The organism is Paenibacillus sp. FSL L8-0641 (assembly GCF_038006265.1).
In the GTDB taxonomy this organism is placed as follows: Bacteria; Bacillota; Bacilli; order Paenibacillales; family Paenibacillaceae; genus Paenibacillus; species Paenibacillus polymyxa_D.
The window spans coordinates 1,820,074-1,877,744 of the sequence record NZ_JBBOUW010000001.1 but is presented as its reverse complement, the minus strand read 5'-3'; the positions used below and the strand labels follow the sequence as shown (position 1 = coordinate 1,877,744).

The following is a 57,671-nucleotide window of genomic DNA, read 5'->3' as shown; positions in this document are numbered from 1 at the left end:
AGTCAAGCCAGTACCGCTACCGCCGCCCTGTACTTGAACTGCAATGCCTTTATATTTATCGACAGCCATAAATTTTTGTCCCGCTTGCTCTACCAATGGTTGAAGTGCAGTGGAGCCCACAGCCAGAATGTTTCCTGTCAGTTCAGCAGCTGCTTTATTGTCTGTTCCTGTAGCAGCTTCTCCTTGTGGTGCAGCATTGTTACCTGATCCACAAGCTGCAAGTGCAAATACCATGGTGAGAGTCATCAGAATGAACGGCCATTTTTTCAACATTTTTTATTGTCCTCCCCTTAGTTAAGTGACGGTTTTTTATTTATGACCATCAACACTTTTACATTGTAGGCCTGGAATGTTAGACGAACGACGTGGTTTTGTAAAACAAATATAAAATATTGATAGATAAATTATTTTTCGGTATATAATTAATCTATAGTTTGAAATTCATATATGAATGACATATAAGGAGAGCTGTTGGATTCCATGAATATTCTAAAATTGCGTATCTTGATGCTGATCGACAAATTCCATAAGGCGACGGATGTGGCCGAAGCTTTGCAAGTCAAACAACCTACCGTCAGCTTTCATATGAAAAGCTTGGAAAAGGAAATGGGTGTTTCCCTATTCTCTCTTCAACAAGGCAGGATTATGCTAACGGAAGCTGGAAAAAAATTATTACCTTACGCAAAGCAAATCATCTCTCTGGAGCAAGAAGCTAGACAAGCTGTAGATGAACTGACAGAAGAGTCACAGGGTCAATTACATCTAGGTGCTGAGTCGATATCAGGTACCTATCTCCTCCCCACTTTGATGGCTAAGTTTGCTGAGCGGTATCCAGATTGTCGTATTCAGTTGGAGATTCAATCCCCGGATGCAATTAGGCAGCTACTGAAACAGGGGGAAATTGATTTTGCTTTTCTCGACGATAGAGGATCTCTTCCAGAGTATACAGTGGCAGAGCCAGTGGCTTCAGATCAAGTAGGAGTTATCCGTTCTGCACGTGCACCTGAAGTCAAATTAGAGGAGTTCGATGGAACCGATATGCTGGACAAGCACACATGGGTAAAATATAGCGGTTCATCCGTTGTAGATCTGTACTCCTCGCTAGTTAAGCCCCATCTGGAAATCAACTCTTGGGAAGCGGTAAAGCAAGTCGTAAGCGGCGGAGAGGCGCTTGCCTTCTTTCCTGCAAGCGGAGTCGATAATCATGAAAATGCTATTCCCTCGGTGGAGTGGCTTCCTTATCCCGAGGCTGATAACAAAAGGAGCCATTATCAAATAAACATCGTGTATCAACAAGATACACACATGAACTTAATGCAACAGGCATTCCTTAACTTCATACGACAAGAAGGACTAGAAATAAAAAGCTAGAGAACATAAAAAAGAGCATCCAAGTCTTATTGACTTGAATGCTCTTTTGCTTGTTGTAACGATACATACAGCCTCGGTATTATTTCACGGAGGCTTTAATTACGCTTGTGCTGGAACGCAACTAATTTTGATCAGGTTCGTAGAACCGGAATCACCAAGAGGTACGCCCGCAGTAATCACAACCAAATCGCCCTCTTTAACGAGGCCAGATTTGCGACCACCTTCCAGCGCGTTGTCAAACAGACTGTCTGTTGTGTCAACGATTGGTCTGCCTTGTACTGCATGTACGCCCCAGATCAGAGCCAAACGGCGAACTGTTCTTTCCTGTGTTGTCACAGCAACAATCGGAGCTTCTGGACGGTATTTAGAAATCATACGCGCTGTTGTTCCGCTTTGTGTGGACGTCAGAATCGCTTTAGCATGCAGGTCAAGTGCAGAAATAGAAACGGATTGGCTGATTGCTTCTGTGATACTAATTTCTTGAGCCGTTCTTTGTTTTTTGAACAAATCACGGTAGTTCAGAGAGGACTCAGCTTTTTCTGCAATACGTGACATCGTCAATACGGATTCTACGGGATATTTACCCGCAGCTGTTTCGCCGGACAGCATAATTGCGTCTGTTCCGTCAAAAATAGCATTCGCCACGTCACTTGCTTCCGCACGAGTCGGACGCGGGTTACGTTGCATGGAATCCAGCATTTGTGTTGCCGTAATAACAGGCTTGCCAGCTACATTACATTTGTTAATCATCAATTTTTGCGCCAGAGGCACTTCTTCAGCAGGAATTTCCACACCAAGGTCACCACGGGCAACCATCAGGCCATCCGAAGCTTCCAAAATTTCGTCCAGGTTGTCCACACCTTGCTGATTTTCGATTTTGGAAATGATTTGAATATGACTTGCATTGTGTTTCGCCAGCAATTCACGAATTTCCAGTACATCACTTGCTTTACGAACAAAAGAAGCCGCGATGAAATCAATGTCCTGCTCAATACCGAAAATGATATCATTAGCATCTTTCTCCGTAATACCAGGCAAAGAAATTGCAACGCCTGGAACGTTAACGCCCTTCTTGCTTTTGATCGTTCCGCCATTGACAATGCGGCATTTGATTTCAGTGCCTGATACTTCAATAACGGTGAGTCCGATCAGACCATCGTCGATCAGAATGGTGGAGCCGGGCTCCACGTCCGAGGGAAGATCTTTGTACGTAATAGAAATACGATCTTGCGTACCGAGAATTTCTTCCGTTGTCAGCGTAATGAACTCGTCCTGAACAAGCTCAATAGGTTCAACTTCGAGCTTTCCTGTCCGGATTTCCGGCCCCTTCGTATCGAGCAAAATAGCAACATTTTTGTTAAGCTCCTTACAAGCTTGACGGATGTTTTTAATCCGGTTGCCATGCTCCTCGAAATCACCGTGAGAGAAATTCAGGCGGGCTACGTTCATACCAGCCAAAATCAGTTTCTTCACATTTTCCAATGACTCACTGGAAGGACCGATGGTACATACAATCTTAGTTTTGCGCATTTGGGTTTTTCCTCCGTTTTCAAAGGTGCTACTCTTTATATCTTTTTCCAACAATTAAATCTACTACACTTTTTCCTATTTGTATAGGAAGTTCGTCATATTTATTGTTACCCGTTTACAGCGTATTACAACATAGGTTCAGTTTCCGAAGACTTCAAGAAGGTGTATTGACCTATTTTTCGGAATTTCTGATACCGATCTTCCCTCAATTCATCGCAGCTCATATTGGTAAGTTCCGCCAAATGACGTTCCAATAGCTCCTTGATTGCGGCAGCGGTCACTTCATAGTTACGATGCGCGCCCCCTTTCGGCTCCGGCACAATATCCTCGATAATTTCCATGCGAAGGAGGTCATTAGCCGTAATCTTCATGGCTTCAGCTGCCTGATCGGCCTTGGAAGCATCTTTCCATAGAATCGAGGCTGCACCGTTTGGAGAAATGGCCGAATAAATGGCATGTTCCAGCATCAGCACACGGTTACCGACTGCAAACGCAAGCGCACCGCCGCTTCCACCCTCGCCGATGACCACACAAATAACAGGCACCGAAAGCTTTGCCATCTCCCGCAAGTTGCGGGCAATCGCTTCCGATTGACCTCTCTCCTCTGCTGTATTACCCGGATAAGCGCCCTTCGTATCAATGAATGTAATAATAGGGCGTTTAAATTTCTCAGCCTGCTGCATCAGACGCAAGCCTTTACGGAATCCTTCCGGATGGGCACTACCAAAAAAACGTGCAATGTTATCTTTCGTATCCTTACCACGCTGCTGGCCAATGACGGTCACCGGAATACCATTCAGCTTGGCAATCCCGCCTACAACCGCCAAATCATCTCCAAACAAGCGGTCGCCGTGTAATTCAATAAAATCCGTAAACACCTGCTCTATCAAATCAAGAGACGTTGGTCTTTGATGATGACGAGCCAAATGCATTTTTTGTGGTGCTGTAATGTTCGAATATATTTCTTCTTCCATCTCGAGATAACGTTCCTCGAGACGGTTGATTTCATCTGTAAAATCAATTTGCTTATCCTGTCCGAATTGCTTGAGTTCTTCGATCTTCTGTCGCATCTCGACCAGGGGCTTTTCATAAGGCAATTCGCCAGCCATCTATTCCTCCCCTTTCACACTGTGTAGATCAAGCAGTTGCCCAAGGGTATCGCGCAGTTCCTTGCGATGTACAACCATATCCAATTGTCCGTGCTGCAAATTAAATTCGGAAGTTTGAAAATCATCCGGCAGCTTCTGTCTGATTGTTTGTTCAATTACAATACGCCCTGCAAAACCGAATACAGCTCCTGGCTCTGCGATATTAATATCTCCAAGCGTAGCAAAGCTAGCGGATACTCCACCTGTAGTCGGGTCGGTGATAACAGAAATATAGAGCAATCCCTGCTCATCCAGACGAGCAAGAGCAGCACTTGTTTTTGCCATCTGCATCAAGCTTAAAATACTTTCCTGCATACGTGCTCCGCCGGAAGTTGAGAAAATAATTAGCGGCAGACGCTTGTCTATTGCTTGCTCAATGGCGCGCGTAATTTTCTCTCCTACGACCGAACCCATACTACCAGTAAAGAAGTCAAAGCTCATCACAGCAACGACAACAGGATGTCCATAAATAAGGCCGTCGCCCGTAACGACAGCCTCTCGCAAGCCAGATTTCAGGGTCTGTTGCTCCAGCTTGCTCGCATATCCCGGAAAGTCCAGCGGGTCAACCGAAATCATATCGGCATCATATTCCGTAAACGTGTCTTCGTCGAGCACCATGCGAATGCGATCCATTGCATTCAAACGCATATGGTATCCGCACACCGGACACACTTTCAAATTTTTCTCTAGTTCTTTGCTGTATTGAATACTTCCGCACTTGCCACATTTGGTCATAAGACCTTCGGGAATTTCCCGTTTGGGACGATCCGGCATGTCCGCTTGATCGCCGCTCAGCGCCCGTTCCGAAGGGATGGTCGCGTATTTACGCTTCTTTTGGAATAAATCTTTAAACACAACTACACCTCTCCAGCCGTTTATTTGTCAGCCGTAACCGATACAAGGTCCTCTACCGTCTATGCGGCACCTCTAAGCATTATGTTCATACACACGTCAACGCCTGTTCCTAAAACATTACCGCCGATCGTGCATCCTTTGTTCCACTCATGCTGCTGTATCACTTCCGCCGTTCCGGACTCAAGGGCGCAAAATCGAATTAAGCACTTCCTGAATTTCTTCGACTTCACCCGAAGGCACAAGTATCTCAAACTGTTGCTTGGATGCGCTGATGGCCCGGGCCTGCACCATAAAACCTTCTTCAGACAGTTTGAGCTTAATCATGTCAGCCAGTCTGGCCGTCGGTGCAATATAAATCACCGTCCACATGCCTTGTTTCTACCCCCTAAGCCTCAAGTTTTGAGCCCATATAATAGACTCATGATAACATACCTTACTTTTTTCCCGCAACAAAAGCCCTCCTGATCATTTAAGTTCCGTCGGAGGGCCTAGAAAATCATCAACTCTGTTTACACAGGTCAACTAAGCGTCCAATGATGCAGGATAATGCTTGGCATGGAGACTCCGATGTGCAATTCGCGAAGAAGCAGCGGCAGCCAGTCCGGCGACAAGATCGTCTAAAAACACATGAATACCACTGCCTTTTTGGTTCAGCTGTTCGATAATCCCCGTCTTTTCCTTATCCAGATAACCAAAACTGGTTAAGCCAATCATGCCGTACACACTCGTAATTCCAAGAGCTAGTGTCTCGTCCACTCCGTACAGCGGTTCGTCTGCCTCCATAATGGCTTGCAGCGGCTGAGGGAGAAGTTTTTTTTCAGCCAATTCATCGAGCGCAATGCCTGTGAGCAACGTATATTGAACCTCGCGCTTTTGCAAAACCGCTTTGACACTGTCTATACATTCTTCCATCGTCAAATGAGGATAATATTTTAGCTGAAGCTGAAAAACAATGTCCGCAATGGACTCGATACGAATGCCTCTGCGATTTAGCAAAGTTTCTGCATATTCATAGGACATAATTTCCCTCCCGCTTTCACCGTGCAGTTCTATTCTTTCACCGTGCGGGACCTTATGGTGCAGTGTGCGTGTTGAACCCCTGTTCCGCCAGTTTTCCAAGTGTATGCGGGAGGGAAGGAAAATGTTCATTAAACCGTTACAATAAGGGCGGGTACTGTGTACCTATTATTTGACTTTCACCGTGCCTTCACCCAACATCGACTCCATTTGATCAAAAAGCTGAGGAGAGGGCTTAATACTGTAAGCATCGCTCAACGCCAGCAGACGCTGGTTGCTCTCATAAAAAAGTACGGTAGGCATAGCACCGGGATGCTCCTGTAGCAGCGCCTTGAGACTGACCAACAAGCTGGCGTCCTCCTCAGCCTGGCGGGTGATCTTGACAAACACCCGCTGACGAGTGGTCGGCTCCGCGCTGCGCGGGACCGGCACCTGCTCACCGCGAGCCACTTCGACTCCGCGCGGTGAAGCCGCCGCCACGGGGGGAGCCACCTTCGATTGAGGCGAAGCAGATGCAGTGGCTGCCGAAGGCGGGGACGACACACGCGACGCGCTCCCGCCTGGGCCGCCAGCGGCAGAACCAGCAGCTGGTAAGGATGCTCCAGCTGCGGCGGACGAGCGCGTACTGGCACGTCGGCGCTGGAGGAGCCGTGCCAGCGAGTCTTCCGCCAGCGGGGCGGTCTCATCCGCAAGGAGCTTGAAGTGCTCGTCCTGCTGCTGCATCTTGGCTCGAAGCGTAAGCAAAGCCCCCTTTTCAATCCACTGCTGGCTCCGCTTCCACACCTCAGGAAACAACACAACCTCACAGCGCTCAATCTGATCCTCCAGCTCAATGAAGGCCATAGCCTTACCCTGCTTGGTCGTAATCGTTTTGAGTGACACTACCATGCCTGCGGTCACAACAACCGTTTCATCTGGCACATCGCCCAGCTCCATCAGACGATCCGCCTCGCTGTTTTCCAAAAGCGACTCAAAATCATCCAACGGATGCCCGGATAAATACAGTCCCAGCAGTTCACGTTCCAGCTCTAACTGCTGGCTGGCACTGAATTTGGGTACATTGGGGTATTCGATATCCCAATTGGGCATTTCCACAAAACCAAACATATCAATTTGCAAGTCATCCCGTTCCTTGCGCCACTTGACGGCTGCATCCACCGTTTCATCCAGCATGGCAAGCAACTGTGCCCGATGACCCGTCAATGAGTCAAAGGCCCCTGCCTGAATAAGCGATTCAATTACTCTCTTATTACATACTCGCAAATCGACACGTCGACAAAAATCGAGCAGGCTGTCGAAAGGCCGTTCCTTGCGAACAGCGAGAATGCTCTCCATCGCCTGTGTGCCAACATTTTTAATTGCAGCCAGGCCGAAACGGATGCTTCCTTGCTGTAATGGAGTAAACAGCACCCTGCTTTCATTTACATCAGGCGGCAACACTGCGATATCCATACGACGGCATTCGACGACATATTCAGCCACTTTCCGATGACTTCCCATCACCGCCGTCAGCATTGAAGCCATGAATTGTACTGGATAATGTGCCTTTAGATAAGCCGTCTGAAATGCTAGCACACCATAAGCAGCTGCATGAGCACGCGGGAAGCCGTAGTCAGCAAAACGAACAATCATATCGTAAACCCTGCCGGCCTCCTCCTCCGTGTATCCCTGCTTGATACTGCCTTCAACAAAATGTCCGCGCTCCAGATCCAGCACTTCGCGCTTTTTCTTGGACACAGCCCGGCGCAACAGATCGGCTTCTCCCAGGGAAAAGCCCGCCATGCGCGAAGCAATCTGCATGATTTGCTCCTGATACACAATAATACCGTACGTATCCTTTAAGATCGGTTCCAAGTCAGGATGCGGATAAGAAATCTCGATCTGACCATGCTTGGCCTGTATAAAGTTAGGAATAAAACCCATTGGACCCGGACGATACAAAGCCAGGACAGAAATGATATCCTCAAATACACTCGGCTTCAAATCCTTGAGTACCCGGCGTACACCGGCCGACTCCAGCTGGAATACACCTCCTGTATCTCCTTTGCCCAGCAAGTCATAGGTATGGGGATCGTTATCGGGAATACGGCTAAAATCAGGCGTGTCTCCATGCTCTTCCGCAATCCAGTGTATGCACCGTTCAATAATGGAGAGCGTACGCAGCCCAAGGAAATCCATTTTAAGCAAACCAATGCGCTCTAGATTTTCCATCGAGTACTGCGTCAAAGGTACTCCTTCGCTCCCCTCTTGCAGCGGAACCGCATCGGTCAATGGAGTCCGCGAAATGACAACACCCGCTGCATGTGTCGAAGCATGACGAGGCATTCCTTCAACCTTGATCGCCATATCCAACAGTTCACGTGTCTTGGGCTTCGTTTCATATAGTGTTTTCAGCTCCGGGGTAATTTCCAGCGCATGACGGATATTAATGCCCAGCTGCGCCGGAATCAGCTTGGCAGCCTTGTCTACCTCTCCATATGGCACGTTCAATGCACGACCGACGTCACGGACAGCGGCTCTTGCCGCCAGCGTTCCAAAGGTGATAATTTGCGCTACATGCTCATTTCCGTACTTCTGTACTACATAGTCGATAACCTCGTCACGCCGCTCATCACTAAAGTCAATATCTATATCCGGCATACTAATTCGTTCAGGATTCAGAAATCGTTCAAAGAGAAGGTTGTATTTCATCGGATCGACATTCGTGATGTTAAGCACATAGGCAACCAAACTGCCTGCTGAGGAACCACGCCCTGGTCCCGTTGCAATCTTATGCTTATGTGCGAAGGCAATAAAATCCCATACAATCAGGAAATAATCGCTGAAACCCATACTGTCAATGGTATTCAACTCATAGTTTAGCCGTTGGTTCAGCCTTTCCCGTTCCTCCGGCTGCTCCCATCCGGAATCGCTTCCATAGCGACGCTCCAGCCCTTGCACGCACAGATTGCGTAAATAGGACGAAGAGGTCATTCCTTCCGGCAGCGGGCGATATTCAGGTAAAATGGATTGACCGAATTCCAACTCCAGTTCGCATTTTTCAGCAATACGCACCGTGTTGGCGATGGCTTCTGCCACATGCGGGAATAAACGAGCCATATCCTCCTGACTTTTCAGATACAACTGACGTGTTGGTATACGCAAACGCTCCTCATCGTCAACTGTCTTTCCTGTCCCGATACAGATCAGAACATCCTGTACGTCCGCATCTGGCTCAGTCAAGTAATGCACGTCATTCGTCGCGACCAGTGGAATATCCAGTTCCTTCGCCAGTGCGATCAAGAGAGGATTTACACGTTTTTGCTCCGAAAGACCATGATCCTGGAGTTCCAGATAAAAATCATCGCCAAAAATGTTACGATATCGTTCCGCTGCTCGTCGTGCCTCGGCTTCCCGACCATGCAGTAAATGCTGCGGCACTTCACCGCCCAAACAAGCGCTCAGGCATATGATGCCTTCGTGATGGGCAGCCAAAGCCTCCATGTCGATGCGCGGCTTATAGTGAAAGCCCTCCAAATGGCCGATGGAGCACAGCTTCATCAGATTTTGATAGCCTGTTTTATTTTTGGCGAGCAAAATTAAATGATATATGGGCTGATCCTTGCGGCTGCCACGCTCCTTGCGCGATCCTGCCGTCATATAGGCCTCACACCCAATAATCGGCTTAATGCCGTTCTCTACACACGCTCTATAAAAAGGAATGGCACCGTACATGACCCCGTGATCTGTAAGGGCCAGCGCCTTCATTCCATAAGCTGATGCCTGTTTGACCAACTCCGCGGTACGAGCCGCGCCGTCCAGCAGGCTGTACTCGCTATGAACATGCAAATGCACAAATGAACTCATGCGCTTCTCTTCCTTTCACCGCTTGATTTTCTTCAAACTATTTTATCATATCCGCGTTAGTAGCGCCCATAGAATAAAAGTACAGACCTCGGCGGACAAGCGCGGTCTTGATTCGTATACCTAAGGAGGAAAAGAGCATGAGCACTTTTATATCCAAAGCGATTCTCGACTTCTTCATTGCCTTCGGCATCGTGCTCGGGGGAGCCATGCTCGGCGGAATGGGAGCTGTGGTATCGCTTCAGCCGCCCACCCAGACGATGCTAGAGGTTGCCGGAAGAATTAAAATATGGGCGCTTGCCGCCGCTGTGGGGGGTACGATGGACCCGATTCGGGTCATTGAAAGCAATATGTTGGATGGTAATTTGTCACCTGCCATTAAGCAGATATTGTATTTGATTTTCGCCTTTTTAGGTGCTCATATGGGTGCAGAGCTGGTCAAGTGGGTATGCGGCAACGGACGACCGTGAGGTGAAACGACTATGAGAGTTCCCCCTTTTGAGCGCCTGCGTCCTTTTATGCAATTGTCCTCCGTCTTTGTACTGGGTATGATTACGGGAGGCATCATCTACAACGTCATCTGGCATGCCAGCTTCAATCAGCTATGGACGAACAACCAGGATCTTCAATTCCAGCTCCAGCAAGCCGAGGAGGACAACAAAACATTGCGCAAATACAGCAAGCGCCAAACCGTTGTCAAAGAAATCAAGCTGATCGCGGAGGAAGCTTCGGCCGAAAAAATTGATCCTATCAACCTGAAGGAACTTCTTCGCCGTGTCAGTCGTGATCTGGAGGTGCTGCGTGGCAGAGATATGTTCGAGATTGACTCTGACAGCAAGCTGGTACGTATGTTGCTGCACCAAAAAAAATACACCGTTCGTGACAAGGAGTATACGATCCAGGTCAAAACGATGCTTGTAATGGAAGGCGTGCTGCAAATTTGGCTGGAAGCAAAAGAAAGATTGCCTGAAAGCCACTAGTCGATCTATTCGACTTCACACCTTACTCCGATCCATTGTAGACTAACCATGTTCAATGGAATGAAGCGTCATCACTGCTTTGCATACCAAATGATTTTCCCGTGAAATTGCAATTTCTAGCTTGCAGGTGCGGCGACTCATCTCGAGCAGCATCGGACGAAGAACGACAGCATCTTCTATCTGTACGGGTCTAATAAAATATGTCGTCAAATTGTCCAGCACATAATCCTTGCCGCTCATGTCTCTAGCTGCCCGGTAGCCCGCTTGTGTCATCACGTTGACCAGTACGCCTTCCGAGATCGTACCTAAATTGGTCGCCATTTGCGGAATGATAAACCCGCGAAAAAATAACGATCCGTCCTCATTACGCTCCTCAGCAAACCCGTTCCAGATCAGCTGGTCGAACGTCTCGCCAAGTTGCGGCTGCTTTTGGGCGTTACGCAGCGCCTCCAGCACCTCACGCCGTGTAACGGACCCGAGCAGCTTGCGGTTGCGGTCCACGACCGGCAAATAATCCACACCTTCCCACGCCATCATTTGCGCGGCTGAAGCCAGCGAGGTCTGGTAGGTGACCGTTATCGGATTGCGGATCAGACATTTATCCATCGTATGCTCAGGTTGAAGCCCCTCCACATCTTTGCGGCTGACGATACCAATTAAACGATTCCATTCATCCACGATTGCAAAATGATGATGTCCGGTCGTCACCGAAAGTTCTTCAAACTCGGTAAGCGTGCTGTTGATTTTCAAGGTCAACGTTTTCGGTTTGCCTGCCGCAATATCTTCAATCAGCATAATTTTCTTTTTGATCAAGCGGTCAAATATGGCTCTATTAATCATAGATGCCACTGTAAAAGTATCATGGCGTGAGGAAATAATCGGCAGACTGATCTTGTCTGCGAGCTGCTTAACCTCTCGGCTCGTACCGAAGCCCCCTGTGATCAGCACACCTGCCCCCTGCTCCAATGCAAGTGAATGCGCATCCTCACGGTTACCTACGATCAGCAGACTGCCTGCATCAATATAACGGGCCATGGCTTCCTCGCGCATCGCTCCGATCACATACTTGTGCAAAGGCTTCTCCAGTCCCTCACTTCCGCCCAGCACATGTCCTTCTACAATATTCACGACATCTGCAAAGGTCAGCTGTTCGGACAAGCCGCGCGGGCGCTTCTCCACTCGTACTGTTCCGATCCGTTCCTTGGTAATGACAATTCCCAGGTTTTCAGCTTCCTTCACGGCCCGATAGGCCGTTCCTTCGCTGACGCTCATTTCTTTAGCCAACCTGCGCACAGAAATTTTGGAGCCTATTTTCAACTGCTCGATATGTCGCAATAGCTGCTCGTGCTTCGTAACTGTTTCATCTAGCCCGTCCAACTCTGTTACACCCCCAACGTCCAATCTGTATCATTCTGTATCTATTATAGCACAAAATCCCTTTATTTAAGACCTTTGTTCATTTTGAGTTCTCTGCTTTGGAAATAGCAAAAAAAGCGATCCCCTCTTTTACAAGGACCGCTTCTTACTATGATTGATTTGTAATCTGAGAGACAAGCCCAAGACAAGCTAAAAAAACTCACTGCATGCTGCCTTTGTCAGCTTTTTTATCCCATTTCATCTGCCACTGCTGCATTTTGGCCCGCCGCACACGCTCCAGCGTTTTGCGCTTTTCCTCATCCACACCCAGCAAAAAATGCATGTTCGCTCCGATGACTAGCAGCGCAAAAAGTACCCATACTATCCCAAAGCCGTTGACCCAGTTCAAACCGCCTGCAAGCGAGATGCGTGGTAACGCGACCAAGACCATAGCCAGCGCAATCAGTGTATACAAACCATGTTTCCATTTTTTAAAAGAACCCAATCGTATCCCTTCCTCTCCCTGTGACTCTATGTATCTAGTCTATGAGAGGACAGGAAGGAATATGAGACAAACTTACAGAGATGAACCGTACAAATCTTGAAGGCTGTCTGCAATAATTTTGTTAACGTCCTCAATAATCACGCTCAGGCGACGTTCAGCGTCGAACAGGCGACGGATGTTGAGGTTCAAGCTAAGTACCTCGAACAGCTTCTCCATCTTTTCCATCTCTTCCTGTGCTGGCATATCGCCGCTCATCATGCGTTGTTGTACTTCCATTTGGCGTTCACGGAAATCGTCGAGCATTTTCTTGGCTTCTGGATCGGTTTCGATCAGCTTCATCGCTGACGTAATTTCCTCTACCTCTTTGCTTTCCTTCAATGCTTTCGCTAAATCATGGGCTTTGTCGTAGATGTTCATGATTGTTTATTCCTCCAATACAAGTTTAGTGTCAACATTTCACATTGTCCGTCAATCACCAAGGGATATATGTCCTCATATGATGAATCAGTGCTATTACAGCCCATTCACGTTTCCCGTTACTTTCAAGACATCAAGTTGCTGCCCGGAAGGAGATCCACGATGTCCATCAAAAAAACAACGATTCAAATCATCGGATCGGGCATCTTGCAGGATGACGTACTCATGGTCGGCGAGTCCTTGCTTCGCAAATGGAAAATATCCGCTGGCCACCCCGTTCAGCTCGCCTTCGGTTCGTTCCGCCAAGAGGTTACCGTCATATCGGTGCCCCGCTATAGCGGCCTACGTGTGGGAAGCGTGCTAGCCCGAAAAATGGGGCTTCATGCCAATTGTGATCTGCGAGTAACCTACAGCCGAGGTCGCCGGACACTTCGAGTGGGCCCACTTATTAGCGTGCTGGTCAGTCGGGACTATCCCGAACAGCCCGACAAGCCTTTCGGGTCGATCACCCTGTTCTGCCGTGAACTAGTCGGGGAATGCCGCAGACAAGGAGCATATGTGTATTTCTTCACCCCGGAGCATATCGGAAGTCAGCCCGGGCGAGTTCAGGGATGGGTGTATGACGGAGGCTGGAAAAAGACGGTCATGCCCGCCGGCGATGTCGTCAATAATCGTCTTACCTCCCGTAAACTCGAGAACAGAACTAGCGTACAGCATTTCATGAAAGAAGTAAAATCGCAGTACGGCACGACTATTTTTAACGAAAAGTTTTTGGATAAGAATGAAGTATTTGATGCGCTTAAATCAAATTCTTCCCTGCGCAAGTATTTACCCGAGTCCCACTTGCTGCAAACTTTTGTTGTTTTCAAAAAAATGTGCAACCAGTATCCCGCTGTTTTTCTCAAGCCAGTGCGTGGAAGCCTGGGTAAAGGCATAATGCGCATTAACAAGCAAACCGATGGCACCTTTTCGGTGCTATCCACAACAGCGGGCACACCCCGCAAGCAAACGTATGCCAACGTCGATAAGCTGTACAAAAGCTTGGCGGGAAAAATGAAAACAACACGCTTTCAACTCCAACAGGGACTTACCTTGATTGATCACGGTAAGCGTCCGGTCGACTTTCGTGCGCTTGTACAGAAAAATTCGTCCGGAACCTGGACCGTAACATCCATTGTCGCTCGGATCGCCGGAGGAAGCCACTTTGTGTCCAATCTGGCAAGAGGCGGCACGCTGAGTACTGTCAAGGAAGCACTTGCCAAGACCACGCTGCCCGCAACCGTTAAATCGAATGGGCATACCTCTCTCAAAACAGCAGCACTGGATATCGCAAGCGGAGTAGAAAAAGCAATTCCCGCCCATTTCGCAGAATTTGGTATTGATCTGGCAATAGACAGCACGGGGCGCATCTGGTTGCTGGAGGTCAATTCGAAGCCATCGAAGAATGACAACACGCCGTTAAATGATCAGAAAACTCGCCCGTCCGTTAAAAAAATGATTGAATACTGCTGTTATTCAGCCGGCTTCAAATGAATTCATCTCTTCCAGAGTCTGGCTGCCAAAGGAGCTGTTGTCGGTGTCTCTTGTTGTGCCAGGCACGCTGGGCGTGCTTGTTAGCCGGAATCAGGCCGCCACTCCCCCTATTACCGAAGCCGATTTTTGCCGCAGGCTAAGTCTGTTGGGCAGGCGCTCTGATCTTAGCGTAATGGCGTTTACCGTCGAAGGAGTTTCACCTGAAGATCACTCCATACGAGGTTATGTTTATCGTAACGGAGTATGGACATCCGGCCGCTTTCCGTTGCCGGATATTGTGTATAACCGCTGTCTCCATGCCCACGAGAGCCAGAATGTCAGGCGCACACTGGAAGACATGGCGGAGCAAAATTCGCGCAAGCTCATCTACTGGTCGCGTAACTTACCTGGCAAATGGCAGGTGTATCGCGCTTTGCATGCGGTAGATAAAGTACGTCCTTTTGTGCCGCCTACGGCGCCTTACCGGGACACGGCCCAGCTTGTGGAATGGCTAGGACGCCATTCGGAGCTGTTTATGAAGCCACAGACCGGAACACATGGCAAGAGCACACTGTATCTCCGGCTGGCAGAAGGAGGCCAGGGACTACTTGTACAGGGTAGAGACTCCCGTAACCGTCCGTTCCGGCGTTTGTTTCCCGAATTGGATGCAGGATTGTCATGGATCCACGGAATTGCACACAAACGCGCTTATATCGTGCAGCCTTATTTGAAATTAACAAGCCAAAGCAATCATCCCTTTGATGTTCGCGCACTCATGCAAAAGGATGGCAACGGCCATTGGCGCCTGACGGGCTTTGCTGTAAGAGAAGGCAGAAAAGGAACTCTGACTTCTAATCTGCACGGTGGGGGCGAAGCCCATCCGGCTGAGCCATACCTTCGTGAACAATTTGGCGCGGACACCACGCGTCTCATCATCGGGCAGATGAGGGCGCTGTCCTCGACCATTACCAGGGCGCTTGAGGAACGTTATGGCCGCCTTGGCGAGTTGGGAATTGATTACGGTATTGACCAGAGCGGGAACATCTGGCTATTGGAGGTTAATTCCCGACCTGGTCGGGCCGCCTTTTTTCAGACCCGTCAGCCGGAGTGCGCTTTCCAGTCGGTCAACCGCCCGCTCGAATATGCTCGATATTTAATGACCCATTCCAAAGCGACAGGGCCAAAGGGCGCGGGCGCCTCCCTTGAACATACGGTATAGGAGGATAAACAGATGAGTTTAACGCATTGCAATGTGCATTTCTCACAGCAGCCCGACAAGGTGGCGTATATATCCACTGCCTTGTTGAAAAGCCTTAAATTATCCGGAGCCAAGTCCGTTCGTCTGCGGCTCGGTAAGGATCAGATTCCAGCTACTGTAAAACCAATTCAGAAGGCGGGACGCCATCTATACTTGACCTCCGGCTTACGTAATGCAATCCGTGTTCCCAAAAGCGGGGCCATCTATTTGCGGAATCTGGATGGTGATATACAGCTAGGGCCGTTGATTGGCGTGCTGTCTGACGGTACCACCTCCACCACTCGCCCTTTCGGATCGCGCACAGGCTTTATTAAGCAACTGCTGAGGGAAGGCAGCAAAAAATCTTATATTTTTGCCTTCACCCCTCGGGATATCAACTGGCAAAATGATACGATTAACGGCTATTTTCTGTCATCCAGCGGGGAATTCACACGTAAACTTGTACCTTTGCCGGACGTGATCTATAACCGTTTGCCGAGCCGTCGCTCTGATTTTTCCCCGGCGATCAATCAACTACGCGAACGCTTTTCCCGCAAACGAATTCCCTTTTTTAACTGGAGCTTTTTCAATAAGTCCGATATCTATAATCTGCTGGAGAATAACCCAGATGTTAACCGCTATGTCCCTGAATCATATATGAATCCCAGCTCTGAACGTATCCGAGGTATGCTGGAGCGACATCAATTTGCTTATTACAAGCCAAGTGGAGGCAGTCTCGGTAAAGGAATCTATCGTCTGTCCCATGTTCCCAAGCAAGGATATTATGTGAGGTACCGTAAGAAAAGTAGCAATGTATTGCTAAAATTCGCCTCTTTTAATTCCATGCTCAGGATGCTTCACTCCAATCAGGGACAGATGTTAAAAGGTTATGTCATTCAACAGGGTATCCAGCTGATCGAGATTGACAATTGCCCGATTGATTTCCGGTTTCACATGCATAAAAATGGAAATAATCAGTGGGTCGTCGTCGGCATTGGAGCCAAAAAAGCCGGACGTGGCAGTGTCACAACCCATATCAAAAATGGCGGCTCCCTTATGACACCTGAACAGGCGTTGAACCGGGTATTCGGAGACCGAGCGGGTGAAGTGCTTCAACGTGCCAAGAACGTAGCAGTTACGCTCGCTGAAGCCATTGAACACCATCACCAGCATCTATTGGGCGAAATCGGCTTTGATCTGGGCATTGATCAGGATGAAAAGGTATGGATGTTTGAAGCCAACTCCAAGCCAGGCCGATCCATTTTTCAGCATCCATCGTTGCGTGCGGAGGGTAAAGCATCCGTGGAGCATATTTTGGACCACTGTCTTTACCTCAGTAAATTCCGCAGAAAAGAGGAACTATGAATACCCGGGCGGAGCATAAGCCAGTCGTTGCTGTATTGACAGTGCACGACGAAGGGCAATTTTTCAAGGGAAATCAGCGCAATTTCAGGGATATTCTTGAAACGGGAACACGGATGGGATATCAGGTGTACATTGTTACCGTCAGGGACCTGAAACTGGCAGATGAGACGATTAAGGGCTATGTCTTCAACAAGAGCTTACAGACGTGGGAGGAACAGAATTTTCCACCTCCACAGGTCATTTATAATCGCATCCCCAACCGTAATTATGAACTTAAAACCTCTGTGCGCACAAAGTTGGATGAAATTTCACATGCCTCAGGCATTGAGCTGTACAATCCAGGCTTTTTTAACAAATGGGAACTGTTCAAGTGGTTGCGCACCTCAGAAACGACTCGTCAGCTTGTTCCGGCAACCAAACGGTTAAGCAACCTGTCTTCCTTAGGAAAAATGCTGTCTACGTATCCATACCTGTATCTCAAGCCGGAAAACGGTAAGGCTGGAAAGGGAATTATGATTCTTAAATTCCTCCCAGACCATCTAATGGCTTACAGACTGACCATTCAGCATGACAAAAAAAGTGTAACCTACAGATCTGTATCGCTATCCCGGCTGTGGGGACGTATCCGACGGGAAGCAGGCAACTCACCTTATATCATTCAACAGGGTATCGATCTGGCAACCCATCAGAAAAAACCCTTCGACCTGCGTATCCTGGTACAAAAAAATATCCGTGGCTCCTGGAGTATCACCGGAGTCGGTGCCAGACTGGCCGGTAAGGGGAGCATTACCACACATGTCCCGCGTGGCGGGAGTGTAGAGGACCCTTTCAAGCTACTGTCCTCACTGTTTGGGCCTGAGGACAGCACGGATCTACTGAACAAAGTTAAAAGTACGGCCATACAGATTGCACGTCAAATTGAACGCGCATCCGGTCTTTCTCATGGCGAAATGTCCATGGATCTGGGCGTGGATACGCTCGGAACCCTCTGGTTTTTTGAGGCCAATGCCAAACCAATGAAATTTGACGAGCCGGAAATCCGCCAAAAGTCGCTTAGACGCATATTCCAGTACAGCTCCTTTTTGGCCGGACGAATGAAATCATGATCAAGGAAGTGGAATCATGCCGCAAATTAGCGATGTTCAACATTTGCCTGCCCGGAGCTGGCTGCTGAGACGACGACAGTTGCTTTTTTTGGCCCGCAGCTCAGGGGGCATGCGCATTACTCGTAATGCTCTGCGGCAGTTGGCCGTTTTAACGCCCGAGCAATTGAACACCCCTGGCTCCTCCCTCCTGTGCGCATTTGTGCGCACGGAGAAGGGGCTGCGGATTGCCGGATTTTCCCTCGCTCTGAATTACGGGGAGGATGCTTGCATCGTAATTGTTCGTCCGCTTTACCGGGGCCGCAGACTGGGCGCTAGACTGCTGTCCGCCCAGCTCCAACAGCTGCGCCGTCTAACGTGCAGCGTAGCCGCCGACAATATGTCCAGTCTCAAAACCTGTTTCCGCGCTGGGCTTGTTGCGCATGAAATGACGACTGGACCAACCGGGAAACCCACGCTGATATTTCACGGAGAGTTATCCCAAGATAAGCAGACGGCAGAGGAAGGTGGAATGCTGTGCCAAAACCTGTCCTAGGCATCATGACTTTGTATTTGAACAACAAGAAGCAATTAGAGGAACGCGACATATATGAGCGCATGATTGCAGAAGGGAAACGGCTGGGACTGGATATGTATGTATTCACTCCTGCGGATGTCCATAAGGATCGCAGGCTGCTCCTTGCCCAAATCTATGATCCACACAGCGGAAAATGGAGCCGAAAGTGGCGAGAGTTCCCAGACATGATTTTCGACCGTTGTCGGGTACAGCGCAGTGAGCGATATCGTCAGTTGAAGCAGTTCCGATTGCAATACACAGACCTTGTATATTTAAACCGACCCCTGAGTAACAAATGGGTCATTCATCAGCAGCTTGCGAGAAGGTCTGCCTTTCGCCCCCATTTGCCTGCAACAGAGCTGTTCAGTGGATTTCATAGTGTCAAACGGATGCTCAAACAGAATTCACTAGTGTACCTCAAACCGATTAACGGTACGGGAGGCCGAGGTATTTTACGTATTGAACCTGTTAACAAGCAAGGAGGCCTGTATCTGATTGAGGGCCGCAATCGCAAACGCCATATCATTCCCCAGCAGCGGGTACGTCTAGACCGTCTGGAGCCGCGTCTGAGCAGCTGGAACATGGATAACTACATTGTTCAGGAAGGCATTCCTGTGCAGTTGCCGAATGGCAGAGTCCATGATTACCGTATGCTGGTACAGAAAAATGGCCAAGGAGTATGGGAGCTAACCGGATGCGCGGGGCGCATCGGGGCGCATCGGAGTGTCACTTCCAACCTGCATGGTGGAGGCAAGGCAGTACCGATGAGCCAATTGCTAACGCAATGGATTCGTGATGAAAGCCATAGAGAGAAAATCATCAAGCAAGGGGAAAAACTCGGACTGGACATCGCTGCGTATCTGGAAGAAAGCTACGGGGCATTGTGTGAGCTTGCACTCGATTTGGCAATTAATAAGCACGGTCATATATATGTGCTGGAAGTCAACCCGAAGCCAGCCCGTGAGGTCTTTTCGCGTATTGGTGAAAAAGAAACCTATCGCCGCTCCATCGCCAAGCCCATGGAATATGCCTTGTGGGTCTACCACACACAAATTAATCCAAAGCCTCAGGCTGACCACAAAGCAGAAGATAAAACAGAAGATAAAACAGAAGATAAAGCAGAAAATAAGACAGAGAATAAGACAAAGGAAGGCTCCGCGTAAAGTGGCTGCCTTCCTTTCTTTTTTTCATCTGCCCGACAGTACCAGCATGTTTAATTATATGGTGCGTCGAGCCTATTTATAACCAATAACCTGTGTTTCACAGTTACTCAGCGTTTTTATAAAGTGTAAGCAGTTGCGTAAAGTCTGTAATAATCGCATCGGCCCCCTTCAACTCATCGTCCACACCAAATCCCGCATAAGCGCAACCGATCACCGTCTGTCCGTTCTTTTTGCCTGCTTCCACATCTGAGGAACGATCTCCTACCATCCATACGTTCGAAATATCGTGCTTGCTCAATAGAATTTCCAGCAAATTCACTTTGGAAAGCGTGCTGTACTCCCCAGCGCTGTACAGTCCTTCAAAAATGGGAACCATTTCATACGCAGCAGCGATCCCCTTTACATAGTCCTCCAGACCGTTACTAGCTACGAACAATCGGACACCTTGCTCATGAAGGGCCTGTAGTGTTTCTTTTACATGTGGATACAGGGCATGACTTCCGCTCTTCAATCCCTCCAGTTCCAGCTGAAGCAGCAGCTCGTCCGCTCTTCTATGGGCCGCTTCGCTGGCTTCCGGCATCACTCTTCTCCAGATTTCATCCAGCAGCATGCCCAAACTATTCAAAATAAGCTCCTCGGGAGGAGTCTCTCCTTCATAAAGCCCTTCGGCGCGCAGCGTATCAAACAGCTTGTGGTACGCAGGAAGCAATAGCGTCTCCGTCTGAAAAAGTGTACCGTCCATATCAAATACCATAGCCTCAGGTTTCTTCAACACAGGTGCATTGTTCATGTAGTTATCAGTCATTCCTTTCCTATGTAGGTTTACAACTCTAACCCCTCTCATGATAAGCAATAAGAGAGGTCCGTGTAAACCTCATTGCGCATACCGCTAACTCTTATATTTTTTTAAAACAGTCCTGAAACAATGCAAACCACCCCACATATCCGTGTGTAAGGCACCCCTTGGAAGGTTGAGATCCACACCATTCCAATACGAAAATCCCGCCTGCTCTATCCATTGCTCCATCGCTGATAGATCCACTGTAGGGTAATCAAACGTCAGCAGAAGCATTCCGTCATCGCGTATGGTCCGGTGAAATTCATGTAAGGCTGCCAAAGACTCCTCAGGTGTTAAATGTTCCAGCACTGAAATACATACAATTTTGTCAAAACTGGCATCCTCATAAGGCAGAGCTGTCAGATTGGCATGTGCGGAGTGGAGCCGAACCGGTAAAATCTCCTGAATGCGCTCGGCAGCCTCCTCTCCGATATCCCGCCGCACCTCGGCCAAAATGGCATCCACGGAAACGATCCGTATATCCAGATCGCAAGCATAGACCTGAGCGCAACGGCGGGCCAACTCAAATTTGAATGGATGTGGAATTCCACACGCTGCATCCAGCACCGAATCTTGACCGGACATAAATTGAAGACACCACTCATACTCATAGGGGCGACTCCACCAGCTTTGGGGGAGTCTGTAAATCATGCTGGAGGAGTTGGGGTCAGAATATACAAAAAAGCGAGACAGATACGGGTCAGACATGTTCATGGATGCTGCCTCCTTTTGGAGAGATTTAAATTACTCTTGCAACACAGCACAGTTCATGACCCCGTTTCTCGCCTTGAAGTTTGGCCAACAATCCCATTTGCTCCGTAAAGGCAAGATCACCGTACAAAGGATGGGCTTGCAGCAAGGCATCCAAACCAGAGGGAAGCTGGCGGGTAAACATAGCCACCGAGCGCAATCCAGACTTTTCCAGTAAGAGCGCCAGCGTATGCTCAGAATAATGATATAAATGATCTTCCTCGGTAAATAAAGGTGAATAAACACCATAAGCCTCATTGGTGAACGAGTTTTTGTTGGGCACTGTAATATATAACGTCCCGTCAGGTTGAAGCTGTTCGCGTAAATCTGTCAAAAATGCAACAGGGTCCGCAATATGCTCCAGCACATGCCAGCATGCTACGGCCTCGTATTTGTGATCCAGTGGTAATTCAGTATCTTCTTCTACTTCTTGTATTTCTTGTGCTTCATTCAATTCCTGCATATCACATGCTTCATCGGTTTGAGTATCTTCTTCGGTTTCACCGTTCCAGTAACCCGGCAATAAATCCACGTCATATTTGTGTTTGGCGTAAGCACGCGAGTCTATGGAAGGTTCAATACCCACTGCATCCCAGCCGGCTTGAAGGGCAGCATGGATAAATTCTCCGGTACCTGATCCAATCTCAAGCAATTTTCCTTTACCGGAGCTGAACATATCCAGTAGCATGAGTCCAAAAAGGGCATGATCCCCATAAGTTGACGCTGCTGCACTATCCCGCATAGCAACCCAATCGGCATTATAAATCTCTGCAATCATATCCTCCGGCTGTATATGATCCACATCATTACGAAAAACCAAGCCACAGGAGCCGCACCCCATCAAGGTAAAGCGTTCATAGTTATGAAATACTCCCGTGTCAGACGAACCACACAGTTTGCATTTACTATAAAATACGTTCTTTGTTTCACTTTTAATTTGTAGACCGGAATTATTCATAACCTGGACACTTGAAATCTCGGCAACATCCATGGCGTTCACATCATGGGTAGCTTCATACTCTGGTGTAGTTTCTTTTTCTCCATTTATGTTGTCCTGATCTACCCAAAGCGTGAGTCGGGGGTTCGGGTCCAAAATAGATTCATATTGCTCTTTCCAGCCATAACGAACACTTGGATCAAGCAACTGATATCGCTGAAATTTGGCCATGCGAATAGCAGGTGTACACCATCCCCAATGCTGGATGCGGTAGTTGCTGATTTCACTGGGAAGGTCAAGCACATTTTCTGGAAATCTCCCACAGTGCAAGGACTGCTCCTTCCATTTATAAGAGAACCCTTCCTTATATCGAATTAAAAAAGGACGGTAATATTGATGAGCCTGCCAATAATCATCATCGCGGTAATGCGTGGAATTCCACATATCAAACAACCTGAAACAAATCGTATCTGCTTTCGTTCCCGCTAACAAAGAATGTACCCCTTGAGCAAAACGGGATTCGAACATTTCGTCAGCATCCATATTTAATATCCATTCCGGAAAAGAAGCCAACGTCTCTCTCCACTGTTGCTTACGTAGTTCCAATTCATTGGTAAAAGAAGCTGTTTCATTGCGTATTAAACGTAATGGGATTCCCTTTAGGATCTCACGGCACAACTCTCCGCTATCATCCTGACTGCCATCATCAATAATGACCGCTTCATCAATATATTCTCGATGACTCCGCAGCACGTCAATGAGCTTGCGATCTGCCTCATTGTATACCGTCATGGTCAGCGTCAATTTGGGTTTGGAGACAGGCGGCGTATGAAGTTCACTTTGTCGTGGACCAGGGAACGTTTGTGGTATAACAAAAGAATCTGCCGTGTACTTGGCAAAGACAGCTGACTCACGGAGGTCATACGGTATAACAGGAGGTTCAGGGAACTTAGATGGACTTGATGATGCAGAAGGATTGAAGGCAGGAGAGTTAGTAGAAGTATCGGAGTGATTTAGATATGCTAAATGTTCTGATTGGTCCGTATGAACAGCGCTCGTTGTAAAATAATTTAGGGTGAATAGTAGCTGCTCTGCCTTCATTCTGTCCGCTTCCCGGTACAGATGCATCGCCGGATAGTGTGTATCCACAAAAAGTGGAAATCCAAATGCAGCTGCCCGAATACAGAAATGTCGATCTTCTCCCCAATAGGAAACGTTTTTGATTTTACCAAAGTGAATCCCTGCTTCCAGTGCACGTCTGCGGATTAGGGTGCAAGCACCTAGACCCCCCACTTCGTACAAACCAGGAACATGCATTTGGTGTATGAAATGCAACTCGCGTTGCGCTCGCTCCTCTGCCGACAACACTTCGCCTTCTTCACGATGGAACAAATTATATTCATCACTAACCCACACCTGAGGCAATAGAGGCCCCTCCGGCTGCCAGCGTGTCCAGAAAATCTCAGATACAATATCCTTCTCCGCCTCCACCAGCTTACATAAGGTACGGGAATGGAGAATCAGGTCTGAGTCGACTAAAAACAGCGCGTCATAATTATGCTGAAGTGCATAATCGATAAGACGATTTTTGAAGTCGGCCACTTTCCAGACGAGGGCTGGCGGCCAATAATGAGTGTGCTCATCACTTCGGTTCTCCACTTGCTGTGGACCTGTTAACAAGGGCAAAACCCTGCCCGGCAGCCGATTGGAAAAATCGGCAAGCCATTGGCTTGAAGTCGGATTGTCATTATCATCGACAAATAAATAATCGGGCAGCACATCAGGTGCCTCCAGTCGCTCTAAAGCTTGAAGAAATAAAGACAATATTTCCGGTTTCTGGTGCACCGGGCTACCGATTAGTATACGCATGATTCAACGCCTCCATCAGGCAGAAGCCTCATAACCGTTCCCCCCTCCATATCCTAAGGCATACCATAATTGCAACCGAGCGATATGGGAGTGAGCGTAGTATGAATGGACTTGCACCTGGAAATATCAATGAAAACGACATCCATACAAAAATACAATCTTACCATCCAAACAACTACTCTTTTTCAGTTTTCTACCCGTTTTCTAACTACATTTAGCCATCAAATTTATTTCCCGGTCGCTTGATAATATCGAATTTCGCACAATCTCCTCCCCCTCATATCAGACTTTGATTTTCTAATTTATTAGAGCAAGATTGAATTTATGATCATCGCACATCCTCTAAACGATCCATAGGAATTACTACATAATGAGCAAGCTATCCTAATAAAATGGAGATTATACCAAGTTTTTTGGGAGGGACAAAGAGCATGGTAACTGTCAGCTTATGTATGATTGTCAAAAATGAAGAAGAAGCCCTTCATACCTGTCTGAAATCAGTCCATGACCTGGTAGATGAAATCATTATCGTAGATACTGGTTCCACTGACAGTACCCAAGAGGTCGCTGCATCGTTCAATGCTCGGGTATACCATTTTGAATGGTGCGATGATTTCTCTGCAGCCCGCAATTATGCGTTTAATCAGGCAACGCAAGAATATCAATTTTGGCTGGACGCTGATGACATACTGGAAGAAAAAGACCGAATATCATTTCTCAACTGGAAGAAACAAGCCACCCTCTCCTATGACAGCATTACGATGGATTATGTGCTGTCTGTAGATGAACAAGGACAGCCGTTGTATAAGCTCAAAAGAAACCGAATTGTGCGGCGTGATCGAAGATTCAGATGGATCGGCTTTGTGCACGAATTCCTGCATGTGACTGGCAGCACCTTTCACAGTAATATAGCGGTGACTCATAAAAAGACACGTGCCTACACTGATCGTAATTTGCATATATATCTCAAGCATCGGGAGCAAGGCACTGCATTTTCTGAGCGAGATCACTACTACTTCGCGAATGAACTATATGATAACGGACGCATACTAGAAGCCATCCAGCAGTACGAGCACTATCTGGGACTCGATCAAGGATGGATTGAGGATCGGATTGCTGCTTGCTTTAAGCTAGCGGATTGCTACGCCCACCAGGGTCAAAAACAGGAGCAGCGTATGGCTCTGCTTCGCACACTTAACCTTGATGTACCACGCGCCCAGTTCTGCTGTGTCTTTGGCAATTTGTTGATTGAAGACGAACAGTATACTCAAGCCATTTACTGGTTTCACCAGGCAACGTTGATAGAGCCTCCACAAGATGTGATGGCCCTAACCAATTCGTCGTACTATACCTGGTTTCCACACTTGCAATTATGCCTGTGTTACGACCGAATCGGTGACATCGAAAAGGCAAAATCGCATCATCGCATAGCTCAGTTGCACCACCCTACTCATCCAAGTGTTTTATATAACGAGAAGTATTTCGCACAACTGAAGCAATAGGGATGAGAAAGACGCGCCGGGGAAAGGTCGTTCAATGTAGCCGACCTTAGTCATCATGCCGATATGTGCTCGGCACGATACCCGGCGGACAGCCTGCAATTTTTCGGGGCTTTTATTTTTACCCCCTCTTATATATAAATGCCCATTGCTGCTCCTCGGGAAGGACCATTTCATTAGCTTAGATTACCTCAAAAGAAAAAAAGTCTCCTGCAAGCTTAAGCTCACCAAGAGACCTCGTATATCATTTTATCAGAACACTTTCTTCCGGTCTCTTTCCCCCTTCAAAATTTCCACTGACTCACGGAAACGGAGCGAATGGATTATTTCACGTTCACGTAGAAACTTCAGACTATCTTGCAAATCCACATCGTCTGTCAGATCAATCAGCCACTGATATGTAGCTCGTGCCTTTTCCTCTGCCGCTATGTCCTCATATAGATCGGCAATAGGATCGCCTTTGGCTTGAATATAAGCCGCTGTAAAAGGAACTCCGGCAGCGTTTTGATAATATAGCGCATGGTCGTGTGCCGCATAATATTCACCCAGACCGGCAGCCTTCATTTGCTCTACGCTCGCATCCTTGGTCAGCTTATAAATCATAGTCGCAATCATCTCGAGATGCGCAAATTCCTCCGTGCCTATGTCGTTCAGTACACCAATCACCTTATCGGGAATCGTATATCGCTGATTCAGATAGCGCAATGCCGCTGCCAGCTCGCCATCCGCTCCACCATACTGCTCCATAAGCAGTTTGGCCATATGAGGATCACATTTGCTGACACGTACGGGATATTGCAGTTTCTTCTCATATACCCACATTCATGTCCCCTCCTTTATAAAAGGTTGTTAAAAGGTTGTACCTGCCTAGACCTGCCACGGCCAAGGGGATTGACTCCACTCCCAAGGATACTTGGAATAGGCACGACCAAAATTTTGTAAAGGCCCATATAGCATCTGATACTCGTTAGCAATCGCCGTTCTTTCCTGCGTCAGCTTATTGAACTGCTCGATGGCCTGTAAATCATCTGGGTGCGTATTCAGATACAAATTCAGCTCCACCAACACAAAATCCACCGCTTGGAGCTTCTCCAGCAACGCATAAAACTGGGCATCCCCCGGCTTGGTTTGGGACGTGCAGCCTTGGGTCGGGTTTCCGGCTTGACTATAGCCCTGAGTTTGGTTCTGATACTGGTTCTGATACTGGTTCTGGTATGGATACGGATTTGAATAAGGGCTTTGATATGGATTCGGCTGTTGCTGTCCACTCTCATGCTGATTTTGCTGCTGGAATTGGAATGGGGACTGACCCTGATTTGGATTCTCCATTCTATTCGCCTCCCCCCTGGTTTCTTCTAGGCTCATAAGGGCTGTAAAGCAAAGGCCATAGCGTTCCCTTCGTCAGCGCCTCATCTGGACTGAATTGCGGTAGACCAGGGGGCTGAAATTGCACAAACAAGTTTGGCGGAAGCACATAAGTCTTGCACAGAACGGGCGGACACGGATCGAACGGGCCGACAAACGGGGCATACTCACCTTGCTGTGGAAATTTCACGGGCCGGGACCTCCTTTGGTTGATCCATCTGCTTTACTATTCAACATATGCCGCATCGCCCAAGTCTCGAACAAAAAATCACAGATAAAAATAATTGTTCAAAAAAATAACTATAAAACTGTTTCTAATCAAAAAGAACCTTTAAAACCACGGTAACGTGGATCTAAAGGTTCTTGCTTCAGCACACTATAATAACTTACATACCTGAACTGATCTTACCTATCTCTGTGGATCAGGACTCAATCGGTAGAAAGCTCATCTTCAATCACAGGCTCAGGCTTGCGGTGAATCTTCACTCTCATTATGCGAAGCCTTGTTGCTTCCTCCACCTCGAAGGTAAGGTTATAAAACTCAATTTTCTTCCCTTTCACCGGAATGCCTTCCAATTCCTTGAACAGCCATCCTCCGATGGAATCTACCTCGTCGTCTTCGATGTTTACTCCAGTCAAATCATTGACATCCTCAATGAGCATACGACCGTCCACAGAGATGAAGTTCTCCTTGATTTCCACGCTTGGGCGTTCATCCTCAAACTCATCATAGAGATCCCCGACGATTTCCTCCAAAATTTCCTCCGCTGTCAGCAGCCCGGCCGTTCCGCCGTATTCATCTACCACGAGAGTCATTTGGGAATGTTTTTTCTGCATAAGGCGTAGCACGTGACTCACTTCCATAGACTCCGGCACATTCAAAATAGGACGTACCACCGAAGCCAGATCCAGTTGTTCCCCCTGCTCAGCTAGCAGAAGATCCGTGATATGGACAAAACCGATAATCTGGTCTTTATCCTCAACCGCTACCGGGTAGCGGGAATGCTTGGTCTCGCTGATAATCTTGAGATTTTCCTTAAACGACAAATTCGTATACAAACAATCCATATCTGTACGCGGCAGCATGATTTCACGTGCAAGCAAGTCGGAAAAATCAAAAATATTATCCATCAGCTTAATTTCGTCCTTATCAATCACACCGCTTTTGGCGCTCTGATTCATCAATATACGAATCTCTTCCTCCGAATGAGCCGCTTCGGCTTCACTCGCCGGCTGAATCCCGAATGCACGCAACAGCAAGTTTGCCGCAGCATTCAATACCCAGATCACAGGTAGAAAGACCTTATAAAAAAGCAGCAAAGGCGCCGATAAAAACAACGCCACACCTTCAGTCTTCTGAATCGCTAAAGACTTGGGAGCCAATTCCCCCAATACAATATGCAAAAAGGTAATTACGCAAAATCCGACGACAACGGATATCGTTGTAATCAGGGTGCCGTCAGTTACACCGAGTTTGTGCATGAGTGGCTCTATCAGGTAGCCGGATATTGCTGGCTCTCCAATCCAACCCAAACCCAATGAAGCCAGCGTAATGCCCAATTGGGTGGCGGACAGATAAGCATCCAACCTTTGGTTCACCTTCAGCGCATAGCCTGCCAGGCGATGACCCTCGCTTTGGAGCTGCGTCAATCGGGATTGGCGCATTTTGACCAACGAAAATTCTGCGGCCACAAATACACCATTTAGAAAGACAAGCAGCAGTACCAAGAGGAGATTCACAGCTAGCAATCCCCAATGAAACTCGGTATGACCATCCAATACGAACTCCCCATTTCTATAGTTGTAATGCTTTTCTTGATTTAAAGTCTATTCCTTTGTAGTACATATCCGCTACGAGCAGGTTCGGTCCACAACAGGCAGCGGCATCACAATGACAGTTCACAGTCTGATTCAACGGATGCTCATTCAGCCATTCACCAAAAATATCGTCCAGACTGTCTTCCTGAATGTTGCCGAAAGCCGGAATGTCTGCAAAATCCGTCACATACACGCTACCCGTGAACATATTCACATTCACACGGTTTCTTCCGTCTGGATCATTACGCACCGTAATATTCGGTTCCTGACGCAAGCGGCGAAGCAGTTTGCGGTCTTCTTCCCGGTCCGAACAAGCAAAGAACGGTAATGTGCCAAACAACATCCACATGTCCTGATTACGTACATCCAGCAGCTTATGGATAGAGTTCCGCATGTCGTCGAGTGAAAGCACAGGCAAAGCAGAGGCAAAATTTGACGCATACATTGGATGAACCTCATGCCGTCGGCATCCCATTTCGTTGATCAACTGATGAATGCCCTCCAGCTTCGTGTGTGTCCGATAATTAATCATGGATTCAGCTGAAATGAACATTCCCATTTCACTTAATCTGCAGGCATTCTCGATCATTTTTTCATACAGGCGAACAGCACCCGCACGTGGGGTCGGCCGGCCTGTATTTGCAAAACCCACTTCATAAAAATCGTCCGCATTCAAATAGTTAAACGAAATATGCATCACATCTAGATAAGGAAGCATCTTCTCATATCTGCGAATATCTAACGTCAGATTGGAGTTGATTTGCGAGCGAATACCGCGCTCTTTGGCGTATTTCAACAGTGGAACGATCACTTCATCCACTGTTTTATCGAGCAAAGCAGGTTCCCCGCCTGTAATACTGATGGTCTCCAGATGCTCGACTTCATCCAGACGCTTCAGCATTAGGTCTAACGGAAGGAAAGGGGCCTCCTTCATAACCAGCATGTCGCCAACAGCGCAATGCTCACAGCGCATATTACACAGATGCGTTACGGTCATTTCCACACTCGTAAGCAAATGACGACCATGTGTACGCAATGAGACAATCGGGTCCCACGGATCATAGGTTGGCGATATTTGGGGTAGCGTGTTATTTTGTAGAACTGTCATTATGTTTTCACCTTATTTCTGTTATTAACCTCAAAAGACGTATAATTATCATATCATGATGTGTAAAGTGTCTGCATGCTTTCTTCCACATCATCTGCTAATCTACGTGTACTCCTCCGAAAGGGGCCACAGTAGCACCCAATGTATTTGTAATCATAACCGAGAGGGATATGGACAAATCCACATCATAAGGTGCTTTCACTTCCTGCCCATCCCGGTCCCTTACAATGCGAATGACGGGTCTTTGCGGGATTTTGGAATGTATACGCACCACGACCCCCTCTTCCCCCGTGTTGAGCACCACAGAGAGTCCCAAGGGGTAAATAGCCACACAGTCACGAAAGGCTTCTAGCATTCGCTGCTCATATAACGTTCCTGCCCCGGCGTACAGCACTTCCATCGCCTCATAAGGCAACAAAGCCTGCTTATATATCCGACTTGCTGTCATTGCGTCGTACGAGTCTGCCAGGCCGATCCATTTCGCATATTCGTGGATCTGGTCCTTTTTCCAACCGTGTGGGTATCCGCTGCCGTCAATACGCTCATGATGCTGTAATGCACAGTGAGCCGACAACAAGGGAATTCCAGGTTCGTCTTTAAGCAGCTTGTAGCCGATCACCGTGTGTGTTTTCATATGCTCATATTCCTCGTCGGTCAATTTACCCGGCTTATAGAGTACTTGAGGTGAAATTTTCATTTTACCGATATCGTGAAGTAGTGAACCTATTCCCAACTCCATCAGCTGATTGTTATCGTAGCCGTTGGAAATTCCCAGTACAAGTGAATATAGACATACGTTCAAAGAATGATGATACAAATCCTGATCTGCGGCCCCAATATCCATCAACATAATGACGGCGTCCTGCCGGCCTCCAATATCGTCCAGAATAGATTCCATCACCTTATAAAATGACTTGCCAAAATATTTGTGCTTATGATCTACGGAGTAGGATGACAACCCTTGAAATTGCTTTTTGATTTCCTGTAGCGCCGCCGCCCTTGTCTGTTCATGGATCATCTCAGGAATGACGATATCTTCTGTCACAGCATCCTCAATGTATACATATCCAATACCGACTTGGCCTAGACGTTCAATCAATCGCGAAGTAAGCTCAACACCTTCCGAGAGCAGCACCATTCCATTTTCATTGTATATTTTTTTGCCCAGCTTCATGCCGGCTCTCAATAATGTAACAGGTACCAGTCGCAGCTTAATCCTCTCCCGATTGTTTTGATACCTGAAGCCACCTAGCTGCAAAACATTCTTCCATCGCGCCCGGACGCTTCAACTCCATTTCAATCAAATCCCGTAAAAATTCTGGAAGCATAAATCGGAGATCTGTTCCGTTCGCAAGCACCTCATAACCTGCTTTGAAAGTGAACATATCCAACGTGCCCACTGTGTATTCCTCATGCTCTTCCAAAGGTTGACCTGCTACACGAATGTCCGTTACTTTTTCATAAGGAGCACGGCCAGGGTCATACTGAATAGCCAAGCCTTCCACACACATCGTACCAAGCACTTTGCCTCTGAAGCCAAAGCCCGTCATAGGCTTGTCCGCAAATTCAGGCAGCAAGGACTGCTCCAGCGCCAACCGAATATCGCTCCCCCGCAACTTCATAACACAGGCATTAATCGGTGAAGGGCATAAGGAATGCAGGATTCCTTTACTGATATCCCCTTGAGGTAATGGGCCGAGCAGTTGTCCCGCATTGACGAGGGCAATTTCTGTTCCTGTAAAATGGGACACTGATTGTGCCAGCATATTCCCGAAAGGGGATTCCTGATCATATGCGATCTCCAGTTTCCGATCCGTCACAGCAACCGTGCTCTCCATGGCGCGCTCTGCTTGTCTGCGATGCACCACAATGGCCGATGCCACTTTTTCGTCCAGTATTGTCAGATCCACAGGAACTACACCGCCTGACGTGACTCGAAACGGTTCGAGGCTATTGTTACGACTTAGCGTCACTTCACCCAGCAGCGTTCCGAACTTACCCGCCCCACATAAAGCTGTTTTCCCGATCCAAAGCGGTTCCTCCAGCACATGATGGGTGTGACCTCCAAGGATAACGTCAATCTCAGGAAATTGCGACGCTAACTTTTTATCGGAAGGTAGGCCCAGGTGCGACATCACGACCAAAACATCAACCTGCTTTCTCAGTGCCGCGATCTGCTTCCCCAGCACATCAAACGGATTGAGCACATCCCAGCCCAGCAATTGATAATACTCTACAAAAGGAGCCGTCACACCAAGTAAACCGACCTTGATTCCTGCTTTGTCTACAATAAGGGATTCCTTCATCCACGCAGGACTCATCCCTGTGGCACACTCAGTCATATTGCCACATATGACCGGACAATGAATGCCCGCATATGCCTGTTCAATCATATCCGGGGTAAAAGTCAGTCCCTCATTATTACCGATCGTAATGGCATCATATCCTGTTAGATTCATCACATCCACATTTGCCCCACCTAGCGTTCCTTCCGTTTCGGGGGCCATCCGGTCCATGTGGTCTCCTATGTCAAGCACAAGTAGCGCATCCCCTAATGCAGCTCTTCGTTCATTAATCATCGCGGCTATCGAAGGCATACTGCCAAAATGACTATGGATATCATTGGTATGCAAAATGGTCAACGTTTGCCGAGTCGTCATCTCCATAACCGCCCTCCTCTATATTTTATATATCGACTTTGGAGCTTCTAATGTTTAAGCATATCATGTTATTTAGCAATATGGTACATATGGGTGGACATAGTCCTTAAGCTTCGCTGTAGTCTCTGGGCAATCTCATATTACAAACATAGTGAAAAGTATTGACGTTATCTATTGTAGGTATCTGATAGGAATTGGGTTCCTGGGACCTATTTTACAGCTTGGAATAATAGTAAATTAGTCGTTGTCATCCCATATAATTCTTGATATATTAAGTTTGTTTCGTATTTTCGACAAATTTACGACAATAAGGAGGTTAGCGCATGAGAGTACACGTTACCGATGCCAAGCCAGGAGATCGCCTCAAATCCGATACATACAATGGGCACGGTGTGCCTGTCATGGTTCAGGGCACCGAGCTACAGCATGACGATATTTCCAAGCTCATTATGCACGGTGTCGATTATATCGACATTGATGCCGGTTCTGCGAGCATTCCGGTTGACTTTGCCCCCGATGTTCCAGCTTCCCCCGAGTCCCTCAAACGTGCCGTTCCTCTCATGGAGCAGACGATCAGTGGCTTTGAAAGTATGTTTCTCGAAGCTTCCTCAACTGGCAAATTTGATGAATATCGAGTTGATGAGCTGTTCGGCCCTCTCGTTTCAGAGCTAGCTCGTCAAAAAGATGTCGTATCTCTGCTGTTAATTATGGAACGGGGAGATCACTATACCTATAATCATTCTCTCCAAGTAGGCGTACTGTCATATTACATTGCCACATGGCTTGGGTATACGGAAGAAGAAGCATATGCCGCCGGTAAAGCTGGATATTTACATGATATAGGCAAGTCCATGATACCCGATGAAATTTTGAACAAACCGGATAAACTGACACCTGAAGAATTTCATGAAATGAAGAAACATTCGCTATATGGCTATGATATTATTCGCAATTCAACCAGCGATGAGATTTCTGCAATTGTCGCCTTACAGCATCATGAGCGTGAAGATGGAAGTGGATATCCCCATGGTCTGTTCAAGGAAGAAATTCATCCTTTTGCCAGCATAACAGCTATTGCCGACGTGTATAGCGCGATGATTTCCAATCGTGTGTATCAGACGAAGCAGGAGCTACTCACCGTATTACGCGAGCTGCACAGCATGAGTTTTGGACATCTAAACCCAGAAGCTACCCAAGTGTTCATCAGACACATGCTTCCTAATTTCATTAATAAGCAGGTTCTGTTGACTACAGGTCAGACAGGAACGATCATTCTGAACAATCCTGCTGATTACTTCAGACCCTTAGTAAGAATTAACGATGATGAATATGTAGATTTGTCTAGGGAACGCCATGTATCCATTGATGAAATTTATTTGGAATCCTGATCCGCTACTGCCTCCCGGCGTTACTTCGGTGGCACGAAATGTTTTGCCGAAGCACAGACTACGCGAATAAAAAGAGACTGTCCTTGATTCGTAGGTTCTTCTACGAAGGACAGCCTCTTTTTAAGTTACGGATATTAACCTTGTTACTATCTTTATTTATGGTTTAATCCTAAGTGGTAAGATCGTGTAGCCCTGGACTATGTTCATTAGGCAATTCGGGCATATACGGAAGAGGAAAACCCTCAGGAGGATCTATTACACTCAAATCCCCACCGTTTCTGCTTGGAGTTTGCCCATTGAATATTTCCCCAATACGGGTAGAATCCAATCGAAAATTAAACTGCGCATTGTGAAAGCCCATCTCAACATACTTCCGGCATTCTGGATACTTGTTAATATCGTAATTTGGAACCGGGAACAATTTTCCCCAATCAACTCCAAGTGTCTCTAATGCTTTGGCAAACGCGTTTTGATGAGCATTATCCCTCACAATCAAAAAAGCCAACGTTTCCCGGAATGTTTTGTTCGAGCTCATTTCGTAAATTCGGGATTTTTGCAGGACCCCTGTAGATTCGAGTACGAGATTATCAAGCAAATCACTAACCAGATTCCCGTGGGAATAAACATAACTACCTAGCCAAGGATTCCCACTTGCATCAACAGGTAAGGAACTTTGGGCTCCCATAATAAAATGATGAGGATTTGCGTGTTTTATCGCCTCATCTAAAGGAGCATGATCCATTCCCGCATCGCCGGCTTGGTCTGCGCCTGAGCCAGTCAGAAGTTGATTTATAGTATGTTGGACCAGTTCAACATGACTAAGCTCCTCTAGAAAAACTCCTCGTATCAAATCCCTGTACTGCACAGCATTACCACGAAAATTATTACTTTGAAAGAAAAACTGCATCATAGTACGCATTTCTCCGAATCGACCACCTAACACTTCTTGAATCACTTTAGCAGCAGCAGGATCGGGCTTATCGGGTACTATTAAGTTAATTAAATCTTCTTTATAAAAATACAATTCAAATACCCTCCTTAGACTCTTCATTTTAAAGTGAAACATAGGCTTCCCTCTTTAATAATTTATATACAAACCAAACAAACAGAAAGTTAAATATAAAGACCCGTATCGATTTTTGTGATGCTGCTCCTCGTTTTATTACATCTTGAAAAGGTTAAATACAGTTAGAATTCACTAAGCTGCTTTAGCTATAGGAGGAGTAAATATGTTTAGACATCAAAAAGAGTTGCAGTTTGAAGTGAAAGTAGAGCGCCCTGATCCTCTTTTTGCCCGGCAGGTACAAGAAGTTTTGGGAGGGCAATTTGGAGAAATGACCGTAATGATGCAATATTTATTTCAAGGGTTTAACTGTCGCGGTGATGAAAAATATAAAGATATGCTGATGGATATTGGAACTGAAGAAGTAGGGCATGTGGAGATGCTGTGTGCTTTAATTAGTCAACTACTTGATGGAGCTAAACCAGAAGATCAAGAACAAGCTGCAAAAGACCCTGTTACAGCTGCCATAATGGGGGGAATTAACCCACAGCATTTGCTGGTCAGCGGTCTAGGCGGATTGCCTACTAATTCAAATGGAGTTCCATGGAACGGCTCTTATATCGTCGCAAGTGGCAACCTTTTGGCAGATATGCGATCCAATTTGCACGCAGAGAGTCAGGGTCGATTGCAGGTAGCAAGGCTATATCATATGACACAAGATGAAAGCGTCAGAGCTACACTACGGAAAATGCTAGCGCGTGACCGCTATCACCAGTATCAGTGGATGGCGGCAATCCAAGAATTAGAAGAGAAAAACGGTGTTGTGGTTCCGGCTTCTTTTCCCCCTGAGGCAGAACAAGAGTCTCAGCCTGAAGCTTATGAGTTTTGGAATTTGTCTGAGGGCGAAGAATCTAGTGAAGGTTTGTGGGCAACAGGGAGTGCGCCGGATGGAACCGGGAGCTATGTATACATCTCAAAACCAGTTGCCAAAGGACAAATCTATAATGCCAAAATACCAGCAACCGAGTTACATCATGACTTAGACCATAAAACTTCAGATAAATAAACAAGTGGCAAACAAGCTGTCCCAACATTAAAGAATTGCTTATTGGTGACACTGACCATAAAAATGTTACAAAAAATATATACTTAATATTCGAATAAGGCGGCTTATCATAAGGCATAAAATCATAGCCGATCATAAATCATGAAGTACAGAATTAATGTAAGTCTAAAAGCCCTGCCGACCAATTATGGTTAGCAGAGCTTTTTGATTTCAAAGACGATGCTCTCATTCTGTATGAGCAGATGTCTATAACAATCATTTGTGTTACCTCGCTTCGGTCAAACCACCGTTCATTAAATAAGAGGTGCCTGAATCAATGTTGCAAAATTAAACTGGTGTACATGACCATCATTTAATGTAGTTTGGCCCGTAACAAAATGTACATGCTTACCATTTCCGACTGGAATAGCGGGCCCTGTTCTAATCCTTCTCAGATTATGAAAATGGTTCACGAAATCAGTTTTCGTAAGATCAATTTCATGGACATGACTTCTTCCAACTCGAATCGCTTGCCCAGTAACACCTGCAAAGCGGTGGTTATGTCGGTCTGCACCTTCTTCGGCCAGTTTGGTGCTACCTTCAAATTCATGTACATGTCTCTGTGTCTGCTTAGAAGAGAGGGTTTTCTTCTTCACTCCAGCTTTATTCTTCTGCATCTGTTGGCATGCCTCCTTATGTTTATGTCACTCACAACATCCTATTAAGCAAACATACATAAGTGCTAGGCAACTATCTGCAGTCCTAAGCATAATTTTTTTTGTAGTAGAAAGAAGGCTTATGGACTTAGGTATCACAGAAAAAACAAAAGAAGACGAACTTAAAAAGTTCGTCTCCTATACTAGCAGGAAATCCGAATCGGCATAAAATCGGCACGATTCGGATTTAACAAGCTTTAGAATACCTCAAGAGCCTTGTAATACCAAGGGTTACTGCGTTTTAACCGATACTACCTTCCATCTCGAACTTGATCAAACGATTCATCTCTACCGCATATTCCATCGGCAGTTCTTTTGTGAATGGCTCAATAAAGCCCATAACGATCATTTGCGTTGCCTCTGCTTCAGTCAAACCACGGCTCATCAGATAGAACAGCTGATCTTCCGATACCTTGGAAACCGTTGCTTCGTGCTCAAGCGTGATGTCATCATTCATGATTTCATTATAAGGAATAGTATCTGAGGTTGATTGATTATCCAAAATCAACGTATCACACTTGATATTGGATTTTGCACCTTGAGCCTGACGACCGAATGAAGCTAATCCGCGATACGTTACTTTACCGCCGTGCTTACTGATCGACTTGGATACAATGGTGGACGTGGTGTCTGGTGCTAAGTGGATCATTTTCGCACCTGCATCCTGATGCTGGCCTTTGCCTGCAACAGCGATGGACAGGACCATCCCTTTCGCTCCACGGCCTTTCAATACAACGGCTGGATACTTCATCGTCAACTTGGAACCGATGTTACCATCGACCCATTCCATCGTTGCGTTTTCTTCTGCAACCGCACGTTTGGTTACCAGGTTATAGATGTTTGGTGCCCAGTTCTGGATCGTTGTATAACGAACGCGTGCGTTCTTCTTACAAATAATTTCGACCACGGCACTATGCAGCGAGTTCGTGCTGTAAATCGGAGCCGTACAGCCTTCTACATAGTGCACAAAGCTGTCTTCGTCAGCAATTATGAGCGTACGCTCAAATTGACCCATGTTTTCCGAGTTGATGCGGAAGTAAGCCTGCAATGGAACTTCACATTTCACACCTTTTGGTACATAGATGAAGCTCCCGCCTGACCATACCGCACTGTTCAGTGCTGCAAACTTATTGTCCGCAGGAGGTACAACTGTTGCAAAATACTCTTTCAGAATCTCAGGATGCTCACGCAACGCCGTATCGGTATCCATGAAAATAACGCCCTGATCTTCCAGTTCCTTTTGCATACTGTGATAGACAACCTCGGATTCATACTGTGCGGATACACCAGCCAAAAACTTTTGCTCCGCCTCGGGAATACCCAGTTTATCAAAGGTTTCTTTAATTTCCGTAGGAACCTCTTCCCACGTCTTCCCTTGTTTCTCGGAAGGTCTTACATAGTACTGGATATCGTTGAAATCCAGTTCATCCATATCTCCGCCCCAGTTTGGCATTGGCATTTTTTCAAACTGCTTCAGTGCCTTCAGACGGAACTCCAGCATCCATTCTGGCTCATCCTTAATTTTGGAGATTTCCTTTACGATTTCCGGAGTGAGACCCTTACCTGTTTGGAAAATGGACTTGTGCTCGTCACGAAAGCCGTATTTATACTCTTCCATTTCCGGTGCTTTCTTGGCCATGTTTCTCAAACCTCCTCTGTTCTATTTAAATTATTTATCTTCATCAATCCCTTTGCGCAGCGCGTTCCAAGCCAGTGTCGCACATTTGATGCGGGCCGGGAACTTATTTACGCCTGACAAAGCTTCCAATTCTTCATAATCATCAAATTCGACGGCTTCCCCCTTCATTAAAGAAGAGAAGCGGCTTGCCATATCCAATGCCTGATCAATCGTTTTTCCTTTGACTGCTTCTGTCATCATCGAAGCTGAGGACATACTAATCGAGCAGCCTTCACCAGTAAAACGGGAATCTTCGACCACGCCGTCTTTCATTTTGAGTTGAAGGGAAATCCGGTCACCACACGTAGGATTATTCAAATCCACCGTAACGGCATCATCCTCAAAACGTCCGCGATTGCGCGGATTTTTATAATGATCCATAATCACGCGTCGGTACAAGTCATCAAGTTGCATCGCCAAAATACTCCTTTGTTTGGATTAAGGCGCTGACCAGAGCGTCGACTTCTTCTTCTGTGTTATAGAGATAAAAGCTGGCACGTGCAGTTGCACTGGCTTTCAGCCAGCGCATCAATGGCTGGCAGCAATGATGTCCCGCACGTACAGCCACCCCTTTGCTATCCAGTACAGTAGCTACATCATGCGGATGCACATCATCCAGGTTGAATGTTACGAGCCCAACATGACGTTCTGCAGGCCCGTATATCGTCAACCCCTCCACTTCACGGAGACGTTTGAGGGCATAGTTGGACAAACGGCTCTCATGCTGTGCAATGGCGTCCATTCCGATGCTTTCCAGAAAATCAATAGCAGCTCCCAAACCAACAGCTCCAGCGATAATCGGAGTTCCACCTTCGAATTTCCAAGGCAGCTCCTTCCATGTGGATTCATACAATCCCACATCGTCGATCATTTCCCCGCCGAACTCAATGGGCTCCATATTTTCCAGCAGCGCCTTCTTGCCGTACAGTGCCCCGATCCCAGTAGGCGCACACATTTTGTGACCCGAAAAGGCATAAAAGTCAGCATCGATGTCTTGCACGTCTACTTTCATATGTGGTGTGCTTTGTGCACCGTCTATAACGATAACTGCGCCTTTGCGATGCGCAATAGCTGCAATCTCTTTGACAGGGTTCACAACACCAAGCACATTGGAGACATGCGCAATCGCTACAATTTTCGTGTTTTCTGTAATGGTATTCTCCACATCAGCAAGATCAACGCTACCATCCTCTTGAAGTGGAATATATTTTAAAGTTGCGCCTGTGGCTTTGGCTACCTGTTGCCACGGAATCAGATTACTGTGATGCTCCATTTGTGTGATGACAATTTCATCACCCTCCTTACAGTTAGCTCTACCATAAGAAGAAGCCACCAGATTCAGCGCCGTTGTTGTTCCGCGTGTAAAAATAATTTCCTGACTGCGCTTGGCATTCAGAAAGCGAGCTACCTTCTCCCGCGCACCTTCATAAGCATCCGTCGCCCGGCTACCCAAGGTATGCACACCACGGTGAACATTTGAGTTATCATATTCGTAGTAGTGCTTGATCGCCTCGATGACCGCCAGCGGTTTTTGCGAAGTAGCCGCATTATCCAAATAAACCAGCGGATGACCGTTAATCTCCTGATGTAAAATCGGGAATTGTTCACGGATCAATGCAGTATTCATTGGCCTAACTTCCTTTCAACAAGGCTTTGCAGCTGATGTTGAAGTCCTTCGAGCGGAATCTCAGATACGACAGGTGCCAAGAAGCCATAAATAATCAGACGCTCAGCTTCTGCCCGGCTAATTCCGCGGGACATCAAGTAATACACTTGTTCACGGTTAACCTGACCAACCGATGCTGCGTGACCTGCTGTTACATCATCTTCATCAATCAGCAGGATTGGGTTAGCGTCACCACGAGCTTTCGGGCTGAGCATCAGAACACGTTCTGTTTGCTGACCATCTGCTTTGGTAGCACCTTTTTCAATTTTTGTAATTCCGTTAATGATGGAAGACGCTTCTTCACGCATCACTGCGCGCGTAATCATCTGACTGGCGGAATTTTTGCCGAAATGCTGTGCTTGTGTCGTATAGTTCAGCTTTTGTGAGCCGGAACCTACAGCAATGATCTTGGCATCCGAATTGGAGCCATTGCCTTTGAGCACGGACATGGTATTGCTTGCTGTATTGCCGTTGTTCATTTCGCCCACAATCCATTCGATAGCTGCGTCATTTCCCAACGTGGCACGACGAATTGAAATATCCGTTACTTGCTCTCCAAACTGATGGACTGTCGCATAGCGAACTTTAGCCCCAGCATTTGCAACAACTTCTACCGCACCGTTATGAAGAACAGGTGCCGCCAAATCCGCAGATACATAGTTGTCTACGTACGTCACGGAACTATGACTTTCGACAATAAGCAGCACATGCGGCGCAAACGTTGCAGTCGCATCGTCTGTCAGGAATACAGCTTGAAGCGGAACGTTCAGTTCTACATTTTTAGGCACATAAGCAAATACTCCACCGTTCCAGAGTGCTGCGTGCAATGCAGATAATGAATTCTCTTCTGCCTTAATCACTGTGTTCAGATGAGCTTTAACCAAATCAGCATGCTCTTTAACGGCTGTTTGCAAATCCGTGAAAATGACGCCTTGCGCCGCCAATTCCTCACTCAGCTTCACATATACCGCACCGGAGTTGCGCTGAATAATCAGACCGCCCTCCTGTTGCTCTTTGACAAGATCAGCAATGGCTGCAGGAACCTGCCCTACCGATGCAATGACCTCGCTCTGTTTATGTTGACCGTAATCGTTTAATTTCCAACGTTCGATTTTTGTTTTTTCAAATACCGGAAGCTCCAGTTTGCCTGCAAGCTCAAGTGCTTTTTGTCTGTCTTCAGCCAGCCAAGATGGTTCGCCGTTACGTTCGGACAGAACACGCAGTTGCTCGGAATCTACCGGAAGGATTGTTTGTGTTGTCATTAGTTTTCCTCCTCGCTTCCGGCTTACGCCTCTTGTCCTACAGTTTCATCAACGATACCCAGCTCTTCCTTGATCCAGTCGTAACCGTCCGCTTCCAGACGCTCAGCAAGCTCAGGACCCCCGGATTTAACGATACGTCCTTGCATCATTACATGTACATAATCTGGTTTAACGTAGTTTAACAGACGTTGGTAGTGAGTAATCACGAGGAAACCACGATCTTCGGAACGCATAGCGTTCACACCGCTAGCCACGATTCTCAAAGCATCGATATCCAGACCGGAGTCGATTTCATCAAGAATGACAATTTTCGGATCAATCATCATCATTTGCAAAATTTCATTCCGTTTTTTCTCACCACCAGAGAAGCCTTCGTTCAGGTACCGGTGAGCAAACTCAGGGTTCATTTCAAGCTCTTTCATTTTGCTTTCCATTTGACGGATAAACTTAATCAAGGAGATTTCTTGTCCTTCTTCACGGCGCGCGTTGATCGCACTACGCAAAAAGTCGGAGTTCGTTACCCCTGCAATTTCACTCGGGTACTGCATCGCCAAGAACAATCCTGCACGTGCACGCTCATCCACTTCCATATCCAGCACGTCTTCTCCATCCAAAGTTACTTTACCATCTGTGACTTCATATTTTGGATGACCCATCAAAGCAGACGCAAGTGTACTTTTACCCGTACCGTTAGGACCCATGATGGCATGGATTTCTCCGCCCTTCATTTCGAGGTTAATACCTTTCAAAATTTCCTTGCCTTCAATGGTCGCTTTGAGACCTTCAATCTTAAAGTTTGTAGCCATATTCGCAATACCCTCCAAAAAATGTAGTGTGGTGTCGAAATCAGAAAGTATATTTAAACAGGGGAGCCCCCTGATTTCAAGTAATATTTAAAAATTTATTTATAATCATTCTAAACTGATTCTCAATGATTCTCAAGTTATTTTATAATAAATATCTTGAAGGGTGCAACCAACAGACACACGTTATCCAACTTTCTTCATAAAATGTTCACCCTACCAAGCACACAAATGGCAAAATACATCCTGCAAATGTTTATATAATTATAAATTTGTACAAAAAACATGAGATGCATGATCTCTTTTCAGCCATAAAAACGCTACTGACAGCATGACGTCAGTAGCGTTTTACATGTAAAAAGTTTATTTCAAAGCGTAATCCCATCACTACAATTAGCCCAAATAAGAGCGAAGCATCCACATATGTTTCTCCAGATCCGCTTTATAGCCGATCAGCAAATCTGCAGTTGGTTGGTCGGAATTGCTTTCCGCCAGTTCAATACCTTCCTGAAACTCCTCGCATACCGTTGCAAAATCCTCGATCAAGGTTTGTACCATCTTGGGAGCATCTTCGTTGCCGGTTGCTTCCTGAATCGACGACAGCTCCAGGTACTCCTTCAATGTTGCGGAAGGTGAACCTTTCAACGCGAGCAAACGCTCGGCGATCTCATCCATTTTCAATGTCACTTCATTGTATAACTCTTCAAATTTAACATGGAGTGTGTAGAAACTGGAGCCTTTCACATACCAGTGATAGTTATGAATTTTTACATATAACACATTGAGGTTAGCGACTTGACGGTTTAAAAGTTCCTCCACCGATTTGGTTTGCGTATTTTTCGAGTTACTTGTTGTTTTAGCCATCATAAATCCCTTCCTTTTTCATCAAATTGATTTTCAGGAACGTTTACGTATCCATCACCGTCATTGCTGACGGTAAGACGCCAGCGGGCATCCTAATCACCTGCCGGACGTCTGTTTCATACTTACCCTCTCTATACGGAAACGAAACAAAAAGAAGAGTTCTCCTTTCCCCTCTTTCGATCCTCCATAAAAAAAATGTACAAAACTTCAATGATTTTCGTTATACTTTCTCTATCCTATCAAAATACTTGGTTTAATATTGTGATATTTCCAGACTATTTACATGTGCACAATTTATGGAGGTGACTTCGTTGTCCCAATATCATCCTTTAACGACTGAAGAAGCAATCGAATTCGTGAAGAACATCCCCGGATTTTTTAGTCAGGAAGCTCGTCTGGAATGCCGGGAAATCGGTGATGGTAACCTAAATCTGGTTTTTCATATTACGGATTCTGAATCTAACAAGAGTATCATTGCCAAGCAGGCACTTCCCTATGTAAAAATTGTGGGTGAATCCTGGCCGCTCTCACTGGATCGTGCCCGTATTGAACGCGAGGCACTTCAGCAGGAGCACCACATTTGCCCCGAATTGGTTCCTGCGATACTGGCGTATGACGATGAGCTTGCATTGACCGTGATGGAGGATCTTAGCTCCCACACCATCATGCGCAAGGGACTAATAGAAGGAAACACATATCCATATTTCGCTAATCATATTGGGGAGTTTCTGGCACGCACGCTCTTCTTCACCTCAGATTTGGGCATGAATCAGCAGGATAAAAAAGACCTAGTCAAACGTTTTATCAACCCGGATCTCTGCAAAATAACTGAGGATCTGATTCTGGATGAACCGTATCGGTTCTCAGATAATAACAACTATGGTGCGTACATCGAAGACGAAGCAGAGGCACTCCGTACAGATCAAGCGCTTCATCTGGAAGTGGCTTTGCTGCGAGAAAAGTTTTTGACACGAACCGAAGCGCTTCTGCACGGTGACCTTCATACTGGTAGCATTTTTGTAACGACCGAATCAACTAAAGTCATTGATCCTGAATTTGCCTACTACGGACCCATGGGCTTTGATATCGGAGCGGTGATCGCCAATCTGCTGTTGAACTACGCTGCACAGCCCGGATGGACCTCTGGTGAGAAGGCTCTAAAAGAAAGGCGCGACTGGGTTCTGGAGACTGCCATTCAGGTATGGGAGCAGTTTGAGCGTAGGTTCCGCAAACTGTGGGACGAGCATGTCACCGATCATATAGCACGTACAGCGGGGTATCAGGACTTGTATCTTCAGAAAGTACTACAAGATACGATTGGTTTTGCAGGGTGCAAAGTGATCCGCCGTATCATCAGCCTGTCGCATGTGGCAGATATCGAGACAATAGCCGATCCTGACCTCAAGGAAGCTGCGGAACGTCTGGCGTTATCTATCGGTAAATCCTTGGTTCTTCGCAATCGCGGGCTTCATTCGATTCGGGAACTGGGAGACATTGTTCGGACAGCAACAGTTGCCCAAACTAAAGGAGCTTAATGAATATGAGTGAACAGAAAGAAGCGGCCCCCGTAACCTCCGGGAAAGCTACAGTGTCCGGTCAGGCTCTATCTTCGCTGGTGTGGAAAGGCAACCGCTTGTCCATGTTGGATCAGCGTCTGCTACCCGAAACGATTGTCATGCTAGATTTATTCACGGTCGAGGAAGTATGGGATGGCATACACGCCATGAAGGTACGCGGTGCGCCCGCCATCGGGATGGCTGCGGCCTACGGCGTTGTGCTAGGAGCTACCGCCTACGACGACACCGACGCTGCTGGGTGGCTGCAGCATGTACACGACGTGTGCGGACATTTGGCTACTTCACGGCCAACTGCCGTAAATCTGTTCTGGGCGTTGGATCGCATGAAGAAGCGAGCCGGGGAACTCATCGTTGAAGCTAGCGGAAGTCAGGTCGAAGACTGGAATGCCGGGCTGGAGCGTGAAGCCATAGCCATTCAGGCAGAGGATGAGGAAGTATGCCGCCAGATCGGCATCCATGCTTTACCTCTGTTCGAGGACGGGATGGGCGTACTCACTCACTGCAATGCAGGTGGGTTGGCGACAGCCAAATACGGAACAGCGCTCGCGCCGATGTACCTTGCGCAGGAGAACGGCATCCATCTCAAAGTATTTGCCGACGAAACCCGCCCCGTGCTGCAGGGAGCGCGCCTGACCGCTTTCGAGCTTCAGCAGGCAGGCATTGATGTCACCCTGCTCTGTGACAATATGGCGGGCATGGTGATGTCCAAAGGATGGGTCCAGGCTGTTATTGTCGGCACAGATAGAGTCGCTGCTAATGGCGATGTCGCCAACAAAATCGGCACCTATAGCCTAGCCGTGTTAGCGAAGGCGCATGGCATTCCTTTTTATGTCGCTTCGCCACTTTCTACCATTGATTTGCAGACCGCAACAGGCGCAGATATTCCGATTGAGGAACGTTCTGTGGAGGAAGTTACCGAAAGCTTTGGTAAAAGGACTGCCCCGCAGGGCATCAAAGTCTACAACCCGGCTTTCGACGTTACACCTCATGAGTACATTACCGCCATCATTACCGAAAAAGGAATTGTCCAAGCACCCTTTAGCGACAACCTCCCCGCTTTGTTTGCCGATTAATCGTTCTTGCAGATCATACCGTTCGTATAAAGCCGAATAGTCTGCTCGATAGAGTGTAACTTTTCATAGAAAAAAACCGGAGCCAAAAAGTCCGGTTTTTTTCGGTTCTTGTTCCTCTACTTTTATGCAACATTGCACATAGGCTTCACTACACCAGTTTCAATAGTGCTTCATAGCCTGGCATCCCTGGTTTAATCCCCAGTTGCTCGGCTTCTGCCGTCACTGACTCCATCGGCGCTTCCAACAGTTCCTTTAGTGTTTTTACCCCCACAGCTCGTGCGGCCAGGATTTTCCGATCCGCCAGCCGTTCATTGAGCAATCCAACATCCAGCGCACCACACATGATGTGAACCCTCAAAAAAGCCCTTTATATCAATATTTTTTAAGCAACAACTCATTTGAGGTCACAAAAAGGTCACAAAAGTCACAACATGATCATCTGCTCAAGCTCATCGGCTACCTCTTGTTGCATACTAGGAAGTACATGACTGTACGTATCCAGCGTGACAGATATCTTACTGTGACCTAATCTCTCTGAGATCACTTTGACATTCATTTTCTTTTCCAACAGCATCGTCGCATGGGTATGCCTCATATCATGGAAACGGATATGCGGAAGCTTGGCACTTATAACATCCTTTTTATAAGCCTTGGACAAATTAGCAGGGAACACTGTTTTACCATTTTTTAAGTTGAAAATAACAATATCCATATCGATAAAAGCGTCTCCAAACTCTCTTTTCCACTTTACTCTGTAAACTTCATGTAGCCTACGCTGTTCTTCAAGAATCGCAATCAGTTGATTAGGTATAGATATTTTACGTTCCCCGGCGGTAGTTTTAGCTCCAGATTTAATCCGAGTTCCATAATGAGCAAGCGTTTGTCTGATGGTAATTGTCTTTGATTCAAAATCAATATCCTTCCATCTTAACCCTAAAATCTCCCCTTGCCTCATTCCTGCTAATAAAGCGAGTCCATAAACACAATGATAACGATCTTCTTTGGTACATTGGAGAAAATGATTCACTTGTTCCAGCGTCCAAATAGACATTTCTTTTTTTACTCGCTTGGGAAGTGTCACTTTTCGCATGGGATTTTCTTTGATGAAGCCATATTCAATCGCCTTATCAAATACTTTTTTGACCATCGTTGTAATGCGATCTATTGTATTCCTCGCAAAATTCTTCTTGTGCAACTCATTCACGAAATTTTGACATTTCAATAAATCATAATTTTGCAACTTTACTTTTCCGAATTTAGGCTTAATATGATTTTTGAAATACAACTTGTTATTGTAAAACGTTGTTTCGCCACATTCATGAACCCGGATGTTATCCAGCCAGTAATCCATAAACTCATTGAGTGTAGTGTTATCTTTCCTGATATATTCTTTATTCTTCACATCATTCTGAAGCTCAATCATCTTATCATTTGCTTCACGTTTTGTCTTAAAGCCTTTTCTGCGGATTTGCCGCCTCTTCCCCGTTTCATCGTAATAACCAAAAACAAAATCCCATTTTTTTGTCTTCTCATTAACAAAAGGTTCTGCCATTTAAAACTCCCTTCTTGTGACAATAAGAAAGGAGGCCAAGCATGTGACTAAAAGTAATCATACCACATGAAAGCCTCCCTATAACCTACTTGTAATCAGCTATAACCGACCTTTCATCCAGTCTTCAAACACATCTTCATGCACCAGATATCTGGTTCCTAATTTTATGGTGTAAAACTGCTTAGATTTAATTAACTCATATGCCTTATCTCGTCCGATTCCCATCTTACGCATAATATCCGTCACACCAATCATAACTCTTCCACTTTCCATCGTTTTAGTCATCACGCTCACCTCAAAATACTCCTATGTATGTTTTAATTTGTCCTATTCCATTCCTTGTTTAACTGCTTCATAAATCTTGCCGTGCTATTTCTCAACTTCTTATGTATAGACTCCAGCTTGTCTTCTTAGCTTCCAAATTTATAGTCTTCCCTCTTGTGCTAATCGAAACCATATACGCCCTAAAACAACATTTACGCCTGTGTGAAGCCACTCTATGTTCATGCTCACTCTACTGGTCACTCTTTAAATACAACAACTGATTATAAATTGCCAATTTTATAAACTATCCGTTGAAAACTAACCAGAGGAATCCATACATTAAAGCGATTAGCCCTATAATGCCCAACAAGCAAAAAAGTAAAAGCATAAGAACAAATTTTTTACCTTCCATAATAACCACCTCATTAAAGAATATAAAACAGGCAGAAGAAGTCGGCTACTTCATTTCATCTAATCTACAAACCGCCTCTATGGTAAGTCTATGCTGCTTGCATGGGAAACGTAAAGATGAGTCCCCAAATTAATTTTAACGCTCATAACCCTATAGATTTATCTATGAATAAACAGGTGTTGTTCTTCCCTATACAAATACCCATCCCAAAACGAAGCATCTTGATTTCTTATAGACTAATCAGAAAAAAAAGATCACTAAAGACAAGTCAAACATCTATTTATTTTTGACTAATACTTTGCTTATTCTGTTATCTACCTGTCAACTAAATGTGCCTATTAAAGCACCTCATAATGTTACTACTCTTTAGTCTAATGATATGAGGTGCTTAGGAACAGCAATTTAGTTGACACTTCTATAATCAGATTATCAATATAAAGTTTAATCTCTGCATTTAAGAACATTAGATACATATTGTCTCGAACATCCAACTAATGAAGCTATCTGAGCATTAGATAGACTTAAATCATGTTGCTTTAATCGTAGGATATGTGAAGCTTTGTCTTCTAATTGTTTACCTTGTTCTGATATTTCTTGATGATAAACGAAACCTTTTATATGTATAGGAATGTCAAACTGCTTTCTCAACAGCTTATTTACTCTTGCCCTACGATACTCCTGATTAGAAATAATTGCTGGTACATTCACAGATAGTTTTTTAGCTAGAAACCCATAACGCCACTTCTGAAATCCAACATCATTATCTAGTACAGCTAATGAATCTAATTCATCCGACTTCTTTTTAGGTATGTACTTGAAGCTGTCTTTGTATCGTTGCTTCATATTGAAATCTGAGATATCTATATGCTCAATAATCTCATTGTCATATGTCCATCCCTTGACCTGAATTAACTCATTTACAATTCGCTTAATTTCCTGTGAAATGGATTGATTTAGACCGGGTATCTCCTCTTCTGATCGGTCAGGGAAAACACGATTTCCCTCTTCTACTCCACACAGGCTGATCAATTGTTCACGATTAAAGTTTGAAATTGTTAAATGATTCTGATAAAAGAGTTGGCTCATCTCTTCAGCTAGTATAAGCCGTTCAGTATCCATGCTAACTATCTCATAATATCTCGCTATATTATTATAATGGAGATTACTATTCTTACGAGATTCCTTTTGATACTGTTCAATTCTTCTTTGCATTTCATCGGGTAATTGGTCAACCCCAACACAATTGAGCAGATACATAAATATCATGATTACTACTTTGGTATTGGCCTTATTAATGCTGTGTAAATCTGAATTCTCGCTTAATAACTCCTCTATGACCTTCCTCATTGGTGCGAACACAATAGCGTTACTTGAATCCATATTCCTCATTTTAGAAAGTTGGGGAAGTTTTCTCCTTGCTATCTCATGGATCTGGATCAGCAGCCCCAATGTACCTTTAGTTTTCAGAAACTTCGTTAGGTATGGATAGTTCTCTTGTAAATCTATGTCGTACTTGAATCGTTCCAGAAACTCAATGTTAAATTCAATAAGTCTCTCTTGATCTAATTGCCATTCTGTTTTAACCTCGGCAATATTGTACAATTCTTTTAAATAGTCGAATGCTTTATGTATAGGAAGCCTTGTTATTCTCTCTATAATCTGAACAATATTATAATGGACTCCACATCGAGAACTGTGGCATTTATAAAACCACTTATCGTCATAGGAGTATATGTTTCCGCTGGTTGGATTGCTGCTATTGTGAAAAATACAATACAACCTATCAGAATCTATCCCAAGTAGGTGCTTTAAGTTTTGCTTCTTCAAGAATTGCCTGATATCATCCCGGTCTATATAGCACAGATCATCTTGGTTATCTAATCCTAGCCTTTTCTTTAGTTCTGGAATTCCTTCAAACCCTTTGCTGATTATAGGGATGTTACCGATATTCATTGAAGAATAATCTATCCCTACTCTGGATGGAAGACCTTTCTTTTTTGATAGGAGCTTAGTATTATATGTGGGTGCTTTACGTGAATTAACACATAACAAAGTGTCTGTTTGAACATGTACCTTCTCAACAACTTTCCTAAGACGAATAATCAAATCTTCTGCATCATACCTGACACTTCGATTCCATTCCTCAAGCTTTATTGTAAATGGATCATTTGAATCTTTAAGATGTAAAGTGTCAGGTACTCTCAGCAATCGAGCTGTATTCTTTACAGCCATATCCCCGTTATATATGTAAATTAAAAGCCCTTCTAGTGTTTCAAATTGGTGTCTCTGTGTATCTTTATTGAGCAAATAATATACATGAAACCCATTTTTCGTTTCCACAATTGCGCTTGGAGGAATCCCACGTTGTTTTAATTCAGAAACACGACACCTGAATATCTGCTTATAGTTGAGTTTCTCGGTTTTATTAAGCGAATAAAATTTGGATTTTACCTTCTCCTGTAATTCATTAGGGCTTCCAGTAAACCCAGCAGCAACAAATGCATACTCAATCTCATCTTTGATATCCATATCGATAAAACAAGCACGAAATTCAGTTATGTTATCATTTTTGTAACCGCCACCATTAGGCAAAAAGTAAATACCGTAACCGTTTTTATTCCATTCCTCAAATTCTTCGTTTGCTTCTTTGCTGTAGTATTTCATTTTACTTTTATAAACCTTACTTTTAAGCAAGCGTTCTTCTTCATTACCTTCAAATATGTATGAAAAATTTGTTTTTCCGTTGTTAGCTGTAACTTGGATAAAATCTCGTGTCTGTTCATAAGCCAAAACTATATACTTCTCCCTTCAATTTTTATACTAAAAAATATCTTTGACTAAAGATAAATAGAGAAAGCAAAATCATGAGTCACTCCACTTTTATTATAGAGCTATCCTATTTCTTTATAATAAAATTTTCAAAGATCGCACAACAAATAAACTTAACGAGCCATTTCAGATAGAACAAATAAAAACAATATTAAGTTTACCAATATTAAAACTATTTTAATTCCATCTATCCAATCTAGTAGGCATTCTATCTACTTGCTGTATTTTAAAATCTACTTTTTAATTGTAACCGTGGTAAAGCAATATGTATTGTCAACTACTTAACTTTCATTCTCTTTGATTCCGTTTCACCTTCGCCCCACTTTGTTTCTCCTTTTCTTTGTGATTCCAACTGAAGCCTGTCACGCTTTGGTTGATATATCCATAGTATATCATGGGAATATATCTGTCAACAGAAGATTGAAATAATCCAATTTTTTTACAATCTGAAGTTGTGCGTGTGCATCGGCATGTGAATATCAGAAATGTATATAATAAAGAAAAAATTTGAGTCGCTATTAATTGGCTCTAATTGAACCCACTCTATTCATTTTCTCCAATGCTTTCAGCAACATCTTTTAGATGATACTTTGGGTCTCTCCAATAGTATTGGCGACATCCTTTATAGACCACCGTCCAAAGGTCGGGCGCTCTGTCGACCACCAAATACAACAATTTTCTCGCGTGGAATATTGGAGCAAGGTGAATGCAAATACTATTCCCCTTTATTCAGATTAAATTACTATAAAAAAGTTCACCCCATTTTCCTGGAGTGAACTTTCATATTGCCATCTCATTAATCTTTCTAACCTGAAAATACTTTTTCCTACATTATATGAGATAGTACATTACAATTCAGATTAGTAATTTACATCTATTGGATACTCAATGTTAATAGGTTTTTTTGTTCCATTAACATAAGTGTACCCAGCATTTTCCGCTTGTCTTCCTTGGTAAACATTACCAAGATAATAATCATAATAATCATATCGAACAACAGTTGTATTATACTGATCGTAGTTGATAGCTGCGTAATAGTTTCTTGTTTTGTACGGTGAGCTTTCAGGAGGGCCAGAGTATACATCTGTAGTATTGTAAGTTTTAGACACTGTACCACTTACATTTCCTGTCAGACTTTCCTTAACTATATATGCAATATTTGCATCAACCGTTGCTGTAATTGAAACTGTTCCACTTACTGTAAGGCTAGAACTACGTGTTGCAGTTCGTCCTTTGGCTACACTAACAATAAGTGTTTGTTTTTGAATTGGCCCAACAGAATATCCAGTAATTTTGTTACTACCAAGTGCATACTCTGACTTCACATAAACGCGGTGATCCCCAGCTTGAGGTGTTATCACAGAATTTTTCTCAACGAGCTTTGGATCAACAAATTCAACACGCGCGTTCGGATTCCCTTGTTGTTCAAATCTGGTAATTGCAGATGATGGAACATCTTGAATACTGGACTCTGTAATTTCAGCGGTTGTGTTTTGAATGGCATTGTCTGAATTTTCTTCAGCAAAAGACACTGGAGCAAAGACAGCTAGAGCAGTTGATAGGGATAAAATTACTGCGGTAAGTTTCTTCAAAAATCATCATCCTTTTTTCTAATTTTTGTAATACAATGTATTTATTCTGCATAAAGTATTTATTCTGCATAAAAATTCTATTTCCTTCTTTTTGTAGCATAAATTTAGAAAAAAATGCTATAGTATAAATATCATTACCAAGGAGTGGTGCAAATGAATAAAGATAAAGATTTCAAAATAGTAATATCCTCAATAATACTTGGTGGTTCTTTTATAATTGGAAGCTATATTAATGCACATTTTAGTTCCAACGAAAAAATTCTTACCCCTCAGATATCGCAATCTTCTTTAAGCGATAGCGTTTTAAACAAAGAAGAAGCAGCAGCATATCTAAAGATTCCCGTGACACAACTAGACAATATTATAAAAAGAGACACAGAACAAAAAAAGAAACTATCGGTTTATGACACTTATCAATTTATTCCTTACGCTGATCTAGATGGACATATAGTATTTCAAAAAGATAACTTAAATAAATGGTTGGATTTCATCACGCAAAAAAAATAATGCCATCAACGTTTGCTTCGGGGTTACAAAAGTATACTTAAAATACGGAACGTCTGATCTTCTAAAACAGACTCTACAAAAAGAAGTATAAGTTGTACTATTATATCTTTATACCTTTATAAGGAGAGATATTATGAATTATAGAGTTACTGACACCCATGTTTATATCTTGGATTCCCATGATACAATTCACGATGTACTGTGCTTCCCTAGATCAAAGCAAGACTATAAAGATTTAGTTGAATTAGTATATGACAGTGAAACACATGAGATAACAAACATTGACGATTTCAAAGTATTTGACCACAGTCGAGTGACTGCTCCTTCAAAGGGTGGTTTCTTTTACACCCAGGAGTTCCTAATTACTATTTTAAAACTGGTAAATGAGAATAAACTGTAAGATGAACACAAAAGGACTCTGCCAACATAATACATGGCTGGAGTCCTTTTGCTTTGAGGAATACTCATGATGGTGCTTTAATCTCCTCCGTGGTGACCTGTTAGTTCGTAATTAGACCTTTTTGCCGCATTTTTATTCTATCGCTCTACAAGATAATTGTTATTTATCTCCGTGTAATTTTGTCAGTAACAACTCAATCATGCGCTCAATCTTTTTAATGTTCAAATTTCTTTGTCCATATAAATAAACAAATTCTTGTACACTATCCCAAGTCTTTAGTTCATTTATTTCTTCGATCTCCTGAGTCAGACCTTCAACATAAGCAGGTAACTCCCTACTTTTGAACTCCTCAATTAAGTTCTCTAAATCAGCGAAATCCATACTCCAATTAAAGTAACTCTCTATAAAATACTTCAAATTTTCATAACTCACTTCTTGTTTCATATATTACTCTCCTCTTTTATTTAAATACAGGATAACCCGTAATAATTCTATAACCGGTAGGCATAGAGGAATCTTTTACTAAATACAGTTGGGACTTTGATAAGTCATTTGTTACATGCTTTGAAGATGAGTTTCCTCCATTCTTTACGTCTACGCCTCGCCCAATAGAAAACTCGTGATCAGCTTTTGTTATGAGATATCCTCTAGAATTAGGGTTCTCTATCCATTCTGCAATCTTATCAGCATTTCTTCTGATATTCTCTTGTGTGGATTTGAGAGCTGTACTTTTATCTGAAAATGTTGTAGAAGGAACTCCTTCTTGGGAGGCTCGCTTTATTAATTCTTCATTTGTCTTGCCAACGTGCTTTTGAAGCAAATGCCCACCATTAGACTCCATTTCATCTAATATATTATTATTTACGTTCTTACGTATATCATTGGCTTTATTTTTTAAGATTTCGGTCTTAGAATTCCCTCCTCCTTTCGCCATCTGCCACAATTCTGCTGAGCTTTCCCCTACTCCTTTTGCACTTTTAACCGCAGTTGTAGCTCCATGAGCCGCCAAAGCTGCCGATCCAATTAATCCGGGTACCCCAATAATACTCCCTACACCTGTAGATGAAACAGCAACGGATAATCCTTCTCCACCTATTCCAGCTACTACCTCACCAGCCCCCTGCAATGTTGTAGCTACATTCCCGAGGAGTTCTCCTACTTTAGCTGCCATGGGATGATCATAATCTCGTTCTTTATCAGGCCATATCCCCAATGTCAAATTTCCCTGAATAGCTCCTTTTGCTCCCTGTGCAGTATCCCAAAGGATTTCTCCTTGAAGTTTGCTAGCTTCCAATTGAGCTTCAGCCTTGGTGATCTCAGCTTGTCCAATCTGTTCAAAGATTTTATGTAACCAACCTTCACCTGTGGATGCCGTTTTAACAGGGGTGTCAAGCCACGGCACATCCAGTACAACTTTTTCCCCGTCCACCTGTGTAAAACTTTTTGAAATAAAGATGAGTTCTTGTGCAACCATAGATAATCGCTCAAGCGTCACACTCATGGATTGTCGAGAAACCTGAAATTCCTGAAAAAATCTCTCTTGGGTGGCTCCAGACCAGCCTTGTTGGACAAAATCAATTCGTCCATTCAAAAGATTCAGCATACGTTCCATTTCATGCTTTCCGTGTAAGAACTGATCAGCAACTTCCATCAGTTTGTCAGGTGAAACTAATATTCTCCCCATTCTACCACGCCCACTTTAATTTTGATGGAAATAATCTTATCAGAAGGGGCGATTTAGGGAAATCCATCTACTATCCTGTTATTTCCTTTTTATATTATGTGACCAATGGACTGAAATAAACAGGTTACTATGTCAAAAGTATTATACCTCTTGTTATAAGTTACATGAATCAACGTAGGTAGCACTACTATTAGCATGAATGAAAATATTTAATGATCTGATGACTAATTCTTTGAGTTTTTCCATTTTAGAAATGTATTTAGGGCAATAACAATAATTAGAACGGTTAGTAAAACATTAGTTATAGTAAGAGTGCTATCTAAGTTGCTCATTCTAATTTCGATGTCCTGAAAACCTGAACTAGTTTTATCCCCTATTTCACTTAAGCTAGAACTCATCCGATTTAAATACTGCACTAATTCACCTATATCCATCCAACACACCACCAGTCAATTGTTTACATACAAAAAAGGCTTAACGGATAATCCCGTTCAAGCCTTAAATGTAACTTAATATTCTTCATTTGAATAAACGCTTTCACACTATTTAAAATGTACTAACTTCCAATATGCCAACCAAAAACTGAGATACCACCGTTAGAAATTGGCTGTGACATACTAAAATCTTGAATGTTTATTGTTTGTATGCTCGCTAACAACACCAATAAGTAAGTAGTTGCAAACAACCCATTAATTATGCGTTTCATACCATTACCCCATTTCCACTAAATTTCGATACTCCACTTTGACTTCATTTGAGACAAATTGGCGACAACGTTCAAACATTCTCACGCAACGAAGTATAGAGTGCTCATTATTAATTATAGTGGATAATCTCATACAGTCTAATAAGTAACTAATTCCCTTTTCGTACTGACCATTGGTCAAATAATAGTCAGCCAATTCACTTAAAAAGCCAACAAGCTGATCATTAATATTCTGCTTGTCATTCGTTTGTCTTCCTTCTTGATCATGTATGTTGGATATTTCCCTTTCAAATTGAATTAGAATACTGTCTACATTTAATTTAAAACGATTGGCTACTATCATTATATTCCACAGACCCGGTAGTAATTCCTCTCTGTTTGTTGAAATAAGATCAATATATAAAGGAAGTACCTCTGTATCTCCAGCCATGAGTTTAGTTAAACATATGTTAGCCTCGCCCCATTCTTGAAACAAGCTTTTCCAGCGCAATGCTTCTTCGTCGGTTTCTTTCACCCAATCCAAATCACAAGACTCATACGCAATTTGTAACGCCAACTCATATTTTCCTTGTTCATAATAAACGCCACCAATAAGTGATTTACTGAATGCTATATAAAAAAATAACGGTCGCTGAGGCTTGCGATCTCCCCTTTTCTGGGAATATTCTAAGGAGTATTGTGCTTGGGCTAAAGTCCTTAAATCATTAGCAACTTCCCTAGCGCGATCCCATTTTCGCAATGACCGGTATACATTAGCCAAATCTATAAGGGCATCTAATTGGTCTATAGCGTCGAGTCGTTTGACAAATGGCTCAAATTGGAGTGCTGATTGGAAATTCTTTTCTTGATCGTCACTAATCTGAATTTTGAATATACGATATTGACAGATGGCTAAACGTTCAGAATGTTGGTACTTCTCCGCTTCAGCTACCCCTTCATAGAGCAGCAATGCAGCCGCATGTCGTCCCTGTGCCAATAATTCCTCTGCAATGTCAAATAGCTTGGGTGAATAAAGTAGATTATCCATGATAGCTCCTACTACTCGACGGATTGCATCTAACTTGTCCAATTCCGCACAACGATATAAAAATGGTTCGATTCGCCTCATATTCGGGGGATGGTCGATGATGAAGTTTTCTATAAATAGATCATAATAGTAACCTTCTGGTAAACCCATAGCCTCAGTAATTAGGTCAAGCTGATTAACAGACATAGATTTATTGCCCGTCACAATAGCACTTACCATTCCCCTATTCATCCCTGCGATTTGTCCAAATTGCGATAATGTTAAGCCTTCTTGTTTTAGATATTGTTCCAATTCTGCTCTAATCGTGGGTGTAATTTTCATCGATAAACCACCCTTTCAGCGTGAATTTACAATACGATGCATAGTTAAAATTATTATGTAATTGTGAAACAAGTAGTAAAATGCTCTTCTTGATCATACCATCTTTTGGCATAAGAACATATACCTTTCATATATGTGCTTAAGATACCTTTTGGGATAGTGTGCGAGGATTTTGTGATTAAAAGTATCGCCCTCATATTGATGTATAGTTTATTGGGAAAATCAGAATATAACTCATCCAATACAAAGTTACTCCATTAAATAGTTATGTTCATATTCCCTTGTAAATAATCTATGAATAGAGCTTAGAATGGATGTATGGCATACAAGCAACCTTTATGATATTAGGGATGGTATCGAGGCTATGTCGGGGAATGGAAGTGCTATGGGGATATTTGTAGATGTTAAGTGGCTAATTGATTTTAATCATCCCCGGGGTATATTTGTTCGAAGAAAATAAAGTTTTAGACCGACTATGTTGATCCTACGAGGATTCTGAA

52 protein-coding genes and 1 pseudogene (1 of these 53 running past the window's edge) are annotated in these 57,671 nt (G+C 44.7%); 17 read left to right on the top strand and 36 right to left on the bottom strand.

What is annotated here, in order from left to right; translation table 11 throughout:
* On the bottom strand, nt 1–273 hold the 5' portion of the coding sequence (locus MKY16_RS08460; protein WP_029516616.1) for a phosphate ABC transporter substrate-binding protein. It extends 651 nt beyond the left edge of the window; the window shows 273 of its 924 coding nt (coding positions 1–273); the start codon lies at nt 271–273; its stop codon lies beyond the left edge, outside the window.
* A gap of 207 nt (nt 274–480) precedes the next feature.
* Between MKY16_RS08460 and MKY16_RS08455 the strand changes: the two genes are divergently transcribed.
* Entirely contained in the window at nt 481–1,371 is an 891-nt protein-coding gene (locus MKY16_RS08455; RefSeq protein WP_340955006.1) for a LysR family transcriptional regulator, read from the top strand.
* A gap of 99 nt (nt 1,372–1,470) precedes the next feature.
* On the opposite strand, the gene pyk is transcribed toward MKY16_RS08455, so the two are convergent.
* From pyk to MKY16_RS08425, 6 genes are all read right to left on the bottom strand, one after another.
* Nucleotides 1,471–2,901, bottom strand: coding sequence for a pyruvate kinase (gene pyk / locus MKY16_RS08450; RefSeq protein ID WP_029516614.1), 1,431 nt, complete (start codon nt 2,899–2,901; stop codon nt 1,471–1,473).
* A 125-nt stretch (nt 2,902–3,026) separates the two neighbouring features.
* On the bottom strand, nt 3,027–4,010 hold the full coding sequence (locus tag MKY16_RS08445; protein WP_039269886.1) for an acetyl-CoA carboxylase carboxyltransferase subunit alpha: 984 nt from the start codon (nt 4,008–4,010) through the stop codon (nt 3,027–3,029).
* Nucleotides 4,011–4,904, bottom strand: coding sequence for an acetyl-CoA carboxylase, carboxyltransferase subunit beta (accD, locus tag MKY16_RS08440; RefSeq protein WP_029516612.1), 894 nt, complete (start codon nt 4,902–4,904; stop codon nt 4,011–4,013).
* Nucleotides 4,905–5,084: 180 nt separating this feature from the next.
* Nucleotides 5,085–5,273 carry a hypothetical protein gene (locus MKY16_RS08435; RefSeq protein ID WP_013309585.1) on the bottom strand — a complete coding sequence of 63 codons (189 nt, stop codon included), beginning with the start codon at nt 5,271–5,273 and terminating at the stop codon, nt 5,085–5,087.
* 153 nt (nt 5,274–5,426) lie between these two features.
* Complete coding sequence (locus tag MKY16_RS08430; protein WP_023987905.1) at nt 5,427–5,924, bottom strand: phosphatidylglycerophosphatase A family protein; 498 nt, start codon at nt 5,922–5,924, stop codon at nt 5,427–5,429.
* Between the two features lie 165 nt (nt 5,925–6,089).
* Nucleotides 6,090–9,767 (bottom strand): DNA polymerase III subunit alpha, encoded by a 3,678-nt coding sequence (locus MKY16_RS08425; RefSeq protein ID WP_340955003.1) that lies wholly within the window; start codon nt 9,765–9,767, stop codon nt 6,090–6,092.
* Between the two features lie 137 nt (nt 9,768–9,904).
* On the opposite strand from MKY16_RS08425, the gene MKY16_RS08420 reads away from it, so the two are divergent.
* Together MKY16_RS08420 and MKY16_RS08415 are read left to right on the top strand one after the other, a co-directional pair.
* A complete protein-coding gene (locus MKY16_RS08420) occupies nt 9,905–10,234 on the top strand; it encodes a YtrH family sporulation protein (protein WP_013309582.1) in 330 nt (109 codons plus the stop codon).
* 12 nt (nt 10,235–10,246) lie between these two features.
* Nucleotides 10,247–10,744, top strand: a complete 498-nt coding sequence (locus MKY16_RS08415; protein WP_029516610.1) for a hypothetical protein — start codon at nt 10,247–10,249, stop codon at nt 10,742–10,744.
* 42 nt (nt 10,745–10,786) lie between these two features.
* Here the strand turns inward: MKY16_RS08415 and MKY16_RS08410 are convergent, their stop codons facing one another.
* From MKY16_RS08410 to MKY16_RS08400, 3 genes are all read right to left on the bottom strand, one after another.
* Nucleotides 10,787–12,121, bottom strand: a complete 1,335-nt coding sequence (locus MKY16_RS08410) for a DRTGG domain-containing protein (RefSeq protein WP_029516609.1) — start codon at nt 12,119–12,121, stop codon at nt 10,787–10,789.
* A 199-nt stretch (nt 12,122–12,320) separates the two neighbouring features.
* The gene (locus MKY16_RS08405) at nt 12,321–12,605 is read right to left on the bottom strand and encodes a hypothetical protein (RefSeq protein ID WP_013309579.1); all 285 of its coding nucleotides are present in this window, start codon (nt 12,603–12,605) and stop codon (nt 12,321–12,323) included.
* Between the two features lie 72 nt (nt 12,606–12,677).
* Entirely contained in the window at nt 12,678–13,022 is a 345-nt protein-coding gene (locus MKY16_RS08400) for a YlbF family regulator (protein WP_013309578.1), read from the bottom strand.
* Nucleotides 13,023–13,184: 162 nt separating this feature from the next.
* Between MKY16_RS08400 and MKY16_RS08395 the strand changes: the two genes are divergently transcribed.
* The 6 genes from MKY16_RS08395 to MKY16_RS08370 are packed head-to-tail and all read left to right on the top strand — an operon-like array spanning nt 13,185 to nt 19,958.
* Nucleotides 13,185–14,555 (top strand): YheC/YheD family endospore coat-associated protein, encoded by a 1,371-nt coding sequence (locus MKY16_RS08395; RefSeq protein ID WP_029516607.1) that lies wholly within the window; start codon nt 13,185–13,187, stop codon nt 14,553–14,555.
* A gap of 43 nt (nt 14,556–14,598) precedes the next feature.
* Nucleotides 14,599–15,753, top strand: coding sequence for a YheC/YheD family endospore coat-associated protein (locus MKY16_RS08390; RefSeq protein WP_340955001.1), 1,155 nt, complete (start codon nt 14,599–14,601; stop codon nt 15,751–15,753).
* 12 nt (nt 15,754–15,765) lie between these two features.
* Nucleotides 15,766–17,136, top strand: coding sequence for a YheC/YheD family endospore coat-associated protein (locus MKY16_RS08385; protein ID WP_029516605.1), 1,371 nt, complete (start codon nt 15,766–15,768; stop codon nt 17,134–17,136).
* Nucleotides 17,133–18,242 (top strand): YheC/YheD family endospore coat-associated protein, encoded by a 1,110-nt coding sequence (locus MKY16_RS08380; RefSeq protein WP_340884923.1) that lies wholly within the window; start codon nt 17,133–17,135, stop codon nt 18,240–18,242. Before MKY16_RS08385 ends, MKY16_RS08380 begins: the two co-directional genes overlap by 4 nt.
* A gap of 16 nt (nt 18,243–18,258) precedes the next feature.
* Complete coding sequence (locus tag MKY16_RS08375) at nt 18,259–18,774, top strand: GNAT family N-acetyltransferase (RefSeq protein WP_039269878.1); 516 nt, start codon at nt 18,259–18,261, stop codon at nt 18,772–18,774.
* Nucleotides 18,756–19,958 (top strand): YheC/YheD family endospore coat-associated protein, encoded by a 1,203-nt coding sequence (locus MKY16_RS08370; protein WP_340954999.1) that lies wholly within the window; start codon nt 18,756–18,758, stop codon nt 19,956–19,958. Before MKY16_RS08375 ends, MKY16_RS08370 begins: the two co-directional genes overlap by 19 nt.
* Before the next feature lie 103 nt (nt 19,959–20,061).
* On the opposite strand, the gene MKY16_RS08365 is transcribed toward MKY16_RS08370, so the two are convergent.
* From MKY16_RS08365 to MKY16_RS08355, 3 genes are all read right to left on the bottom strand, one after another.
* On the bottom strand, nt 20,062–20,763 hold the full coding sequence (locus MKY16_RS08365; protein ID WP_340954997.1) for an HAD family hydrolase: 702 nt from the start codon (nt 20,761–20,763) through the stop codon (nt 20,062–20,064).
* An 84-nt stretch (nt 20,764–20,847) separates the two neighbouring features.
* Nucleotides 20,848–21,510, bottom strand: a complete 663-nt coding sequence (locus tag MKY16_RS08360) for a class I SAM-dependent methyltransferase (protein ID WP_069011210.1) — start codon at nt 21,508–21,510, stop codon at nt 20,848–20,850.
* Nucleotides 21,511–21,535: 25 nt separating this feature from the next.
* Nucleotides 21,536–24,352 (bottom strand): bifunctional glycosyltransferase/class I SAM-dependent methyltransferase, encoded by a 2,817-nt coding sequence (locus MKY16_RS08355; RefSeq protein WP_340884916.1) that lies wholly within the window; start codon nt 24,350–24,352, stop codon nt 21,536–21,538.
* Between the two features lie 431 nt (nt 24,353–24,783).
* On the opposite strand from MKY16_RS08355, the gene MKY16_RS08350 reads away from it, so the two are divergent.
* On the top strand, nt 24,784–25,854 hold the full coding sequence (locus MKY16_RS08350; protein ID WP_340884914.1) for a glycosyltransferase family 2 protein: 1,071 nt from the start codon (nt 24,784–24,786) through the stop codon (nt 25,852–25,854).
* Nucleotides 25,855–26,103: 249 nt separating this feature from the next.
* Here the strand turns inward: MKY16_RS08350 and MKY16_RS08345 are convergent, their stop codons facing one another.
* From MKY16_RS08345 to MKY16_RS08315, 7 genes are all read right to left on the bottom strand, one after another.
* Complete coding sequence (locus tag MKY16_RS08345; protein ID WP_029516597.1) at nt 26,104–26,673, bottom strand: manganese catalase family protein; 570 nt, start codon at nt 26,671–26,673, stop codon at nt 26,104–26,106.
* Nucleotides 26,674–26,718: 45 nt separating this feature from the next.
* The gene (locus MKY16_RS08340) at nt 26,719–27,180 is read right to left on the bottom strand and encodes a spore coat protein CotJB (RefSeq protein WP_318626775.1); all 462 of its coding nucleotides are present in this window, start codon (nt 27,178–27,180) and stop codon (nt 26,719–26,721) included.
* 1 nt (nt 27,181) lies between these two features.
* Complete coding sequence (locus tag MKY16_RS08335) at nt 27,182–27,406, bottom strand: spore coat associated protein CotJA (protein WP_029516595.1); 225 nt, start codon at nt 27,404–27,406, stop codon at nt 27,182–27,184.
* Between the two features lie 239 nt (nt 27,407–27,645).
* Nucleotides 27,646–28,995, bottom strand: coding sequence for a hemolysin family protein (locus tag MKY16_RS08330; protein ID WP_029516594.1), 1,350 nt, complete (start codon nt 28,993–28,995; stop codon nt 27,646–27,648).
* Nucleotides 28,996–29,011: 16 nt separating this feature from the next.
* Nucleotides 29,012–30,142: a radical SAM/CxCxxxxC motif protein YfkAB gene (gene yfkAB, locus MKY16_RS08325; RefSeq protein ID WP_340884910.1), complete on the bottom strand. Its 1,131-nt coding sequence runs from the start codon at nt 30,140–30,142 to the stop codon at nt 29,012–29,014.
* Nucleotides 30,143–30,239: 97 nt separating this feature from the next.
* On the bottom strand, nt 30,240–31,400 hold the full coding sequence (locus tag MKY16_RS08320; protein WP_069011214.1) for an HD-GYP domain-containing protein: 1,161 nt from the start codon (nt 31,398–31,400) through the stop codon (nt 30,240–30,242).
* Nucleotides 31,354–32,808 carry a bifunctional metallophosphatase/5'-nucleotidase gene (locus MKY16_RS08315; RefSeq protein WP_069011215.1) on the bottom strand — a complete coding sequence of 485 codons (1,455 nt, stop codon included), beginning with the start codon at nt 32,806–32,808 and terminating at the stop codon, nt 31,354–31,356. The genes MKY16_RS08320 and MKY16_RS08315 overlap by 47 nt, the downstream gene beginning before the upstream one ends.
* A 317-nt stretch (nt 32,809–33,125) precedes the next feature.
* Between MKY16_RS08315 and MKY16_RS08310 the strand changes: the two genes are divergently transcribed.
* Entirely contained in the window at nt 33,126–34,190 is a 1,065-nt protein-coding gene (locus MKY16_RS08310) for an HD-GYP domain-containing protein (protein ID WP_029516590.1), read from the top strand.
* A gap of 169 nt (nt 34,191–34,359) precedes the next feature.
* Here MKY16_RS08310 and MKY16_RS08305 read toward each other — a convergent pair whose 3' ends face one another.
* Nucleotides 34,360–35,214: a manganese catalase family protein gene (locus tag MKY16_RS08305; protein WP_029516589.1), complete on the bottom strand. Its 855-nt coding sequence runs from the start codon at nt 35,212–35,214 to the stop codon at nt 34,360–34,362.
* Nucleotides 35,215–35,419: 205 nt separating this feature from the next.
* Between MKY16_RS08305 and MKY16_RS08300 the strand changes: the two genes are divergently transcribed.
* A complete protein-coding gene (locus tag MKY16_RS08300) occupies nt 35,420–36,259 on the top strand; it encodes a manganese catalase family protein (RefSeq protein WP_029516588.1) in 840 nt (279 codons plus the stop codon).
* 293 nt (nt 36,260–36,552) lie between these two features.
* Here the strand turns inward: MKY16_RS08300 and MKY16_RS08295 are convergent, their stop codons facing one another.
* From MKY16_RS08295 to MKY16_RS08265, 7 genes are all read right to left on the bottom strand, one after another.
* Nucleotides 36,553–36,915, bottom strand: a complete 363-nt coding sequence (locus tag MKY16_RS08295) for a YmaF family protein (RefSeq protein ID WP_029516587.1) — start codon at nt 36,913–36,915, stop codon at nt 36,553–36,555.
* Between the two features lie 280 nt (nt 36,916–37,195).
* The gene (sufB, locus tag MKY16_RS08290; protein WP_013309556.1) at nt 37,196–38,593 is read right to left on the bottom strand and encodes a Fe-S cluster assembly protein SufB; all 1,398 of its coding nucleotides are present in this window, start codon (nt 38,591–38,593) and stop codon (nt 37,196–37,198) included.
* A gap of 30 nt (nt 38,594–38,623) precedes the next feature.
* Nucleotides 38,624–39,046: a Fe-S cluster assembly sulfur transfer protein SufU gene (gene sufU, locus MKY16_RS08285; protein WP_340954996.1), complete on the bottom strand. Its 423-nt coding sequence runs from the start codon at nt 39,044–39,046 to the stop codon at nt 38,624–38,626.
* Nucleotides 39,036–40,259: a cysteine desulfurase gene (locus MKY16_RS08280; RefSeq protein ID WP_029516586.1), complete on the bottom strand. Its 1,224-nt coding sequence runs from the start codon at nt 40,257–40,259 to the stop codon at nt 39,036–39,038. Before MKY16_RS08280 ends, sufU begins: the two co-directional genes overlap by 11 nt.
* Entirely contained in the window at nt 40,256–41,560 is a 1,305-nt protein-coding gene (gene sufD, locus MKY16_RS08275; RefSeq protein WP_025719242.1) for a Fe-S cluster assembly protein SufD, read from the bottom strand. The genes MKY16_RS08280 and sufD overlap by 4 nt, the downstream gene beginning before the upstream one ends.
* A 23-nt stretch (nt 41,561–41,583) precedes the next feature.
* Entirely contained in the window at nt 41,584–42,366 is a 783-nt protein-coding gene (gene sufC, locus MKY16_RS08270; protein ID WP_061831684.1) for a Fe-S cluster assembly ATPase SufC, read from the bottom strand.
* Between the two features lie 390 nt (nt 42,367–42,756).
* A complete protein-coding gene (locus tag MKY16_RS08265; RefSeq protein WP_013309551.1) occupies nt 42,757–43,227 on the bottom strand; it encodes a Dps family protein in 471 nt (156 codons plus the stop codon).
* A gap of 311 nt (nt 43,228–43,538) precedes the next feature.
* On the opposite strand from MKY16_RS08265, the gene mtnK reads away from it, so the two are divergent.
* Both mtnK and mtnA read left to right on the top strand, forming a co-directional pair.
* Nucleotides 43,539–44,762, top strand: coding sequence for an S-methyl-5-thioribose kinase (gene mtnK / locus MKY16_RS08260; protein WP_340954994.1), 1,224 nt, complete (start codon nt 43,539–43,541; stop codon nt 44,760–44,762).
* 5 nt (nt 44,763–44,767) lie between these two features.
* Nucleotides 44,768–45,877, top strand: coding sequence for an S-methyl-5-thioribose-1-phosphate isomerase (gene mtnA, locus MKY16_RS08255; RefSeq protein WP_340954993.1), 1,110 nt, complete (start codon nt 44,768–44,770; stop codon nt 45,875–45,877).
* Between the two features lie 148 nt (nt 45,878–46,025).
* Here the strand turns inward: mtnA and MKY16_RS08250 are convergent.
* The 3 genes and pseudogenes from MKY16_RS08250 to MKY16_RS08240 all read right to left on the bottom strand — a co-directional run.
* Nucleotides 46,026–46,232, bottom strand: a pseudogene (locus MKY16_RS08250) (YunC family protein); the annotation flags it as partial.
* A gap of 69 nt (nt 46,233–46,301) precedes the next feature.
* Entirely contained in the window at nt 46,302–47,429 is a 1,128-nt protein-coding gene (locus tag MKY16_RS08245) for a site-specific integrase (RefSeq protein WP_340954990.1), read from the bottom strand.
* Between the two features lie 99 nt (nt 47,430–47,528).
* The gene (locus tag MKY16_RS08240; protein WP_013309546.1) at nt 47,529–47,714 is read right to left on the bottom strand and encodes a helix-turn-helix domain-containing protein; all 186 of its coding nucleotides are present in this window, start codon (nt 47,712–47,714) and stop codon (nt 47,529–47,531) included.
* 492 nt (nt 47,715–48,206) lie between these two features.
* On the opposite strand from MKY16_RS08240, the gene MKY16_RS26110 reads away from it, so the two are divergent.
* Entirely contained in the window at nt 48,207–48,395 is a 189-nt protein-coding gene (locus MKY16_RS26110) for a competence protein ComK (protein WP_445744862.1), read from the top strand.
* A 151-nt stretch (nt 48,396–48,546) separates the two neighbouring features.
* Here the strand turns inward: MKY16_RS26110 and MKY16_RS08235 are convergent, their stop codons facing one another.
* On the bottom strand, nt 48,547–50,895 hold the full coding sequence (locus tag MKY16_RS08235; protein ID WP_340954989.1) for a hypothetical protein: 2,349 nt from the start codon (nt 50,893–50,895) through the stop codon (nt 48,547–48,549).
* 899 nt (nt 50,896–51,794) lie between these two features.
* Nucleotides 51,795–52,526: a hypothetical protein gene (locus tag MKY16_RS08230; RefSeq protein WP_165181704.1), complete on the bottom strand. Its 732-nt coding sequence runs from the start codon at nt 52,524–52,526 to the stop codon at nt 51,795–51,797.
* A gap of 153 nt (nt 52,527–52,679) precedes the next feature.
* On the opposite strand from MKY16_RS08230, the gene MKY16_RS08225 reads away from it, so the two are divergent.
* The gene (locus MKY16_RS08225) at nt 52,680–53,033 is read left to right on the top strand and encodes a hypothetical protein (RefSeq protein ID WP_165145249.1); all 354 of its coding nucleotides are present in this window, start codon (nt 52,680–52,682) and stop codon (nt 53,031–53,033) included.
* A 133-nt stretch (nt 53,034–53,166) separates the two neighbouring features.
* Entirely contained in the window at nt 53,167–53,433 is a 267-nt protein-coding gene (locus tag MKY16_RS08220; protein WP_340954988.1) for a hypothetical protein, read from the top strand.
* Between the two features lie 159 nt (nt 53,434–53,592).
* On the opposite strand, the gene MKY16_RS08215 is transcribed toward MKY16_RS08220, so the two are convergent.
* From MKY16_RS08215 to MKY16_RS08205, 3 genes are all read right to left on the bottom strand, one after another.
* Nucleotides 53,593–53,877, bottom strand: coding sequence for a contact-dependent growth inhibition system immunity protein (locus tag MKY16_RS08215; RefSeq protein WP_071558868.1), 285 nt, complete (start codon nt 53,875–53,877; stop codon nt 53,593–53,595).
* Nucleotides 53,878–53,893: 16 nt separating this feature from the next.
* Nucleotides 53,894–55,117 (bottom strand): WXG100 family type VII secretion target, encoded by a 1,224-nt coding sequence (locus MKY16_RS08210; RefSeq protein WP_340954986.1) that lies wholly within the window; start codon nt 55,115–55,117, stop codon nt 53,894–53,896.
* Nucleotides 55,118–55,827: 710 nt separating this feature from the next.
* Complete coding sequence (locus tag MKY16_RS08205) at nt 55,828–57,171, bottom strand: transcriptional regulator (protein WP_340954983.1); 1,344 nt, start codon at nt 57,169–57,171, stop codon at nt 55,828–55,830.
* Nucleotides 57,172–57,671: the final 500 nt, after the last annotated feature.

Coding starts and splice junctions, on each gene's coding strand:
- MKY16_RS08455 (WP_340955006.1), top strand. CDS start 481: ATGAATATTCTAAAATTGCGTATCTTGATGCTGATCGACAAATTCCAT.
- pyk (WP_029516614.1), bottom strand. CDS start 2,901: ATGCGCAAAACTAAGATTGTATGTACCATCGGTCCTTCCAGTGAGTCA.
- MKY16_RS08445 (WP_039269886.1), bottom strand. CDS start 4,010: ATGGCTGGCGAATTGCCTTATGAAAAGCCCCTGGTCGAGATGCGACAG.
- MKY16_RS08435 (WP_013309585.1), bottom strand. CDS start 5,273: ATGTGGACGGTGATTTATATTGCACCGACGGCCAGACTGGCTGACATG.
- MKY16_RS08430 (WP_023987905.1), bottom strand. CDS start 5,924: ATGTCCTATGAATATGCAGAAACTTTGCTAAATCGCAGAGGCATTCGT.
- MKY16_RS08425 (WP_340955003.1), bottom strand. CDS start 9,767: ATGAGTTCATTTGTGCATTTGCATGTTCATAGCGAGTACAGCCTGCTG.
- MKY16_RS08420 (WP_013309582.1), top strand. CDS start 9,905: ATGAGCACTTTTATATCCAAAGCGATTCTCGACTTCTTCATTGCCTTC.
- MKY16_RS08415 (WP_029516610.1), top strand. CDS start 10,247: ATGAGAGTTCCCCCTTTTGAGCGCCTGCGTCCTTTTATGCAATTGTCC.
- MKY16_RS08400 (WP_013309578.1), bottom strand. CDS start 13,022: ATGAACATCTACGACAAAGCCCATGATTTAGCGAAAGCATTGAAGGAA.
- MKY16_RS08395 (WP_029516607.1), top strand. CDS start 13,185: ATGTCCATCAAAAAAACAACGATTCAAATCATCGGATCGGGCATCTTG.
- MKY16_RS08385 (WP_029516605.1), top strand. CDS start 15,766: ATGAGTTTAACGCATTGCAATGTGCATTTCTCACAGCAGCCCGACAAG.
- MKY16_RS08380 (WP_340884923.1), top strand. CDS start 17,133: ATGAATACCCGGGCGGAGCATAAGCCAGTCGTTGCTGTATTGACAGTG.
- MKY16_RS08375 (WP_039269878.1), top strand. CDS start 18,259: ATGCCGCAAATTAGCGATGTTCAACATTTGCCTGCCCGGAGCTGGCTG.
- MKY16_RS08365 (WP_340954997.1), bottom strand. CDS start 20,763: ATGACTGATAACTACATGAACAATGCACCTGTGTTGAAGAAACCTGAG.
- MKY16_RS08360 (WP_069011210.1), bottom strand. CDS start 21,510: ATGAACATGTCTGACCCGTATCTGTCTCGCTTTTTTGTATATTCTGAC.
- MKY16_RS08355 (WP_340884916.1), bottom strand. CDS start 24,352: ATGCGTATACTAATCGGTAGCCCGGTGCACCAGAAACCGGAAATATTG.
- MKY16_RS08350 (WP_340884914.1), top strand. CDS start 24,784: ATGGTAACTGTCAGCTTATGTATGATTGTCAAAAATGAAGAAGAAGCC.
- MKY16_RS08345 (WP_029516597.1), bottom strand. CDS start 26,673: ATGTGGGTATATGAGAAGAAACTGCAATATCCCGTACGTGTCAGCAAA.
- MKY16_RS08340 (WP_318626775.1), bottom strand. CDS start 27,180: ATGGAGAATCCAAATCAGGGTCAGTCCCCATTCCAATTCCAGCAGCAA.
- yfkAB (WP_340884910.1), bottom strand. CDS start 30,142: ATGACAGTTCTACAAAATAACACGCTACCCCAAATATCGCCAACCTAT.
- MKY16_RS08315 (WP_069011215.1), bottom strand. CDS start 32,808: ATGGAGATGACGACTCGGCAAACGTTGACCATTTTGCATACCAATGAT.
- MKY16_RS08310 (WP_029516590.1), top strand. CDS start 33,126: ATGAGAGTACACGTTACCGATGCCAAGCCAGGAGATCGCCTCAAATCC.
- MKY16_RS08300 (WP_029516588.1), top strand. CDS start 35,420: ATGTTTAGACATCAAAAAGAGTTGCAGTTTGAAGTGAAAGTAGAGCGC.
- MKY16_RS08295 (WP_029516587.1), bottom strand. CDS start 36,915: ATGCAGAAGAATAAAGCTGGAGTGAAGAAGAAAACCCTCTCTTCTAAG.
- sufB (WP_013309556.1), bottom strand. CDS start 38,593: ATGGCCAAGAAAGCACCGGAAATGGAAGAGTATAAATACGGCTTTCGT.
- sufU (WP_340954996.1), bottom strand. CDS start 39,046: ATGCAACTTGATGACTTGTACCGACGCGTGATTATGGATCATTATAAA.
- MKY16_RS08280 (WP_029516586.1), bottom strand. CDS start 40,259: ATGAATACTGCATTGATCCGTGAACAATTCCCGATTTTACATCAGGAG.
- sufD (WP_025719242.1), bottom strand. CDS start 41,560: ATGACAACACAAACAATCCTTCCGGTAGATTCCGAGCAACTGCGTGTT.
- sufC (WP_061831684.1), bottom strand. CDS start 42,366: ATGGCTACAAACTTTAAGATTGAAGGTCTCAAAGCGACCATTGAAGGC.
- MKY16_RS08265 (WP_013309551.1), bottom strand. CDS start 43,227: ATGGCTAAAACAACAAGTAACTCGAAAAATACGCAAACCAAATCGGTG.
- mtnA (WP_340954993.1), top strand. CDS start 44,768: ATGAGTGAACAGAAAGAAGCGGCCCCCGTAACCTCCGGGAAAGCTACA.
- MKY16_RS08245 (WP_340954990.1), bottom strand. CDS start 47,429: ATGGCAGAACCTTTTGTTAATGAGAAGACAAAAAAATGGGATTTTGTT.
- MKY16_RS08240 (WP_013309546.1), bottom strand. CDS start 47,714: ATGACTAAAACGATGGAAAGTGGAAGAGTTATGATTGGTGTGACGGAT.
- MKY16_RS26110 (WP_445744862.1), top strand. CDS start 48,207: ATGGGAAACGTAAAGATGAGTCCCCAAATTAATTTTAACGCTCATAAC.
- MKY16_RS08225 (WP_165145249.1), top strand. CDS start 52,680: ATGAATAAAGATAAAGATTTCAAAATAGTAATATCCTCAATAATACTT.
- MKY16_RS08220 (WP_340954988.1), top strand. CDS start 53,167: ATGAATTATAGAGTTACTGACACCCATGTTTATATCTTGGATTCCCAT.
- MKY16_RS08215 (WP_071558868.1), bottom strand. CDS start 53,877: ATGAAACAAGAAGTGAGTTATGAAAATTTGAAGTATTTTATAGAGAGT.
- MKY16_RS08210 (WP_340954986.1), bottom strand. CDS start 55,117: ATGGGGAGAATATTAGTTTCACCTGACAAACTGATGGAAGTTGCTGAT.
- MKY16_RS08205 (WP_340954983.1), bottom strand. CDS start 57,171: ATGAAAATTACACCCACGATTAGAGCAGAATTGGAACAATATCTAAAA.